The organism is Streptantibioticus silvisoli, assembly GCF_027947535.2.
Lineage (GTDB): Bacteria > Actinomycetota > Actinomycetes > Streptomycetales > Streptomycetaceae > Streptantibioticus_C > Streptantibioticus_C silvisoli.
This window is the reverse complement of the sequence record NZ_JAAGKO020000001.1, coordinates 173,015-230,685: the sequence shown is the minus strand read 5'-3', so window position 1 is coordinate 230,685 and position 57,671 is coordinate 173,015. Positions and strand designations below refer to the sequence as shown.

48 protein-coding genes and 2 pseudogenes (2 of these 50 running past the window's edge) are annotated in these 57,671 nt (G+C 72.8%); 23 read left to right on the top strand and 27 right to left on the bottom strand.

Annotated features, from left to right (window positions below; genetic code table 11):
• Positions 1–307, bottom strand: partial view of an HhH-GDP family DNA glycosylase gene (locus tag POF43_RS00905; protein WP_271323424.1) — the 5' end (the start) only. 353 nt of this gene lie to the left of the window's left edge; the window shows 307 of its 660 coding nt (coding positions 1–307); it begins with the start codon at positions 305–307; its stop codon lies beyond the left edge, outside the window.
• Positions 308–671: 364 nt separating this feature from the next.
• Between POF43_RS00905 and POF43_RS00900 the strand changes: the two genes are divergently transcribed.
• Together POF43_RS00900 and POF43_RS00895 are read left to right on the top strand one after the other, a co-directional pair.
• Positions 672–998 (top strand): plasmid stabilization protein, encoded by a 327-nt coding sequence (locus tag POF43_RS00900; protein ID WP_271312827.1) that lies wholly within the window; start codon positions 672–674, stop codon positions 996–998.
• A 238-nt stretch (positions 999–1,236) separates the two neighbouring features.
• Positions 1,237–2,058 carry an SDR family oxidoreductase gene (locus POF43_RS00895; RefSeq protein WP_271323423.1) on the top strand — a complete coding sequence of 274 codons (822 nt, stop codon included), beginning with the start codon at positions 1,237–1,239 and terminating at the stop codon, positions 2,056–2,058.
• A gap of 35 nt (positions 2,059–2,093) precedes the next feature.
• On the opposite strand, the pseudogene POF43_RS00890 reads toward POF43_RS00895, so the two are convergent.
• From POF43_RS00890 to bla, 8 genes and pseudogenes are all read right to left on the bottom strand, one after another.
• A pseudogene (locus tag POF43_RS00890) lies at positions 2,094–2,721 on the bottom strand (flavodoxin family protein).
• Between the two features lie 33 nt (positions 2,722–2,754).
• Positions 2,755–3,537 (bottom strand): glycosyltransferase family 2 protein, encoded by a 783-nt coding sequence (locus POF43_RS00885; RefSeq protein WP_271323422.1) that lies wholly within the window; start codon positions 3,535–3,537, stop codon positions 2,755–2,757.
• A complete protein-coding gene (locus POF43_RS00880) occupies positions 3,534–4,166 on the bottom strand; it encodes an SAM-dependent methyltransferase (RefSeq protein WP_271318527.1) in 633 nt (210 codons plus the stop codon). Before POF43_RS00880 ends, POF43_RS00885 begins: the two co-directional genes overlap by 4 nt.
• Positions 4,163–4,906: a PIG-L family deacetylase gene (locus POF43_RS00875; RefSeq protein WP_271323421.1), complete on the bottom strand. Its 744-nt coding sequence runs from the start codon at positions 4,904–4,906 to the stop codon at positions 4,163–4,165. The genes POF43_RS00880 and POF43_RS00875 overlap by 4 nt, the downstream gene beginning before the upstream one ends.
• A complete protein-coding gene (locus POF43_RS00870) occupies positions 4,903–5,760 on the bottom strand; it encodes an acyl-CoA dehydrogenase family protein (protein ID WP_372515738.1) in 858 nt (285 codons plus the stop codon). Before POF43_RS00870 ends, POF43_RS00875 begins: the two co-directional genes overlap by 4 nt.
• A gap of 1,030 nt (positions 5,761–6,790) precedes the next feature.
• Positions 6,791–7,513 carry an HAD family hydrolase gene (locus POF43_RS00865; protein WP_271323419.1) on the bottom strand — a complete coding sequence of 241 codons (723 nt, stop codon included), beginning with the start codon at positions 7,511–7,513 and terminating at the stop codon, positions 6,791–6,793.
• A 360-nt stretch (positions 7,514–7,873) separates the two neighbouring features.
• Positions 7,874–9,007, bottom strand: a complete 1,134-nt coding sequence (locus POF43_RS00860; RefSeq protein ID WP_271323418.1) for a glutathione-independent formaldehyde dehydrogenase — start codon at positions 9,005–9,007, stop codon at positions 7,874–7,876.
• A 210-nt stretch (positions 9,008–9,217) separates the two neighbouring features.
• Entirely contained in the window at positions 9,218–10,162 is a 945-nt protein-coding gene (gene bla / locus POF43_RS00855; protein WP_271323417.1) for a class A beta-lactamase, read from the bottom strand.
• An 83-nt stretch (positions 10,163–10,245) separates the two neighbouring features.
• Here bla and POF43_RS00850 point away from each other — a divergent pair, with 83 nt between their 5' ends.
• A complete protein-coding gene (locus POF43_RS00850) occupies positions 10,246–11,151 on the top strand; it encodes a LysR family transcriptional regulator (protein WP_271323416.1) in 906 nt (301 codons plus the stop codon).
• Complete coding sequence (locus POF43_RS00845; protein ID WP_271323415.1) at positions 11,148–12,050, top strand: serine hydrolase; 903 nt, start codon at positions 11,148–11,150, stop codon at positions 12,048–12,050. The genes POF43_RS00850 and POF43_RS00845 overlap by 4 nt, the downstream gene beginning before the upstream one ends.
• 21 nt (positions 12,051–12,071) lie before the next feature.
• Here POF43_RS00845 and POF43_RS00840 read toward each other — a convergent pair whose 3' ends face one another.
• Genes POF43_RS00840 through POF43_RS00820 form a run of 5 tightly spaced genes read right to left on the bottom strand, consistent with a single transcriptional unit; the run spans position 12,072 to position 17,545 of the window.
• Entirely contained in the window at positions 12,072–12,944 is an 873-nt protein-coding gene (locus POF43_RS00840; RefSeq protein WP_282704353.1) for a Gfo/Idh/MocA family protein, read from the bottom strand.
• Positions 12,941–14,212: an ROK family transcriptional regulator gene (locus tag POF43_RS00835; protein WP_282698535.1), complete on the bottom strand. Its 1,272-nt coding sequence runs from the start codon at positions 14,210–14,212 to the stop codon at positions 12,941–12,943. The genes POF43_RS00840 and POF43_RS00835 overlap by 4 nt, the downstream gene beginning before the upstream one ends.
• Before the next feature lie 53 nt (positions 14,213–14,265).
• Positions 14,266–15,132, bottom strand: a complete 867-nt coding sequence (locus POF43_RS00830; protein WP_271315781.1) for a carbohydrate ABC transporter permease — start codon at positions 15,130–15,132, stop codon at positions 14,266–14,268.
• Positions 15,129–16,100, bottom strand: coding sequence for a carbohydrate ABC transporter permease (locus POF43_RS00825; protein WP_271315782.1), 972 nt, complete (start codon positions 16,098–16,100; stop codon positions 15,129–15,131). Before POF43_RS00825 ends, POF43_RS00830 begins: the two co-directional genes overlap by 4 nt.
• A gap of 38 nt (positions 16,101–16,138) precedes the next feature.
• Positions 16,139–17,545 (bottom strand): ABC transporter substrate-binding protein, encoded by a 1,407-nt coding sequence (locus POF43_RS00820; protein WP_271324179.1) that lies wholly within the window; start codon positions 17,543–17,545, stop codon positions 16,139–16,141.
• 152 nt (positions 17,546–17,697) lie between these two features.
• On the opposite strand from POF43_RS00820, the gene POF43_RS00815 reads away from it, so the two are divergent.
• The 4 genes from POF43_RS00815 to POF43_RS00800 are packed head-to-tail and all read left to right on the top strand — an operon-like array spanning position 17,698 to position 23,000.
• Positions 17,698–18,744, top strand: a complete 1,047-nt coding sequence (locus tag POF43_RS00815) for a zinc-dependent alcohol dehydrogenase (protein WP_271315784.1) — start codon at positions 17,698–17,700, stop codon at positions 18,742–18,744.
• 37 nt (positions 18,745–18,781) lie between these two features.
• Positions 18,782–19,582, top strand: coding sequence for a sugar phosphate isomerase/epimerase family protein (locus tag POF43_RS00810; RefSeq protein ID WP_271324180.1), 801 nt, complete (start codon positions 18,782–18,784; stop codon positions 19,580–19,582).
• A complete protein-coding gene (locus POF43_RS00805) occupies positions 19,579–20,934 on the top strand; it encodes an MGH1-like glycoside hydrolase domain-containing protein (RefSeq protein WP_271324181.1) in 1,356 nt (451 codons plus the stop codon). The genes POF43_RS00810 and POF43_RS00805 overlap by 4 nt, the downstream gene beginning before the upstream one ends.
• On the top strand, positions 20,931–23,000 hold the full coding sequence (locus tag POF43_RS00800; protein WP_282704352.1) for an amylo-alpha-1,6-glucosidase: 2,070 nt from the start codon (positions 20,931–20,933) through the stop codon (positions 22,998–23,000). Before POF43_RS00805 ends, POF43_RS00800 begins: the two co-directional genes overlap by 4 nt.
• Here the strand turns inward: POF43_RS00800 and POF43_RS00795 are convergent.
• From POF43_RS00795 to POF43_RS00785, 3 genes are all read right to left on the bottom strand, one after another.
• Entirely contained in the window at positions 22,913–24,313 is a 1,401-nt protein-coding gene (locus tag POF43_RS00795) for a cytochrome P450 family protein (protein WP_271325671.1), read from the bottom strand. The genes POF43_RS00800 and POF43_RS00795 overlap by 88 nt on opposite strands.
• Positions 24,314–25,040: 727 nt before the next feature.
• Positions 25,041–26,636 carry a GMC family oxidoreductase gene (locus POF43_RS00790; RefSeq protein ID WP_271322236.1) on the bottom strand — a complete coding sequence of 532 codons (1,596 nt, stop codon included), beginning with the start codon at positions 26,634–26,636 and terminating at the stop codon, positions 25,041–25,043.
• 324 nt (positions 26,637–26,960) lie between these two features.
• Entirely contained in the window at positions 26,961–27,551 is a 591-nt protein-coding gene (locus tag POF43_RS00785; RefSeq protein ID WP_308217714.1) for a carotenoid oxygenase family protein, read from the bottom strand.
• 502 nt (positions 27,552–28,053) lie between these two features.
• On the opposite strand from POF43_RS00785, the gene POF43_RS00780 reads away from it, so the two are divergent.
• On the top strand, positions 28,054–29,208 hold the full coding sequence (locus POF43_RS00780; RefSeq protein WP_271322234.1) for a N(5)-(carboxyethyl)ornithine synthase: 1,155 nt from the start codon (positions 28,054–28,056) through the stop codon (positions 29,206–29,208).
• 97 nt (positions 29,209–29,305) lie between these two features.
• Here the strand turns inward: POF43_RS00780 and POF43_RS00775 are convergent, their stop codons facing one another.
• The gene (locus POF43_RS00775; RefSeq protein WP_271322233.1) at positions 29,306–30,961 is read right to left on the bottom strand and encodes a glycosyl hydrolase family 28 protein; all 1,656 of its coding nucleotides are present in this window, start codon (positions 30,959–30,961) and stop codon (positions 29,306–29,308) included.
• 389 nt (positions 30,962–31,350) lie between these two features.
• Between POF43_RS00775 and POF43_RS00770 the strand changes: the two genes are divergently transcribed.
• Positions 31,351–31,596 carry a hypothetical protein gene (locus POF43_RS00770; RefSeq protein ID WP_271312853.1) on the top strand — a complete coding sequence of 82 codons (246 nt, stop codon included), beginning with the start codon at positions 31,351–31,353 and terminating at the stop codon, positions 31,594–31,596.
• 188 nt (positions 31,597–31,784) lie between these two features.
• On the opposite strand, the gene POF43_RS00765 is transcribed toward POF43_RS00770, so the two are convergent.
• The 3 genes from POF43_RS00765 to pip form a co-directional block, all read right to left on the bottom strand.
• Positions 31,785–32,258 (bottom strand): hypothetical protein, encoded by a 474-nt coding sequence (locus POF43_RS00765; RefSeq protein ID WP_271322232.1) that lies wholly within the window; start codon positions 32,256–32,258, stop codon positions 31,785–31,787.
• Between the two features lie 391 nt (positions 32,259–32,649).
• Positions 32,650–33,042 carry a hypothetical protein gene (locus tag POF43_RS00760; RefSeq protein ID WP_271322231.1) on the bottom strand — a complete coding sequence of 131 codons (393 nt, stop codon included), beginning with the start codon at positions 33,040–33,042 and terminating at the stop codon, positions 32,650–32,652.
• A gap of 186 nt (positions 33,043–33,228) precedes the next feature.
• Positions 33,229–34,188, bottom strand: a complete 960-nt coding sequence (pip, locus tag POF43_RS00755) for a prolyl aminopeptidase (protein WP_271322230.1) — start codon at positions 34,186–34,188, stop codon at positions 33,229–33,231.
• 532 nt (positions 34,189–34,720) lie between these two features.
• Here pip and POF43_RS00750 point away from each other — a divergent pair.
• The 6 genes from POF43_RS00750 to POF43_RS34730 all read left to right on the top strand — a co-directional run bounded on the left by POF43_RS00750 (position 34,721) and on the right by POF43_RS34730 (position 41,168).
• Entirely contained in the window at positions 34,721–36,271 is a 1,551-nt protein-coding gene (locus POF43_RS00750) for a PP2C family protein-serine/threonine phosphatase (protein ID WP_271322229.1), read from the top strand.
• A complete protein-coding gene (locus POF43_RS00745; RefSeq protein ID WP_271322228.1) occupies positions 36,268–37,362 on the top strand; it encodes a cobalamin B12-binding domain-containing protein in 1,095 nt (364 codons plus the stop codon). Before POF43_RS00750 ends, POF43_RS00745 begins: the two co-directional genes overlap by 4 nt.
• Positions 37,359–37,790: an STAS domain-containing protein gene (locus tag POF43_RS00740; protein ID WP_271312859.1), complete on the top strand. Its 432-nt coding sequence runs from the start codon at positions 37,359–37,361 to the stop codon at positions 37,788–37,790. Before POF43_RS00745 ends, POF43_RS00740 begins: the two co-directional genes overlap by 4 nt.
• Before the next feature lie 67 nt (positions 37,791–37,857).
• Positions 37,858–38,355: a MarR family winged helix-turn-helix transcriptional regulator gene (locus POF43_RS00735; protein WP_271312860.1), complete on the top strand. Its 498-nt coding sequence runs from the start codon at positions 37,858–37,860 to the stop codon at positions 38,353–38,355.
• 622 nt (positions 38,356–38,977) lie between these two features.
• Complete coding sequence (locus POF43_RS00730) at positions 38,978–39,283, top strand: hypothetical protein (protein ID WP_271322227.1); 306 nt, start codon at positions 38,978–38,980, stop codon at positions 39,281–39,283.
• 631 nt (positions 39,284–39,914) lie between these two features.
• The gene (locus POF43_RS34730; RefSeq protein ID WP_282704351.1) at positions 39,915–41,168 is read left to right on the top strand and encodes a CopD family protein; all 1,254 of its coding nucleotides are present in this window, start codon (positions 39,915–39,917) and stop codon (positions 41,166–41,168) included.
• Positions 41,169–41,373: 205 nt separating this feature from the next.
• Here POF43_RS34730 and POF43_RS00720 read toward each other — a convergent pair whose 3' ends face one another.
• Positions 41,374–42,162, bottom strand: coding sequence for an MBL fold metallo-hydrolase (locus POF43_RS00720; RefSeq protein ID WP_271322225.1), 789 nt, complete (start codon positions 42,160–42,162; stop codon positions 41,374–41,376).
• 73 nt (positions 42,163–42,235) lie between these two features.
• Here POF43_RS00720 and POF43_RS00715 point away from each other — a divergent pair, with 73 nt between their 5' ends.
• Complete coding sequence (locus POF43_RS00715; protein WP_271322224.1) at positions 42,236–42,877, top strand: TetR/AcrR family transcriptional regulator; 642 nt, start codon at positions 42,236–42,238, stop codon at positions 42,875–42,877.
• 706 nt (positions 42,878–43,583) lie between these two features.
• On the opposite strand, the gene POF43_RS00710 is transcribed toward POF43_RS00715, so the two are convergent.
• Positions 43,584–44,285 (bottom strand): prephenate dehydrogenase, encoded by a 702-nt coding sequence (locus tag POF43_RS00710; RefSeq protein ID WP_271322223.1) that lies wholly within the window; start codon positions 44,283–44,285, stop codon positions 43,584–43,586.
• 1,069 nt (positions 44,286–45,354) lie between these two features.
• On the opposite strand from POF43_RS00710, the pseudogene POF43_RS00705 reads away from it, so the two are divergent.
• Positions 45,355–46,062 (top strand): annotated as a pseudogene (locus POF43_RS00705) (helix-turn-helix domain-containing protein); the annotation flags it as partial.
• Between the two features lie 3 nt (positions 46,063–46,065).
• On the opposite strand, the gene POF43_RS00700 reads toward POF43_RS00705, so the two are convergent.
• Positions 46,066–46,467 (bottom strand): VOC family protein, encoded by a 402-nt coding sequence (locus POF43_RS00700; protein WP_271312865.1) that lies wholly within the window; start codon positions 46,465–46,467, stop codon positions 46,066–46,068.
• Positions 46,468–47,049: 582 nt separating this feature from the next.
• On the opposite strand from POF43_RS00700, the gene POF43_RS00695 reads away from it, so the two are divergent.
• The 3 genes from POF43_RS00695 (at position 47,050) to POF43_RS00685 (ending at position 51,253) form a co-directional block, all read left to right on the top strand.
• Positions 47,050–48,228, top strand: a complete 1,179-nt coding sequence (locus POF43_RS00695; RefSeq protein ID WP_271322222.1) for an AI-2E family transporter — start codon at positions 47,050–47,052, stop codon at positions 48,226–48,228.
• Between the two features lie 291 nt (positions 48,229–48,519).
• Entirely contained in the window at positions 48,520–50,010 is a 1,491-nt protein-coding gene (locus POF43_RS00690) for an APC family permease (RefSeq protein ID WP_271322221.1), read from the top strand.
• Positions 50,011–50,296: 286 nt separating this feature from the next.
• Positions 50,297–51,253, top strand: a complete 957-nt coding sequence (locus tag POF43_RS00685; RefSeq protein WP_271322220.1) for a phosphotransferase enzyme family protein — start codon at positions 50,297–50,299, stop codon at positions 51,251–51,253.
• Positions 51,254–51,431: 178 nt separating this feature from the next.
• On the opposite strand, the gene POF43_RS00680 is transcribed toward POF43_RS00685, so the two are convergent.
• The 3 genes from POF43_RS00680 to POF43_RS00670 all read right to left on the bottom strand — a co-directional run bounded on the left by POF43_RS00680 (position 51,432) and on the right by POF43_RS00670 (position 54,704).
• Positions 51,432–52,772: a hypothetical protein gene (locus POF43_RS00680; RefSeq protein WP_271322219.1), complete on the bottom strand. Its 1,341-nt coding sequence runs from the start codon at positions 52,770–52,772 to the stop codon at positions 51,432–51,434.
• Positions 52,773–53,242: 470 nt separating this feature from the next.
• Positions 53,243–54,190, bottom strand: a complete 948-nt coding sequence (locus POF43_RS00675) for an NADP-dependent oxidoreductase (protein ID WP_271322218.1) — start codon at positions 54,188–54,190, stop codon at positions 53,243–53,245.
• A gap of 79 nt (positions 54,191–54,269) precedes the next feature.
• Positions 54,270–54,704: a MarR family winged helix-turn-helix transcriptional regulator gene (locus POF43_RS00670; RefSeq protein WP_271322235.1), complete on the bottom strand. Its 435-nt coding sequence runs from the start codon at positions 54,702–54,704 to the stop codon at positions 54,270–54,272.
• Between the two features lie 179 nt (positions 54,705–54,883).
• Between POF43_RS00670 and POF43_RS00665 the strand changes: the two genes are divergently transcribed.
• Positions 54,884–55,927, top strand: a complete 1,044-nt coding sequence (locus tag POF43_RS00665; RefSeq protein WP_282704350.1) for a S66 family peptidase — start codon at positions 54,884–54,886, stop codon at positions 55,925–55,927.
• A 180-nt stretch (positions 55,928–56,107) separates the two neighbouring features.
• A protein-coding gene (gene htpG / locus POF43_RS00660) for a molecular chaperone HtpG (RefSeq protein WP_271318033.1) crosses the window boundary here: on the top strand, positions 56,108–57,671 show its 5' portion. It continues 362 nt past the right edge of the window; only the first 1,564 of its 1,926 coding nucleotides appear in the window; it begins with the start codon at positions 56,108–56,110; its stop codon lies beyond the right edge, outside the window.

Here is a 57,671-nt window from a genome sequence, read left to right as displayed (position 1 = left end):
CGCCGAGCTGGGTGGCGGTGCGTTCGTCGTAACGCCGGTAGTGGCCTTCGCCGAGGGCGTCGACACGCTGCTGCCAGGTCGCGTCCGCCATGTGCCGGGGGTCGCGCATTCCCGCGGCGAACAGCGCGCGGGCGGCGTCACCGGCCACCGACGCCTTGATCCGCGCGCTCAACAGGTGCGCCAGCACCAGGAGCTGGTAGAGCGGCTGCGGGGTGTTCCTCACCCGCACGCCGGCGTCCTCGGCATAGGTTCGGCCGTGCGAGGCGAGCAGCACCTCCACCTTCTCGCGGTCCGCCTTCGTCGCCATGATCGCGTCACTCCTCTCCCGGTGCCCCGACCTGTCCCCCGGTGCCCCTGACCTGCCGTGTGCCCCTGGCCCTGGGGTGACAAACGGCGCGTAACGCCTTCCTCGGCGGCTCGTCGCCCGACGCGCCGCCGGCGATGGCGTCCGTACGCGTTTCGGCGACGCCCCGGCGCAACGGGCACCGCGGGCGCTGCGTACCGACCGGTCGGCCTGGCCCGGTCCACGCGTCGGCCCCGCGTGGCGCCCGGCGCCGCGGTCGCGAGGCGGGGCGTTCAGGGGTGAAGTGGTGCAGGGGGATGTCGGGAGGCCGGCTGAACCGGGCAGGCGGCCAGGGAACGCACCGCACGCGGTTCGAAAGGAGACGGCGATGCCGGCAGGAGCCAGTGACAAGCGGGAACGCCAGTACGAGCACATCAAGGAGGGCGCCGAGAAGCGCGGTACGCCGGAAGGCCGTGCCAAGGAGATCGCCGCCCGAACCGTCAACAAGGAGCGTGCGCGGTCCGGCGAGTCCGCCACCGCGAGCAGGACCTCCACCCGGGACCCGAAATCCGCGTCCCAGCGGGGCGGCGAACGCTCGCACAGCGGACCCCAGGGCCCGACGAAGGACCAGCTGTACGCCGAGGCGAAGAAGAAGAACGTCAAGGGCAGGTCCGCCATGAACAAGAGCGAGCTGCGCAAGGCCGTAGGCCGCTGAGCGGGTTTTCCCCAGGGCGGCCCGACCGCGGCCCGCCGGCGTTCCGGGCGCGGCCGGAACGAGGAGCGACGGGCATGACCGACCGTTCCCGCCTCGATCCGCCACGACCCGCCGCACCCCGGTAAGCCCGGGAACCCGTCGCACCCCGGTGAGCCCGGGAAGGCGACGTGCGTCGTCGGCGCGGGGACCATCGGGCCGCTTCGTGTTTGCGGCCGCCGGCGCGGAGCACCCGGTCCACATGACACGGATCGATGACGCCACCGGGAATCTGCCGCGTGTCGCGCTGGTGACGGGCTCGGACTCCGGGATCGGCCGCGCGACCGCGGTGCGGCTGGCCGCCGACGGGTTCGATGTCGGTGTCACGTACCGCGGTGACCGCGAGGGGGCCCAACGGACCGCGGAGGAGGTGCGGCGCCACGGGCGCACCGCCGTCGTCCGGCAGCTCGACCTCACCGACCTGCCGACCGCCGCCGACACCGTGGACGCCCTCGTCGACGAGCTGGGCGGGGAGATCGGCGTGCTGGTGAACTGCGCGGGGACCGGGACGTCGACGCCGTTCCTGGACATCAGCCACGAGACGTTCCAGTCGGTGCTGGACGTCGACCTGACCGGGCCCTTCCTGATCGGCCAGCGGGTGGCCCTCCGCATGATCGCGGCCGGGCGGGGCGGGCGGATCGTCAACGTCACCAGCGTCCACGAGCACCAGCCACGGGTCGGGGCCGCGCCGTACTGCGCCGCGAAGGGCGGGCTGGGGCTGCTCACCCAGGTCATGGCGCTGGAGCTGGCCGAACACGCGATCACGGTGAACGCCGTCGCGCCCGGCGAGATCTCCACCCCCATGACCGGCCAGGAGGACGTCGATCCCCACCAGGAGCGGCGTCCCGGCATCCCGCTCGGCCGCCCCGGCGACGCCCGGGAGGTCGCCGGTGTGATCGCCTTCCTGGCCGGCCCCGACGCCGGCTACGTGACCGGTGCCTCGTGGAGCGTGGACGGCGGGATGCTGCGCATGGGCCCCATGGCCGGCTCGCACCTGCGCGACGACGGCTGGCGCCGCCCCTGAACGCCGTGCCGGTCCGCACCGGTGCTGCCGTCCGGTCAGCCGGGCGGACAGGGGCGTTCGCTGAGCAGGCGGGCGAGGCGGGCGAGGTGGGCGGTGTTGGCCGCGAGGGTGCGGGTGGTGGAGACGACGGTGCCGGGGGTCTCCTGGAGGTCCTGGAAGCCGGTGCCGTGCTGGGTCTCGCCGACCCAGTAGGTGACCGCGCCCGGCGCGAGCGAGAACCCGACGTCGTCGAGGGCCTGGAAGAGGTCGGCGCTGACCTTGTGGGTGCCGTCCTCGTTGCCGACGACGGCCACGGCGGACCTTGCCGTAGGTGAGCAGGCGGCCTTCGTCGTCGGATTCGGACAGTTCGGCGTCGAGGCGTTCCAGGACGCGCTGGTCGATGCTGGAGGCGTGCCCGAGCCAGATGGGGGTGGCGATCACCAGGATGTCGGCGGCCAGGACGCGTTCGCGCAGGGCGGGCCGGTCGTCGCCGTCGCCCCTGTCGAGTCCCACCCCCGGCCGCACGTCGTGGTCGACGATCCGGACGGCCTCGCCCTCGACGCCCTCCTGGCCCGGCGCGGTCAGCACCTGTTCGGCCGGCAACCGGCTGCTGGACGCTGTGGGTGACGGGTGGAGCGTGCACATCAGGGCGATGGCGGTCAGGGGCTTTCCGTTGCTCGGCATGTCGTTGCGTCCACGGGGTGGGAGCCAGGGTGCTCAGGTGACCCGGCGCGAGGTCAGGGGCGGGTCGGGCTCCAGGACGGGTGGGTGGGCGCCGGCGAGGCGGCGCAGGTGGGCGCTGAAGCCGCCGGGGGCGCGGCCGGCGAACCGGGCGGAGGTGTCGACGGGACATGCGGTGGTGCGCAGCACGCGGAACCGTGCGCGGTCCAGCCGGGCGACGAGGGCGACGTCCTCGCCGGAGGCCAGCGGTGGGAACCCGCCGACGGCACGGTAGGCGCGGGCGGACAGCCCGAGGTTCGCACCGTGGACGTGCGGGTGCGCGTGGGGGGAACGGGAGGCCGCTCGCCGGTAGTCGGCGGTGTACCGCGTCTGTGCCCCGGCCGGGTAGGACGCCGGCCAGACCGTCACGTCGACGGTGCCGACGACCGCGTCCCAGCCGTGCGCGGCCTGGGCGAGCTGGTGGGCCAGCCAGTCGGGCGGCACGCGGCTGTCGGCGTCGGTGGTGGCGATCCAGGTGGCGGATTCGGGCGTGCCGAGCCGGCGCAGCGCGTGGCGGATGGCCGCGTGGCGGGCGATGCCGGCGTTGCGGGCGCTGACCTCGACGACGTCGGCGCCGGCGGTGCGAGCGATGGCGGCGGTGTCGTCCCGGCAGAGGTCGGCGGCCACCACGAGGGACAGCGCGACCCCGTGCAGGGCCGGGTGGCCGGCGGCGGTGTGCAGGGCGTCCAGTGCGCGGGGCAGCAGGAGCGCCTCGTCGTGGGCCGGGACGATCACGGCGAGCGCGCCGATCGGCGGCCGGTCCGCGCGGTGGTCGCTCACCGGCCCGTCCCCGGGGTGAGGCCCTCGCGTTCCGCCGGGGTCTCGGCCGCCCTTCCGCCGGGGCGGTCGCGCAGGTGCACCTGGAGGGTGAAGTCCTTCTCGCGGTGGTCGGCCAGCAGGGTCAGGCCGGAGCGTTCCGCGAGTTCGGCGGCGACGACATGGCCGGTGCCGTGGTGCTCGGCGACCGGGTGGTTCCAGTGCACGGTGACCAGGGTGCCGCCCGGCTCCAGCGAGGCCACCGAGCGGTCCAGCAGGGTGACGCGCTCGGCGCGATCGAAGTAGTAGAGGAGCTCGGACAGCACGATCAGGTCGAAGGTCCCCTGCGGCCATGCCGACGGTACGGCCATCCGGGCGACGGTCACGTGCGGCAGGTCCGCCGTGGCCGCGGTCGCCGTCGCCACGGCGGACGCCGTTCTGTCGCACGACAGCAACGCGTCGCAGCGTTCGGCGAGCAGCAGCGTCAACTGCCCGACGGAACAGCCCGGTTCGAACCCGGAGCGGTAGCGCCGCTCGGGCAGCGCGGCCACCGTCTGGGCGTACTTGCGCTGCTCGTACCAGCGCTCGGCCAGGTGCCAGGGGTCGGCGGACGAACGGTACATCTCCTCGAAGTACGCGGCTTCGGTGCTCAACGGAACACGACCTCCCAGGGACGCGGATGATGGGCCGGCTCGGCGGGCGGCAGCACGGCGTCCTGCCCGGGCCGATCGCCGCGGGGCCCGGTCCGGCTGGCGGAGCAGCCGGTGGCTGCGCGCTCGCGGGCCCGAGCGCGCGGTGGCAGGGGCACGCGCCGCGCCCGGTGCCGGGGTGCCCGCGGGTCGTCGGGCCATGCCCGGTGCCACGTCCACCCGGGGTGGAGGGCGAGGGGTGTCCCGGTGGCCCGGGCTGCGGTGACGGCGGCGCGGCCGGCGGCCTCGTGGCCGGCGGGGACGTCGCCGGTCCGGGACACGGCGCACAGGGCCGTGCCTGCCGCCAGGGGGTCCAGCGTGCCGGCGAAGTGGTCCTCGTGGCCGGACACGCCGGTGTCCGGCAGCCGCAGTCGGGTGACGGCGGCCGTGCCGAGGGTGTGCAGGGCCCGGGCGGTCTCGCGGGTGCGGCGGGCCGCCGGCTCGGCGGCCGGCGGGTGACCGGCCGGGTGGGACGGCTCGCCGCCGGTGACCGCGACCAGGTCCACGGCGCCGCCCACCGCGGCCGGCCGGGCCGGCGCCCCGCCGGGGCCGAGGGCCTCGTCGTCCGGGTGGGCCGCGACCACGGCGACCCGGCCGGTGTCGGGGAGCACCGTTTCGGGCAACCGTCGCGGGGCCGGGCGGGCCGGCCGTGCCTGCTCGGGGGTGCCGGGGGCCCGGACCGGATCGAGCGGTGCCCGGGTCATGAGCGCTCCCCGGCGCCGGCGGGGGTCCGCGCGAGCAGCTCGCCGAGTTCCGCCAGGTCGCGTTCGGCGTGGTGCTGGCGGATGTAGACCGTCAGGTCACCGACGCGGGTCGCGTGCTCCAGGTCGTGGCACAGCGGTTCGGCCCCCAGCGCCCGGCCCACCCGGGTCAGCGTGCCGGTGCAGACCTCCTCGACCAAACCGCGCGCTCGCAGGCCGCGCAGCCGGGCGCCGCCCTCGCGGTCCAGGGGATCGGCGTCGATCTCGTCGGCCGCCCGCTCCAGCACCGTCCGGGCCGCGTGCAGCTGGATGTCGGCGAACCCGAGGTGGGCGGCGGAATGGGGGCCGGGCTCCCGGCGGCGCGCCGAGTCGAGCAGGGCGTTCGCCACCCCGCGTGCGCCGCCGTACCAGCAGGCCGCCACGCCGATCCCGCCGTGCTCGAAGCCCGGACGGCGCAGGTACGCCTCGACGCCGCCGACCGCTTCGGCCGCGACCGCCTCGAACGTCACGTCGGGCGTGTCGCTGCCCGCCATGCCGATCGCCTGCCACGTGTCCGGTACGGGAACGCACCCGCCGCCGCCCACCGCGACCCGGAACAGCCGGCGGCCGTCCGGCGCGCAGGCGGTCACCAGGGCGTGCGTGACGCTCGAGGCCCCGGAGCAGTACCGCTTCCGGCCGTCGAGCCGCCAGCCGCCGGGCGTGGCGGTCGCGGTCAGCCCGGGCCCCGGCGGCTCGGCCGCCCAGACGCCCCAGCGTTCCCCGGCGGCCGGCGCCGGGAAGCCCAGTTCGGCCAGGATGGCGACCGCGTCCACATGGCCCTCGAACAGGCGCGCTACGGAGAGATCCTGCTCAGCCACCTCCGCCAGCCGGGCGAACCGGCCCCGTGTATCGCCCCCGCCCGGCAGCGGGAGCGCCCATTCCTCATCGGCCACCAGGGCCGTGAAACGTTCCGCTGTCCGCCGCCGGACGGCCGCGGGATCGAATCCGGCCGCCGTGGGCCCGGACGCGGCCCCCAGGTCGGAAAATCGCATCATCTACCCCCTTGCCTGAGCTGAATGAACCGACGGCGTGTCACGGCGAGCGCCCTCTCCGTACCCGAGAGCCGTCTCCCGCTCCCGCCCGGCCGCCAAGGAACGCCCTTTCAGGTGGCGGCGGGCCCCTCCGTGCCGAGTTGGCCCCGGCGTACGCGTCGGCAACGCCGCAGGAGGGGAAAGGTGTGCGCGACCGGCCAGCCCGCCGCCGACTCCCCCGCACGCGCCGCCCCTCGGTCACCGGTTCGGGAGGCGGTCTCCCTCACCGGGTTCCGTTCACACCGGGGTGCCTCTCGCGCGACGCGCCCACGCTGTCGTCCTGCCCCCGGAAACCCGGAGCACGCGCAATCCGTCGCCCGGCCCCGGGCCGGGGCGACGTGACGCATGAGGTACGAGGGGCGGCGGCACGCCCTTCGTGACGTCGGGCATCCGCGATCCCCGGCGCCGAGGACGCGGGCCGTCCGCGCCGCCGATCGGTGCGACGCCTGCCGAACGATCATGAATACCGCCACCCGGGGCACACGGTGACGACCAGTCAACTCGGGTCGATGGCCGTTGGACCGGCCGACGAGAAGGAGTGCCGCCGTGATCGGATCTTCCCGCAGGCGCCGCGTCGCCGCTCCGCACGGCACCGGCCCCGGAGAGCTGACGGCGCCCTGACCGTGCCGCCGACCGGTCGGCGTCCTGACCTGGTCGGCGGCAGCGCACGTGACCGCGGCGGACGTGGTGCGTTCACCGGCGTCGGGCCACGGGCAGGCGTGCACCGGCAGCGGCCCGGTCCCACGCCCGGACCCGCCGGAGGAACACGTGGCCGACACCGCCGTGATCACCGGAGCCGGCGCGGCATCGCGGGTTCCTACGAGCGGCGGGACGGGGTCGCGGGGGCGGCGGCCAGCTTCCCCACCGCGCTGTCGGCGAAGTGGTCGAGCAGGTCGCAGGGCGCGTCGTAGATCTCCCGGGCGCCGGCGTCCCGGAGTTCCTGGGAGGAGAAGCCACCGCCGGTCAGCACGGCGACGCACGCAACCCCCGCCTTCAGCGCGGCCTTGACGTCCCACACCGCGTCGCCCACGAACACCGCGCGCTCCGGCGGCACTCCGGCCTTCTCCAGCGCCCGGTGCACGAGGTCGGGCTCGGGCTTGCTCGCTTCGACGTCGTCGGCGGTGGTCATCGCGTGGATCGCGTCGTCGGCGTCGAGCGCCTGCCGCATCACGTCCGCCTCGGGACCGGACGCGGACGACGCGAGCACCACCCGCAGACCCCGGTCCGCGCAGGCCCGCAGCAGGTCGGCGGCCCGGTCCAGCGGGGTCAGCCGCGACCAGTACTGCCCGTACACCGCGTCGTGGGCCGCCTTGAGGGCCGAGTCGCCGTCGTGGTCGCGGTCCTCGCCGAGGAGCGCGTCGAGCAGGTGGTCCGCGCCCATGCCGATGGCGCGCTGGATCCGCGTCATGGCCACGGCCTTGTCCTGCTGCCGCAGGGCCTCCCACCAAGCGACGGTATGCAGGTGGACGGTGTCCATGAGCGTGCCGTCGACGTCGAACAGCACCGCCGCCGTTCCGTCCGGCGCACCGTCTTCGGTCATCCTGGCCTCCCGCTGTCCACTGGCTGCTCCGGCCCGATATCCCGAAATCCCGATGGGGAGGGGCCGGCCATCACCCCCCGCGTACCCGACCCGCGGAGGCACATGCGGCGGATCGCCCCGGACCGGCGCGAGCCGCGGGCCGCCCGGGACGGGGTGAGGGTGAGCGGGTGGGCGGTGCCCCGACCGCGTGCCCGGTCGCCCGTTCTCGGGCCGACCGGGCCGGTGCCGCCGGGACGGCGCGGCACGCACCCGGTGGATCATGGCGCCGCCGGCCACCTCACCGGCCCGGCCTCGCGCCGCCCCGTCCGCACGCCCGGTGTTCGCAACAGGGCGCGGGCCCGTCACCCTCCGGTGGAGCCGTCACGGCTTGAGGACGACCTTCGTCCAGCCGTCGGCGCGGTCGTCGAAGTTGCGGTAGGCCTCGGCGCCCTGGTCGAGCGGGAGTTCGTGGGAGATGACGAAGGACGGCTTGGCCCTGTCGTGGTGGATGAGGTCGGCCAGGCGGCGGTTGTAGGCCTTGACGTTGGCCTGGCCGGTGGCGATGCGCTGGCCCTTGAACCAGAACTCCCCGAAGTTGAACGGGAGTTTGCCTTCCCGGGTGAGCTTGGTCGGGGCGCCGTCGTCCTGCGGGAGGAAGACGCCGACGACGCCGATGGCCCCGGTGGCCTTCACCGACGCGACCAGGTCGTTCATGGTCGACTCCGGCTTCTCGTTCCCTTGCGGATCGTGCGCCTGGTAGCCGACGCACTCGCAGCCCTTGTCGGCGCCGAGGCCGCCGGTCATCTCCAGGATCCGTTCGACGTGGCCGCCGTCGCTGTCGTCGATGGCGACCGCCCCGGCCTTCTCCGCCAGGCGCAACCGGTCCGGCTGCCGGTCGACGACCATGACCTGGCTCGCGCCGCGCAGCGTCGCCGAGTACGCCGCCATCAGCCCGACCGGACCGCCGCCGTAGACCACCACGGACTCACCGGGCGAGACCCCGGCCAGTTCGGTGGCGTGGTAGCCGGTGGGGAAGATGTCGGCGAGCATCACGTAGTCGTTCTCCTTCTCCCGCGCGTCCTCCGGGAGGACCAGGCAGTTGAAGTCGCCCCACGGCACGCGCAGGTACTCGGCCTGCCCGCCGGCGTAGCTGCCCATCTCGGCGAAGCCGTACGCGCCGCCGGGGGTGTCGGAGTCGACCGACAGGCAGAAGCCGGTCAGCCCGCGCTCGCAGTTGTCGCAGAAGCCGCAGCCGACGTTGAACGGCAGGCACACCCGGTCCCCGACCTTGACGCGCTCCACGCCGGGCCCGGTCTCCACGACGATGCCGAGGTTCTCGTGGCCCAGGATCCGGCCGGTCTCCATCGTGGTGCGGCCTTCGTACATGTGCAGGTCGGAACCGCAGATATTGGTGGCCGTGATCCTGACCAGGACGTCGTTCGGCCGCTCGATCCGGGCGTCCGGGACCTCCTCGACGGAGATCTCTCGGGGGCCCGTGTACACCAGCGCCTTCACGTGCACTCACCACTTCCTGTGGATCTGTTCAGCTTCTTCCGGTATGTCCGGGTACCCCTCGTGGGCGCCGGCAAAGGTGTGGAAGACGGCGCAAAGCCGCGGCCGGCCCGGCCACCGCCGCCGGTGGGCGACCGGGGAACCGCTCCCGACCTGCTGGTTCACCGCCGCGTGAGCGGGCCGTGACGGGGGGCGACCGCGGCAAGTGGACGCTCAGCGCAGGGCCGCGACGGCTGCCTTCGTCGCGTCCGCGATCAGGGCGTCGTCGGAGGTGGCGTTCTTGACCCCGCGGTCGGACAGGACGGCGATGACGATCGGCGAACCGTGCGGCGGCCGGACGACGGCGATGTCGTTGCGCGTGCCGTAGTCGCCGTTGCCGGTCTTGTCCTCGACCTTCCAGCCCGCCGGGACCCCCGCCCGGATGTAGGGGCCGCCGGTCGTGTTGCGGGCCAGCCAGCTTTCGAGCATCGTCCGCCGTGCCCCGGGAAGCACGTTTCCCAGGACGAATCGGCGCAGGTCGGTGGCGAGCGCGCGCGGGGTGCTGGTGTCCCGGGTGTCGCCGGGGGTGGCGTCGTTCAGCGCCGGTTCGGTCCGGTCGACATCCGTCGTGGCGTCCCCCAGGCCGCGCAGCGCCGCCTGCACCTTTCCGGGGCCGCCGAGCTGCTCCAGGATGAGGTTCGCGGCCGTGTTGTCGCTGTACCGCAGTGAGGCGTCGACGAGATCGCGCAGTCTCATCCCGGTGCCGACGTGCCGGGAGGTGATCGGGGCGTAGGACTGGAGGTCGGAGCGGTGGTAGGTGACGACCCGGTCCAGCTGGGCGTCCGTGCTGCGCTTCAACAGCAACCCGGCGGCCAGGACCTTGAACGTCGAGCAGTGCGCGAACCGCTCGTCCGCCCGGTACGTCACCGTGCGGCCCGTCCCGGTGTCGATCGCGTACACGCCCAGCCGGGCGTGGAATCGGCGCTCGAGCCCGGCGAGGGCGCGGGCGGTGCCGCCCGGCGACGCCGCCGTACCGGTCGCGGCGGCCGAGGTCGAGGAGGCGGCGGAGGGCGTCGGGGCCGTCCGGGTACCGCCGCCCCCGGCGCAGCCGGCCAGCAGGCCTGTCAGGAGCAGAAGAGGTGCCGCGAGCAGCGCCGTCCGGTTCTTCGGAGAAGACATGGACGCAGCCTTCCGGCGTCCTGTCATCCGGGCAAAGACAGCAATGCGGCTTCCCATGCGTTTTGGGCATAGGATCTGTCGCCGTGGATCTCGTCAGTGCCTGCCGCGTGTTCGTGCACGTCAGCGAACGCGGCAGCTTCACCCTCGGTGCCGCGGCCGCCCGGGTGCCCCAGCCCGTGGCCAGCCGGCGGATAGCGGCGCTCGAACAGCATTTCGGGGAGCGGTTGTTCGACCGCTCGACGCGCCGCGCCGCGCTCACCCCGTTCGGGCGGGACATGCTCCCGTCCGCGCGACGGCTCGTACAGCTCGCCGAGGCCATGGAGTGCGACGCCGAGCAGGCCCGACTCCGGCCGTTCAGCCTCGCGGTGCCGCGGACCTGCGCGGTGCGGCAGCTCGCACTGCTCGACGCGGCAGCCCGCGGCGAGGGCACCGTGCTGGATCTTCGCGCGGCGGACCCGCCGGAGCGGGCGGAACTGCTGCGGTCCCACACCGTGCGCGCCGCGCTCCTCGCCCTGCCGCAGAACGAGGCCGAGTGGACTGTACCCCTCGGCGTCGCGTCCCGCGAGGACGACGGCAGCGGTGAGGGTGCCAGGCCGTTGCGCCTGGAGACCCTGCGGCCCGGCCGCGGGCAGCGGACGTTCCGGCGGATCCGGATCCAGCCGGAGGACGACGTGCCGCACGTGCGCGACCGGCTGGAGCAGCTCGGCCACCGGGCCGCGCTCGTTTCCGCGCAGATCACGGTCGCCGCGACGCTGGTCGCCGCCGCGTCCGAGACGCTGCGCGATGGGGGATTCCTCCTGTGCTCGGCGCCGCAGGCCACGGAGCTGGGGCTGCGGTGGCGGCCGCTCGCCGGCGAGCCCGTCGCACGCGGCTACGGTCTGTCCGCGCTGACCGGCGACGACGCGGAGCGGGTCCGCGACGGCCTGGCGGCGCACGTCGCCCGGTCGCTGGGCGCGACGACGGCGGACGGTACGAAGGGCGGCGGATGAGCACCGAACGCGTGATCCGTGAGCTGCGGTACCTCCTCGCCGAGGCGGGTCTGTCGGGGTCCTTCCTGGTGCGGAACCTGGCCACCGGCGAGGAGATCGGCATCGACCCGGACCGGGAGCTCCCCGTCGCGTCGCTGGTGAAGGTGCCGCTCGCCGTCGCCGTCTCGGACCGCCTCCACCGCGGGGAGCTGGACGGAGCCACGAGGGTGGAGATAACCCCGGGGCGTACCACCTCACCGGGGCCGGCGGGGCTCAGCCAGTTCCGTCACCCCGCGGCCATCGCCATCGACGACCTGCTCTACCTGACGGTGGCCATCAGCGACAACGCCGCCGCGGACGCGCTGTTCGACCTCGTACCGCCGGCCGAGGTGCACCGGGCCGTCCGGGAGGCGGGGATCGCCGGCATCGCGGTACGGCACCGCCTGAGTGATCTGGCCGAGACTCCCGCCAAGCGGTTCGGCCCCGGCGACACGCACCTCGCCCACTCGCTCGCCATCGGGTCCCGCACGGCGGGCGGCGGCCATCCGGTGCAGCAGCTCGACGTGAGTCGCGCCAACTCCGGTTCCGCGCGGGCCTTCGTCGACCTCCTCCAAGCCCTGTGGGTGCCCTCGCGCGTACCGCCCGAGGTCGCCGGGCGGGTGCGCTCGCTCATGGCCCGCAACGTGATCCGGCACCGGCTGGCGCCCGACTTCGCCTGCGACGCCTCGACGTGGTCGTCCAAGACCGGCACCCTGCTGAACCTCCGGCACGAGGTGGGCGTGGTCGAGCACGACGACGGCGACACGTTCGCCGTGGCCATGCTCACCGAGTCCGCGGTCCCGGCCGCCCTCCAACCGGCCGCCGAGGCCCTCATGTCACGGGTGGCACGGGCTCTGCACGACCGGCTGCGCGGCGGGTGAGGCGGGGTAGGTCGGGCCGGCTCAGCCGCGGGCCTGTTCGACGAGTTCCTGTACGTACAGGCCGCGCGCGGCGTCGATCGGGCCCGAGCGGCCGGAGCGGACCGCGGCGGCGAACTCGGCGCGCAGTACCGTCCAGCACTCCTCGTGGTCGATGTCGCCGGAGTCCCAGACCAATTCCTCGGCGGGGCCCAGCAGTTCGACCCGGGTGCGGGGCTTGGGCAGCCGCACGCGGCCCGACAGGGACGCCTGGCTGACGGCTCCGTCACGGTGCTCACAGGTCAGTTCGATCCACTGCCGGGAGTCACCGGTCGCCCGTACCGTGGCGATCGGGCCGACGGCGGCGTCCAGCAGGTCCAGCAGGTGCGGGCCCAGGTCGAGCAGCGCGCCCTGCTCCAGCCGCCAGCCGGTGGCCGCCTCGCCGCCGAGGAACGCGCCGTGCAGGTAGCACGACCGGGCGCCGAGGATCTCCGCGCCGGCGGCCCGGGCCAGGAACTCCCGGGTGCTGGGGTGGTACCGCTTCGTCAGGACCAACTGGGAGACCACCCCGGTCGCGGCCACCGCGTCGGCCACGGACCGGGCGGCGGCCAGGTCGGCGCCGAGCGGCTTCTCCAGCAGCAGCGCCTTGCCAGCCCGGGCCGCCCGTACCGCCAGCGGCGCCTGGACGGCCGGCGGCACGGCGAACGCCACCGCCTCGCAGCGGTCGAACAGCTCCTCCACCGATGCGGCGGCCACCGTGCCGTAGGCGGCGGCGAGTTCGGCAGCCGCCTGCGGCCGGCGGGCCCATACGGCGGCCAGCCGGGTCTCGGGGCCGGCGGCGAGCATCCGCGCGTGCATGGCGCGGGCCCAGGGGCCGGCGCCGACGAGGCCGACGGCGACCGGTGCGATCGTGCTCACGGGGTCCTCCTGGCGGCGGGGACGGACTCGGGGCCGGGCGCCGGGGCGGAGGTGCCCGACGGCGCCGGGGGCCGGGCGGGGACCGGTGCCGCCAGTCGTGCGTCGGCCTGTTCGGGGGCGTAGAGGTGCTCGACGACCATGGCGGCGGCGCCGCACAGCGCGGCGTGGTCCTCCAGCCTGGAGGTGACGATCTGGAGGCTGCGGGTGGCCCGGGGCAGCGCGCGCTGGTAGAGCACCTCGCGGACCCCGGTCAGGAAGTGGGTCTCGGTCAGGTCGCCGGCGATCATCAGCACGCCGGGGTTGAGCAGGGTGACCGCGGTGGCCAGCACCTCGCCGCAGCGCTGTCCGGCCTCCCGGGCGAGCCGGACGGCCTCGGGCAGCCCGTCGTCGAGCGCGGCCCGCACGTCGCAGCCGGATTCGGCCGGGATGCCGAGGGCGGTGAGCTGTCCGGCGATCGCGCGGCCCGAGGCGACGGCGGCCAGGCATCCGTAACTGCCGCACATGCACCGCGCGTCGGCCCGGTCGTGCAGCCGGATGTGTCCGAGGTCGCCGGCGCCGCCGTCGACGCCGCGCAGCACGCGGCCGTCGATCACCACGCCGGCGCCGATGCCGGTGGAGACCTTGACGAGCAGGAACGTCGAGCAGCCGGGGAACCCGGCGCGCTGCTCGCCGAGCGCCATCAGGTTGGCGTCGTTGTCGATGAGCACCGGCAGTCCGGGGTCGGTGCCGGCGTGCTCGGCCAGGGCGCGGCGCAGCCGCTCGCGGATCGGGTAGCCGTCCCAGCCGGGCATGATGGGCGGCCGGATGACCAGGCCGGAGTCGAACTCCACCGGTCCGGGCACCGAAAGGCCGGTGCCGCAGACGGCGGCGGGGGTGCGGCCGGCCGTGGCCAGCAGGTCGCCGAACCAGTCGCCGAGCCGGTCGAGGACGGTCTCGGGCCCGTCGGCGACCCGCAGGCCGCCGGACCGTTCCGCCAGCACGTTGCCGGCCAGGTCCAGTACGGCGGCGCGCGCGTGGGTGGTGTCGAGGTCGGCGGCCAGCACGACGGCGTGGCCGGGGTCGAAGGTCAGCAGGACCGACGGGCGGCCGCCGGTGGACAGCTGGCCGGGGGTGGCGGCCAGCCATCCCGCGGCGAACAGCTGGTCGAGCCGGTGGCCGACCGTCGAGCGGGACAGTCCGGTGAGGTTCTGCAACTCGCCCCGGGTACGGGCTTGTCCGGTGCGGATCAGTTCCAGCAGATGGCCGGCGGTGCTCCGGGGCGATGCCATCCGGTCGATTCTCCTTGGTGGGTCCGCCGGGTGCCGGCGGGGCCGATGCGGTGTCAGCTCTTGTCGGCGCCGCTGGTCAGTCCCTCGGTCAGGAACCGTTCGGCGGCGTAGAACAGGACTATCACGGGGATGGTCAGCACGACCGATCCCGCCATCAGGACGGTGGTGGGCACCTGGATGGCGTTGTTCATCTGGGAAAGGCCCAGCGAGACCGTCCACTTGCCCGGCGTGGCGGCCAGGAACAGCAGCGCGAAGAGGAACTCGTTCCAGGCGATCATGAACACGTACAGGCCGGTGGCCATCAGCGAGGGGGCGGCCAGTGGCAGCACCACCTTGCGCAGGATGGTCATCCGCGAGCAGCCGTCGAGGGCGGCGGCCTCCTCGATGCTGAGCGGCACGGTGGTGAAGTAGTTCTTCAGCATGTAGATGGAGACCGGCACGGTCTGCGCGATGTAGACGACGGCCAGGCCGATCAGGCTGCCCTGGAGGCCGATCCGGGAGAACATCACGAACAGCGGTACGGCCAGCAGGGTCGCCGGGAAGAGGTAGACGGCCAGGAACAGCGCCGATATCTGGCGGCTGCCGACGAACTTCAGCCGGCTGATCGCCCAGGCCCCCGGCACCGAGGCGGCCAGTGTCAGCACCACGGTGCCCAGCGAGACCAGTGCGGAGTTGCGCAGCATCGCCAGCAGCCCCTGGCCGCCCCGGGAGGTCGGCTCCAGGATGTCGCGGTAGGTGCCGAGGGTCAGTTCCCTCAGGTTCGGCCACAGCGCGCCGGGGTCGAGCAGCAGGGCGCCGGTGGACCGGAAGGACAGCATGACCATGTAGTAGAACGGGAAGACCGTGGCGATCACCAGCACCGCGATGACGGCGTAGCGCACGATGCCGAAGAAGCGGTCCTCGAACTGGGCGCGGGTCATGCCTGCTCCTCCTGGACGCGCTTGGCGAAGAAAGCGAAGTAGATGCCGAGCAGCACCATGAGGATGACGGCCAGCACCAGCGCCTGCGCGGCGGCCGAGCCGACGTCGTAGCTGGCGGTCAGGAAGTCGTAGACGCGTACCGAGACCACGTCGGTGCCGGAGTCGCCGCCGGTGAGCAGGTAGACGTCGTCGAACTTGTTGAACGTCATGATGAACCGCAGTACCGACAGCAGCGCGATGACCGGCATCAGCTGCGGCAGCAGGATGTGGCGGAACCGCTGGGTGAGGGTGGCGCCGTCCACGGTGGCGGCCTCCTCGATGCCGCCCGGCACCGCCTGGAGCCGGGCCAGCAGGAAGAGGAAGGCGAACGGGAAGTAGCGCCAGATCTCGAAGGCCACCACCGTCAGCAGCGCCAGCGGCAGGTGGACGTGCAGGCCGAGGAGGTCGGCGCGGTAGTCGCTGGTGGACAGGAACGCGATCGGTTTGTGCCAGCCGAGCAGGTGCTGTCCCCAGCTGTTGACGATGCCGGTCTGTGGTGACAGCGCGGTCTCCCACACGAAGGTGACCGCCACCACCGGCGCCACGTAGGGCAGCAGCATGGTGCCGCGCAGGATGCCCCGGCCGCGGAAGGGGCGCCGCAGGGCCAGCGCGGCGACCAGGCCGAGGGCGATCGACCCGACGGTGCCGCCCACGGTGTAGACGAGCGTCGTCCACAGCGAGGACCAGAACCCGGGCTGGGTGAAGACCTGGACGAAGTTGCCGAACGTCCAGTTGCCGAACAGGTTCATGCTCTGCAGGTCGATCAGCTTGGCCTGCTGGAAGGAGAGCAGCACGGTCCACAGGATCGGGACGATGACGATCACCAGGACCACCAGCAGCGTCGGCGAGACGAACGCCAGGCCGGCCCGGTTCTGCTGGGCTTGCAGGGGGGACATCCGGCGGCGTTTCCCGCCGGTGGCTGTGCTCATGTCGGTGCTTCCCTCAGGGGCGACGGTGGTGCGCGCGGTCAGTGGAGCGTCTTCTTCAGCGCGGTCACGGCCGCGGCTGCCTGCTGGGCGGTGGCGGCGGCCGGGACGTGGTCGCCGCCGGCCATGGCGCCGATGGCCTGGGGCACCGGCAGTGAGCCCTCGGTGGCGCCGACCAGGGCGCCCTGGCCCTCGGTGATGCCCCAGCGCCGCATGTTGGACACGCCGGCCAGCAAGGTGTTGAGGAACGGCTTGGGGTAGAGCTGGTCCAGCGGCTCGAAGCGGGTGACGCCGATCTTCATGCCGTACCAGTCGTCGACGTACTTCTTCGGGTCGGCGGGGGTGCCGGTGCGCACCGGGATCTTGCCCTCGGGCTTCATGCCGACCCAGCCCTCGTAGCCCTGGTTCATCATGAACTCCACGAACTTGGTCGCGGCCGGGGCGTTGGCGGACTTGGTGACCGTCCAGGAGGAGATCTCGCCGAACTGGGCCGGGGTGCTGCCGTTCGGGCCCTTGATCGCGGTGACGATGCCGGAGTTCTTCGCCAGGAAGCCCGGGTCGCTCTTGCACTGCGGGCAGTTGGGCGGCACGTCGCCGTTCAGGCCGGCCAGCGAGTCGAGCAGGTAGGTCGACCACACGACCATCGCCGACTGGCCCGCCTGGTAGGTGGCGCGGGTGGTGTCGACGGTCTGGGTGCCGGCCGGTCCGGTGGCCGCGAGCTGGTCGTAGGTCTTGAACGCCGTGCGGCAGGCGGGGCTGTCGAGCTGGACGGTGCCGGAGGAGTCGACCATCTGGCAGTTGTTGGCGACCGCCAGGTCCTCGAAGCTCTGCTGGGTGAAGACGTCCTTGGGGTCGGTGGACAGCGACATGCCGTTCAGCGAGCCGGTGCCGAGGGTCTGCGCCGCCTTGACGATGTTGGCGTAGGTGTCGGGCACCGGCAGGTGCGCCTTGGCGAACAGGTCCTTGCGGTAGACCAGGATCTGCTGCCAGGAGTCGCTGGGGACCGCGAGCGGCTTGGAGCCGTCGCTGGCCAGCTTCAGCGCGTTGGCGTTGAACGTGGAGCGGCCCAGGCTCTTGAGGGCCGTGGCGGCGGCGTCGGTGTTGACCAGGCCGTTGGAGTACATCTGCCACAGCTGGGCCAGCGGGATGCCGCCCATCACGTCCGGCAGCTTGCCGGCCGCGGCCGAGGCCTCCACCTGCTGGGGAAGCTGGTCCTCGTCGACCCCGACCAGGTTGACCTTGATGCCGGTCTGCCGGGTGAACTCGGCGGCCAGCGTGCGCTGCTCGGCCATCCGGTCGGTGGCGTTCTCCTCGCTCCACACGGTGATGGACTTGCCCGAGTGGGCGGCGGAGCCGCTCCCGCCCGAGCAGCCCGCCAGCAGGCCGGCGCCCAGCACGGCCGCGACGCCCGCCGTCAGACTTCTCACCCTAAGCGACCGCATGTGCATGAATCGTCCTTACTCGCAGCTTTGCGTTAACGATGTCCTGCATAACAGCACCACTTTTGCTTGTTGACAAGACTTAAGTCTGAGATATCTTCGACGTAAGACAGAGGCATCTGGCTGAACACAGCATGTAACGCCGCAGGTTCGGAGCTCTCGTGGAACGCATCGTCCAGTTCACCGGCCCCCGTCAGGTCGAGGTCGCCACCGTCGCCGCGCAGGACCTGCCGCCGGGCCACCTGCGGGTCCGCACCCGGTACTCCGGCATCTCGGCCGGCACCGAGCTGACCGCCTACCGGGGCACCAACCCCTACCTCACCCGCACCTGGGACCCCGATGTGCGGCTGTTCCGCGACGACGTGGCCGGCATCGCCTACCCGGTGGCCGGCTGGGGCTACTCCGAGGTCGGCGAGGTGACCGAGGTCTCACCGGAGCTGGCCGGCACCCCCGCACTGCCCGTCGTCGGCGACCTGGTCTGGGGCATCTGGGGCCACCGCAGCGAGGGCGTCGTCCCGGCCGCACGGATGACCGGGCACACCCTGCCCGCCGGCCTCGACCCACTGGCCGGCGCCTTCGCCCGGGTCGGCGCGATCGCCTACAACGCGATCCTGGCCGCCGACCTCCACCTCGGCGAGGACGTCGCCGTCTTCGGCCAGGGCGTCATCGGCCTGCTCACCACCCGGCTCGCCGCCCTCAGCGGCGCCCGGGTCACCGCCGTGGACGCCATCGACGCCCGGCTGGCGGCCGCCCGGGCCCACGGCGCGGCCCACACCGTCAACGCCCGCGACGGCCGGGTCGCCGAGACCCTGCGCGAGTACACCGAGGGCCGCGGCGCCGACGTCGCCATCGAGATCTCCGGCGCCCACCCCGCCCTGCACGACGCGATCCGGTCGGTCGTGCCCGGCGGCCGGGTCGTCGCCTCCGGCTTCTACCAGGGCGACGGCACCGGACTGCGGCTCGGCGACGAGTTCCACCACAACCGCGTGCAGCTCGTCTGCTCCCAGATCGGCGGCGTCCCCGCGCAGCTGTCGCACCGCTGGAGCGTCGAACGCCTCCAGGCCACCTTCCTGCGCCTGGTCCGCGACGGCCTGGTCGACCCGCGGACCCTGGTCAGCCACACCGTGCCCGCCGCCCGGGCCGCCGACGCCTACACCCTGCTCGACGAGCGGCCCGCCGAGGCGCTCCAGGTCGTCCTGGAGTTCTGACCCCGCCCGCTCCGCGTTCCGAAAGGCCCCCGACGCCATGCTCAAGATCGCCTGCCAGGAGCAACTGCTCCCCGGAGAGACCCTCCAGACCAAGTGGGAGCACGCCACCGCCGCCGGCTACGACGCCATCGAACTGCGCGGCAAGGGCGGGCTGTCCTTCCGCGACCGGCTCCCCGAACTGCGCCGGGCGCTGGCCGACGGCGTCGTCATGCCGACCGTCTGCGTCGACATGCCGCACTTCATCGGCGCCTTCGACGACGACCTGCGCCGCGACGCCGTCGTGCAGATGAAGTCCCAGCTGTCGGTCATCGCCGAGATCGGCGGCGCCGGCGCCCAGACCCCCGCCTCCTACGGCATGTTCTCCCGCCGCCTGCCCCCGTTCGAGCCGCCGCGCTCCGCCGGGCGCGACCGGGAGGTCCTGCTCGCCGCGCTGACCGAACTCGGCGAACACGCGCGCGCCGAAGGCGTCACCCTCTTCCTCGAACCGCTCAACCGGTACGAGGACCACATGGTCAACACGCTGCGGCAGGCCGCCGACCTGATCGCTGCCGTCGGCCTGGACTCGGTCCGCATCGGCATCGACAGCTACCACATGAACATCGAGGAGGCCGACCCGCCGGCCGCCGTCCTCGCCGCCGGGCCCTGGATCGGCCACGCCCAGGTCTCCGACTCCAACCGCCTCCAGCCCGGTGCCGGCCACCTGGACTGGCCGGCCTGGCTCGGCGCCCTGGAGGCCATCGGCTACCAGGGCCACCTCGCCGTCGAGTGCCGGCTGGCCGGCGACCCCGGCGAGGCCGTCGCCGCCATCCCGGCCTTCCTGCGACGGGCGGCCGGATGACCGTCCTGCTCGATCCCGCGCAACACGGTCCCGGCCGGCACCACCGGTCCCTGCGGGCCGCCGCCGTACGCGTCCTGCTCGGCAACTGGACCGGCAACGCCACCGTGCCGTCCCGCTCCCTGTACCCCCACCAGTGGAGCTGGGACTCCGCGTTCATCGCCATCGGCCTGCGCCACCTGTCCCCGCGCCGCGCCCAGCGCGAGCTGGAGTCGCTGCTCAGCGCCCAGTGGGCCGACGGGCGGGTGCCGCACATCGTGTTCAACCCGGCCGTGCCCTGCGGCGCCTACTTTCCCAGTCCCGACTTCTGGCGCTCCTCCACCGCGGGCCGCCCGGCCGGCGCCCCGAGCACCCCGGAGACCTCCGGCATCGTCCAGCCCCCGGTGCACGCGCTGGCCGCGTGGCTGGTTCACCGCGCCGACCCGGCCGAGTCCGGCCGCAGACGCTTCCTGGCCCGGCTCCACCCCGGACTCGACGCCTGGCACCGCTACCTCACCGCCCACCGCGACCTCGGCGGCCGGGGACTCGCCGCCATCGTGCACCCGTGGGAACCGGGCCTGGACAACAGCCCGGCCTGGGACACCGCCCTGCGCCGGGTGCCCCCGGCACCGGCCGGCTCGTTCCGGCGTGCCGACCTCGACCACAGCGCCGCCTCCGACCGGCCGACCGACCTCGACTACGCCCGCTACGTCCGGCTGGCCGCCGACTACCGCGACGCCGGCTACGACGACGCGCGCGCCCGGTTCGCGTTCGCCGTCGAGGACCCCGGCTTCAACGCGCTGCTCATCGCCTCGGAGTACGCGCTCGCCGACATCGCCGAGGCGATCGGCGCCGACCCGGCCCCGGCCCGCGCCCGGGCGGTCCGCCGCACCGCCGCGCTCACCGACCGCCTGTGGGACGAGGAGCGCGGCATCTTCACCGCCCGCGACCTGCACGACGACCGGCTGATCCCGGTGCGCGGCGTCGCCGGCCTGCTGCCGCTCATGGTGCCCGGCCTGCCCCGGCGGATCACCGACGCCCTGCTGCGCACCGCGGCCGGCGACCACTTCCGGCTCGGCGAGGTCCACATGGTCCCCAGCTACGACCTGACCGGACCGGAGTTCGACCCCAGCCGCTACTGGCGCGGGCCCAGCTGGTTCAACACCGCCTGGCTGATCCACCGCGGCCTGCTCGCCTGCGGCGCGGTCGCCGAGGCGGACCGGCTGCGCGAGGGCATCCTGCGCGACGCGGGCGCGACCGGCTTCGCCGAGTACGTCGACCCGCACAACGGCGCCGGCCGCGGCATCCGCGACTTCAGCTGGACCGCGGGCCTGGCCCTGGACCTGCTGTGCGGCCACCCGGAGCGTGCCCGGTGAGCGGCACCGCCCAGCGCCTCCTGGTCCACCGGGGCACGTTCGCCGCCACCGGCCCGGCCGGCGACATCACCGGCGGCCGCGGCACCGCGCCGGACGGTCTGTTCGTGCGGGACGCCCGCCACCTGAGCCGCTGGCGGCTGACGGCGGCCGGCCGACCGCTGGTGGTGCTCGCCACCACCGACGCCGGTGCCGTCCTGGTGCCGCCCGGCACCCGTGACGAACCGCCCGCCTTCACCGTCCTGCGCGAACAGGCCGTCGGCCACGGCACCTTCGCCGAACGCCTGCGGCTGGTGAACAACCTCGGCCGGCCGGCCCGCGTCACCCTGGAACTCACCGCCGGGGCCGACTTCGCCGACCAGTTCGAACTGCGCTCCGATGGCCGCGGCTACGACAAGCCCGGCGCCACGCACAGCGTCCGGCCCGTCCCGGGCGGCGTCGAGTTCGGCTACCGCCGCGGCGACGACTGGACGTCCTCCACCACGGTCACCGCACGACCGCAACCGGACGAGCTGCGCGTTCCGGGAGCACCCGGCGCACCGGAGGCGGCCGTTCGCCCGGGTGACGGGACGGACTGGAAGCCGGCCGGCGCACCGGCGGCAGCCGGCACCGGCCTCGCCGCGGATCTGACGGCCCGTCACGAGCACGCGGCCGAACGCGTCCTGGTGTGGCACCTCACCCTGCCCCCGCACGCGGAACGTGAACTCACCCTCGCCGTACAGGCGTTCGCCGCCCACGGATCGCCACCGCGCGCGACGGCCACTCCCGCGCGGCTGCGGGCCGAACAGCACGAAGACGTCGCGGAGTTCACCGCCGCGAGCCCCCGCCCGGCCGCCCCCGCGGGCCGCGCCGACCTGCTGCGCGCCGCCGAGGCCGGTCTGACCGACCTGGCCGGGCTGCGGGTCCCGGCCACCGGTCCCGACGGTGAGGTGCTGCGCGTACCGGGCGCCGGCACACCGTGGTTCCTCACCCTGTTCGGCCGCGACTCCCTGCTGACCTCGCTGTTCGCCCTGCCCTACCGGCCCGCCCTCGCCGCCGCCACCTTGAAGGCGCTCGCCGCCGCCCAGGGCACCCGGCACCGCGCCGCCGGCCTGGAACAGCCCGGCCGCATCCCGCACGAGATCCGGCACGGCGAACTCGCCCACTTCCGCCAGGTGCCCTACGGCCGCTACTACGGCTCGGTCGACGCCACCCCGCTCTTCCTCGTCCTGCTCGACGCGCACGCCCGCCGCACCGGCGACCCCGCCCTCGCCCGCCGGCTGGAGACCCACGCCCGCGCCGCCGTCGAGTGGATGTTCCGCGACGGCGGGCTCACCGGGCGCGGCTACCTCGTCTACACCTCCGACGCCGGGGCCGGCGGCCTGGAGAACCAGAACTGGAAGGACTCGGCCGGCGCGATCTGCCGCGCCGACGGCACCCCGGCGACCGGAGCCGTCGCGGTCGCCGAGGCTCAGGGATACGCCTACGACGCGCTGCTGCGCACCGCCCGGCTGGCCCGGGACGTGTGGAACGACCCGTCGTACGCCGATCGGCTGGAGGCCGCCGCCGAGGCGCTGCGCGAGCGGTTCGTCCGCGACTTCTGGCTGCCCGGCGCCGACTTCCCCGCCCTCGCGCTGGACGGCGACGGCCGCCGCGCCGACGCGCTCGCCTCGGACGCCGGCCACCTGCTGTGGTCCGGCATCCTCGACCACGACTGCGGCATCCGGGTCGGCCGCCGCCTGCTGGAGCCCGACTTCTTCTCCGGCTGGGGCATCCGCACCCTCGCCGCCGGCCAGGCCCCCTACCACCCGCTGTCCTACCACCGCGGCAGCATCTGGCCCCACGACAACGCGGTCATCGCGCTGGGTCTGGCCCGCTACGGCCTCACCGCCGAAGCCTGCGCCGTCGCCGACGCGCTGACCGAGGCCGCCCGGCGGCACGACTGGCGGCTGCCCGAGGTCATGGCGGGCTACGGCCGCGACCACCACCCCGAGCCGGTGCCCTATCCGCACGCGTGCTCACCGCAGGCCTGGGCGGCCGCCACCCCGCTCGCCCTGCTCACCGCCGTGGGCGGCGGCGCGGGGACCTGACACCCCGCTCCGCCGCCCACCACGCCACGGGCCGGACCCCGGACGCCGGCGTCAGCCACCGCCGAGGGGCGGCAACCGTGCAGATGGACGGGCAGGCCGCGGTGGCCGTTGGTGACGAACGACGGCAGCGGCGTGAGGTCGGCGGGGTCGACGGCGAGCCGGAGCCGGGGGAACGCCGCGAAGAGGGCGGGCAGCGCGATCCGGGCCTCCAGGCGGGCGAGTTCGGCGCCGAGGCAGAGGTGGGCGCCATGGCCGAAGGCGAGATGGTCGCGGGCGGTCGCGCGGTGGATGTCGAAGGAGTCGGCGGTGGGGCCGTGGACCGCCGGATGCCGGCCGACGGAGGCGTAGTTGACGACGATGGCCTCTCCCTGGCGGAACGTCAGGCCGCTCGGCTCGTCGGTGACGTCCGTGATGGGGAAGCGCATCAGGAGGTTCGCGATGGGGGCCTGGTGGCGCAGGGTCTCCTCGACGGCCTGATCCCAGGCGACCGTGCCGCGCAGCAGCGCCGCGAGTTGGTCGGGATGGGTCAGCAGATTGGTGACGGCGTGGTCGAGGAGGTTCACCGTCGTCTCATGGCCCGCGGCGATGATCAGCAGAAAGCTGTCGCACAGTTCCTGCTCGGTGAGTTCACCGCGGTCGTGGGCGGCGATCAGCTCGCAGGACACGTCGTCGGCGGGCCGTTCGCGCTTGCGGGCGATGAGGGCGTTCAGCAACCGGTAGACCTCGGCGTAGCCGGCCGTGGCCTCCTCCTCGGTCCGTTCGGTGATGAACAGCGCTCCCATCGCGTCCCGGAAACCGTCGTGCAGTTCCTCGGGGACGCCGATGAGCGCGTTGACGACCAGCAGGGGCAGCTGCCAGGCGAACCGCGCGCGCAGGTCGACCGGCGCGCCGTCGCCCGCCGCCCGGAGGTCGTCGAGGAGGGCCCGGGTGATGGTCTCGATCCGCGGGGCGAGGGCACGGACGCGCCGGGTGGAGAACGCGCCGGCCAGCGGGCGCCGCAGCCGGGTGTGCTCCTTGCCCTGCGCGGACAGCGCGTTGACGACCTCGACCCAGATCCGCAGCGGCCAGTCGGCAGGCACCCGGCCCTCGCGGTACGCGGTCCAGTGCTGCCGGGCGTCCTTGGAGATGCGCGGGTCGGTCAGCAGACGGCGCACCAGCGAGGGTTCGGTGACGGACCAGGCGAGCACACCGCCGGGCAGTTCGGTGCGCGCGGCCGGTCCCAGCGCACGTAACGCCGCGGCCTCGGCGTGAATGTCGCCACCGGAGGCGTCGAGCACGTACGGGCAACCGTTTGACAGGGGGTGCGGATTCATGAGGCACGCCTTTCGGTGGCGGTGGGGGCCGAAGGACGGCGGGGGCGCGGGGGACAGTGGAGGGCCGCAGGACGGCGGGGCGTCGGGGCGGCCGGTGCGGGGCCCGGTGGACCGGTCGCCGGGGGTCGGGTGGCGGCCCGTGGGGCGCGCACCGGGTGGGAGGCCGGTCGGGCGGGAGGCGTGTCGGGAAGCAGCGCGTCGGCATGATGCGGCTTGGGGTCGGACAACGGGGCGTGCCGGTCCAGGCTGACATAACGTCGAATAAAGTGACAGGACGTATTGCGTCACGGCCCGGCGCACTCCGCAACACCCGCGCGCATCCCGTCACTTGCCACTCCCCCGGCGCACGACTTGCCACTTCCCCGGCGCACGAGGAGACCGCCGTGCACGCCGCCGGGCGGATCGCGGCCTCGCTTCGACGAACGCACGGCGGCGCGGCGGATCGGGTCGACAGGTCGGCGCATCGACGGGACCACGCGCCGGGTGCCGAGCGGGAGCCGAGGACACTCACCGGACCGGGCCGCAGAGTGCATGAGCGCGGCACCGCCCGGGACAACACCGGTGAGGCGTGGGGACGTTCGCGCCCCCGGACCACCCGGAGCTGTTCTGCCGCGTGCCCCCTCCGCCGGGGTCGGCCACGGGCAGCGTGAACCGCCCGGACGGCCGCCGAACGGTACGCGCGGCTCCCCGTGGGAACCGGCGCCGGAACGGCCGCCGGAACCGCTCGTCAGGAAGCCGGTGCTATCGCATCCGCCGCGATTCGGGGGACCGCCGTGCGATCGCGGAGGAGGTCCGCGGCCTTCTCCGCGATCATCACCGTGGGCGCGTTGGTGTTGCCGCGCACGATCGTCGGCATCACCGAGGCGTCGACCACCCGCAGCCCCTCGACGCCCCGCACCCGCAGGTCGGGGTCGACCACCGTGCCGATCGCGCAGGTCCCGACGGGGTGGTAGATCGTCTGCGCCTGCCGCCGGACGAAGGCCAGGATGTCGGCGTCCCCGGCGGAGGCCGGTGCGTGCAGCGGGTCGCCGCGGTGGGGTTTGAGGGCGGGCTGGCCGGCGATCTCCAGGACCACCCGTACCGCTCGCACCATGGTGTCGCGGTCCTCGGCGGTGGCGAGGTAGTTGTGCTGGACGCGGGGCTTGGTGGACGGCAGCGCGGACCGCGGAACGACGCTTCCCCGGCTGGTGGGGCACAGCAGCGCCGCCCCGATGACGAAGCCGTGCTGCGACGGGACGGCGAGGAGGTCCTCGGTGAACAGCACGGGCGCCGCGTGGATCTGCGCGTCCGGGGCCGCGAGTCCCTCGCGGGTGCGTAGGAATCCGCCGGCCTCGGCGACGTTGGAGGTGAGGGGTCCGCGGCCCGATCCGACGAGCAGGGCTACGTTGCGCTCGGTGCGGGCGGTGAGGAGGGACTCGGTGCCGGAGAGGTAGGAGACGCCGGCGTGCAGGTGGTCCTGGAGATTCTCCCCGACGGGCAGATCGACCCGCGGGGTGATGCCGCACGCGGCCAGGGTGGCGGCCGGGCCGATGCCGGAGAGCATCAGCAGATGCGGGGAGTTGTACGTGCCGGCGCAGAGCACGACCTCGCGCGCGGCGTGCAGCGCGGACACCTCGCGGGCGCGTTCGATCTCCACGCCGGTCACCCGGTCACCGTCGAACAGCAGTGGGCCGCACAGCGTGTCGGTCAGCACGTCGAGGTTGGGCCGCTCCAGCGCCGGACGCAGATAACCGACCGCGGTGCTGCACCGCATGCCGTTGCGCTGGGTGAGCTGGTAGTGGCCCACCCCGTCCTGGCGCGGTCCGTTGAAGTCCTCGTTACGGGGGTGACCGGCCTGCTGGGCCGCCTCGACGAAGGCGTCCATCATGACGTGCCGGGAGCGTCCGTCGCTGACGGTGAGCGGTCCGCCGGCACCGTGCAGGGCGGTGGCGCCGCGTTCGTTGTCCTCGGCCCGCAGGAAGTACGGCAGGACGTCCCGCCAGGCCCAGCCGGGGGCACCGTTCGCGGACCAGGCGTCGTAGTCCGCGGGGTTGCCGCGGATGTAGATCATGGCGTTCATCGAGGAGGACCCGCCGAGTACCCGGCCGCGCGGCAGCGGGGCGCGCCGACCGTCGAGGCCGGGCTCGGGGGCCGAGTGGTAGTCCCAGTCCCATGCGGAACTGAAGAGGCTCGGGAAGGCCAGCGGTGTGTGGATCTCCGGGGCCGTGTCGGGACCGCCGGCCTCCACCAGGGCCACCCGGACGCCGGGGTCCTCACTCAGCCGGGCAGCCAGTACGCAGCCGGCCGAACCGGCACCGACGATCACGTAGTCGTACACGTCCACCACCCCGCTCTCCGGTCTCCGATCTGCGCCCGCTCCGCTCCGAAGCGGAGGGACCTTCACGACTGTAGCCCCCCGATATGACGGATCGCCAGATACGGATCAATAGTGTGCTCATCGGAGTTTCCGGGCGGTATATGCACGTCAGACGTGCCGCGTTCCCGGGACCGTCCGCCTGACCCGGGCGGGCGCCTCGCCGGCGCGTCGGAGCCCGGCCTCCCGCCGACCGCCCCTGCCTGCGCCGACGGCGCGTGCGGTGAGGCAGGGGGCGAAGCCGGGGTCATGGTTGCCCAGCACCCGATCCCCTGGTCCGGGGCGGCAGCCCGTTCAGCGGTCCGGGAGCCAGTTGCCGTGGAAGCCGGCCGGAACACGGCGGGGCAGGTGGACGGTGGCCAGGGTGTCGAGAGTTTCGGCGTCGAGGATTTCCAGGTCGCTGCGGTCACGGGCGGCGTCGTGGACGAAGGCCATCAGGTAACCGGGACCGCCGACCCGGTCGTCGGCCGGCGCGAAGGCGGCCTCACCGGGGGTGCGGCCGGGGGCGAAGAGGTGGCTGGTGACCGCGCCGGTGTGCAGGTCGTAGCGGTACACGGCACCGCTGCGGTCCGCGCCGCCGGGGGTGTGGGTGGCGCTGGCGTGGCCGTACCTCGACGGCAGGCCGGCGAGGCGGTCGTCGATGCGGGGGAACTCGGCGGGGCGGTCGTCCAGTTGTTCCTCGCGGACGGTGCCGGTGGCCAGGTCGACGGTCCAGCGCCACAGCGTTCCGTGCGTGTCGACCTGTACCCCGTCGCCGAGCCGGTCGTAGCGGACGGCGTGCAGGACGAGGCGTTCGCCCTCCTCATGGGCGTTGAGGGTGTGGAAGACGTAGCAGGGCGTGATGTCGAACCAGCGGACCGGGCCGTGGGGGTCGGCGCGGTCCAGGACGCCTAGGCGGGCGCCGTGCTCGGGGGCCCAGGCCGTGCGCTACGCCTTTGAACACGGCCTCGGCTGAACCGATCCGCGCCTACGGCTCTCCGCCGGTGAGCGCAGGGGCCCGCCTCCCGTCTCCGTAACCGACGGCAACCGGCCGGAACGCCACCCGGCTCCCCCTCCGCCGGACGCCGTCCCGCCCATCGGGAAACGCGGAGACGCTCCCGCAACAGACCGGAACGGCTGTTCTCCGGTCGCGGCCGCCCCTGCATTCCGCCGGGGAAAAACGCACTGAACCGTCGAGTGCACCTTCATCTCGCGCCACTTGTTCACCCGACCCCGTATCCGCCACGAACGCTTGCCGGTCTCCGCCGGACCCCGCCCGACCAGGCATGCGGCATCAACTGCCTCCGGCGCATCGACACATCATTTCCGAAACGATCGGTAAACGCGCCACTTCTCGGGTTCCCGCACTTCGGAAGTGTGTTAAACAAGGAGTAATCAAAGGGGTATTTTGCAGCAGCTCAAGCTCGGAATCATGTCGCAGACCCGCAAGGAAAACGAGTACCGCCTGCCGATCCACCCGGCGCACTTCGAACGCATCGACGCCGATCTCCAGTCCAGCATCTATCTGCAGACCGGTTACGGAGAGCACTTCGGCGTCCCGGACAAGGACCTCGCCCCACTGGTCGCCGGTCTCCGCCCACGCGAGGAGCTGATCGAGGAGTGCGACGTCATCCTGCTGGCGAAACCGCTGCACGAGGATCTGGCGGAGCTGCGGGACGGGCAGGTGCTGTGGGGATGGCCGCACTGCGTGCAGGACGAGAAGGTCACGCAGGCCGCCATCGACCGCAGGCTCACGCTGATCGCCTTCGAGGCGATGAACCACTGGACCCGCGAGGGCACGTTCAGCCTGCACGTCTTCCACAAGAACAACGAGCTGGCCGGCTACTCCTCGGTGCTGCACGCCATGCAGCTGACCGGCACCACCGGTGACTACGGGCGCCGGCGGCGTGCGGTGGTGATCGGCTTCGGCGCCACCGCCCGCGGCGCGGTCACCGCGCTCAGCGCGCTCGGCGTGCACGACGTGGACGTGCTGACCGCCCGCGGCGTCACCGCCGTCAGCTCACCGATCCACTCCGCGCGGATGGTGCAGTTCGACCATGACGTGGCCGACGACACCCTCGACCCGCGGCGCAGCGTCGTGTTCACCGAGGGCGGCCCGGAGCCGCTCGCGGACTTCCTCGCCGACCACGACATCATCGTCAACTGCGTGCTCCAGGACACCGCGGCGCCGCTGATGTTCCTGATAAAGGAAGACCTGCCGAAGCTCGCGCCCGGCACCCTCGTCATCGACGTCTCCTGCGACGAGGGCATGGGCTTCGCGTGGGCCCGGCCCACCACGTTCAACGACCCGATGTTCACCGTCGGCGACCGCGTCCACTACTACGGCGTGGACCACAGCCCCTCCTACCTGTGGGACGCGAGCACCTGGGAGAACAGCGAGGCGCTGATCCCGTTCCTGCGGCCGGTCCTCGAAGGGCCGGCCGGCTGGGACGGTGACACCACGATCCGCCGGGCGATCGAGATCCGCGGCGGCACCGTGCAGAACCCCGCGGTCCTGGCCTTCCAGCACCGCGCGCAGGAGTACCCGCACGCGCTGGTCTGAGCCGGCGCCGCCGGGACGGTGACCAGCCGCCGCCGCCAACCCCGTGGTCCCGGGCTGACGGCGGCGGCTGGTCCTGGGCGGCCGGTCCGGCGGGTGGCTACGACGTGATGGTGATGGGCCCGTTGTTGGAGACGTTGGTCAGGTTCAGCTGGCCGAGGGTGGTCGCGGCGGCGGTGCTGCCCGGCATCACGACGTTGCTCAGGGTGACCCCGGAGATGAGGGCGCCGGGCTGGCCGTTGATGCGGGCTGCGGTGGTGCCGGCGTCGCGGACCCTCACGTTGGAGATCGTGACTCCGGTGACCGGGCCGACGCCTTGCGAGGTCTCGGTCATCATGGCGAGCCAGGTGCGGTTGTTGTCATTGGCGAAGTCGAGTCGTTCGATGTCGATGTTGTCGAACTTGATGTTCGTCGCGGCCGCTGTCCCGTATTTGTGGTCGATGCCGATGCCCACCGCGGCGTCGTAGACGACGACGTTCTCGAAGGTGACGCCGTCCTGCCCGGTGACCACGCCCTGGCCGACCTTGATGCCGTAGCAGTAGGTCCACGACAGCAGGTCGTTGAAGGTGACGTTCGACAGCGGGGTGGCCGTGCCGGGGACGGTGCTGAACATGTCGGTGGTGTCGCCCCAGGTCTTGGTGCTGAACGGGTCGTCGAGCCCGATGCCGATGGCGTGGGTGACGGTGACGTTCGAGGACTCCTGGACGTCGATGCCGTCGTCCTCGCCCATGTCGAACCGGTTGAAGAACTTGACGTTGGTGAAGGTCATGTTCGACGACCGCAGCGGGGTGACCGCCCAACTGCTGGACTCGCGGAAGGTGATGCCGTCCACCGTGAACCCGTTCGTGTAGATGGGGGCGAGCAGGTTCACCCCGAGGTTGGACGGGCCGAGCGAGGCCGCGCCGTTCCCGTCGATGATCCCGCGGCCGTAGATCTTGATGTTCGACGAGGAGTACCGCGTGGAGATGAACCAGGTCAGGTCCCGCCCCTGCGAGTCCTTGTGCCCGGTCACCACGTAGTGGGCGGCGTCTCCCGTGTAGCGCAGCACCGCGCCGCGGGCGAGGTAGAACGCGAGGTCGCTGCGCAGGTAGAGGTTGCCCAGCGTGTACACGCCGGCCGGCACGTAGACGATGCCCTGGGTGTTGTTCGCGGACCCGTACGCGGCGGCGTCGTTGAGGGCGTCCTGGAAGGCCGTCGTGGTGTAGTCGCCGGTGTTCGGCTGGGCCGAGTAGGGCGCGGCGGTCACGTTGAAGATCCCGGTGCCGCCGGTCGCGGGCGGGTCGTACTCCCCCGGGTCGGCGGCGATCACCAGGTTGGGGCGGCCGTCGACCTTGACGATCAGGTACTCGTCCTTCGGCACGGTGAAGGTCAGCGTCGGGCCGCTGACGGAGCCGACGATGCCCAGCTTCTCCGGGCTGATGCTGTACGAGCCGATGGCCGTGTCGTTGATCTTGGTCACCGCCATGGTGGCGGTGCCCGTGCCCAGGGCGAGCTGGGCGATGTCGTACCCGGTGAACTTCTGGACGGGCACCGAGGTGCCGTTGACGGTGAGTCTGTAGTCCGTCGACGCCGGATAGATCGACGGGACCGGGTACGCCCCCACGGTCCCCGCCGCGGCCGGGGCCGGGGCCGCCTGGGCGGCGTGCGGGGCTCCCAGCAGCGCCGCGGTCCCCAGCAGGAGAGCGGTCAGCCCGAAGGCAAGACAACGCCGAAGGCCCCGCAGGGCTCCGGCGGTCGGAATCAGCGGTGATCTCATCCGGTGTCCCTTTGGTCAAAGGTGGGAAGAACACGCGCCGGTCCTCTGATGCGGCGTCACATCACGCCGCCACCTACTTCATGACTTTCCTGATGACACTCCTCATGACATTAAAGAGCCGGAAAAACGCTGTCAATGGTCCATACCAAGACCCGCGACGAACCGGTCAGGGGCGCGGGGGCCCGCGCGGGTGGCGTTCCTGGGGGCGGCGGGGTCTGCGCGGGTGGCGTTCCGGGAGCAGCGGCGTCGGCGCAAGTGGCGTGCGGGGGCACCGGATTCGGCGCGGGCGCGCGAGGCCGTGGCCGGTGGCGCGGAGCGTGCCGCATGCGTCGGTGTGTGCGTCCGTGCGCTCTCCCCTGCGGCACGGGGGCGCTGCCATCGTGGTTCGTATGACCACATCAGAGGGTACTGAGGAGTCGGCGGACGAGCTGGTCCGCGAGGCGATGCAACTCCAGCTCGCGGGCGCCCAACGCACCGCCGACCACGCCGCCGGCCGCCCGTGGCCACCGGAACGGGACCGTGAGTACTTCCAGTGGTACGTCGAGCACGCCGACCGTATGGAGGCGATCGCTCCGGGGGCGCTCGATCCCCGGGCGGTGGCGTCCGTACGCGCCGAGTTGGCGAAGCTGGAGTAACGGCACGCCGGCCGCGTTCCGGACGATGCGCGTCCTCGCCGGGGCCGGAGGGTCACGTGGTATTCGCCTTCAACCCACGAGACGGGCTCCCCCAGGAAGTACGAGGACCGCAGGGTCCTCCAACCGGGCGTCGGCCCGGGATGCGCAGAGCGTGGACGGCCGCCGGGCAGAGCGGCCGTCCACCGTGGTCACCCCGTGGTGGACCGGTTGATGGTCAGCACGGTGCTGGCGGTGGCCAGCGGTGTCCCGTCCTGGGACAGTTGCACCGTCACCGTCAGCCGGTCGGCGGTGCAGCCGACGGGGACCGTGTAGGTCGTGGCGGTGGTCTCCTCGGTGTGCGCCGGGAGGGCCTGTGAGCGCGGCAGCGGGTCGATGACGGGGCAGCCGGCGGGAATGCCGGTGCCGGTCAGCGAGGAGAAGTGGCCGGTCCACTGCTCGCTGACCGTCTGTGCCTGCGCCGTGCAGTTCGTCACGGCCAGCACGGCGGAGGAGTCCCCGCCGGGCAGGACCGCGGCGGGCGTGAACGCGAAGCCGTCGACCTCGATCACCCCCGAGCACGCGCTGACCGAGGGGGCGGGCGAGGGCGCGGCGGCCCAGGCCGAACCTCCTCCCGTCAGCAGCACGGCGGCCCCTGCCGCTGTCACGCAGATGCTTCTCAGCACGTTGTTTCCTTCCCCCACAGGACGCCGTGGCGCCCGAGCCGACTGACCGGCCATCAAAGTGACGTGGGGGTGGCCGGATTGGCAACAAGCAGGGCGGATCGTCCGTCCCCACTAGACGCGAACCGGCCAGATTCCACTTCGCCGGCCGCTGACCGCCACGACGACGGTGGGCCTTGTTCGGCACGTCGTGCGTTCACGACCATTTCGGCACGTCGTGCGTTCACGACAATCTCAGCAGGTCGTGCGTTCACAACGGCCGGGCACGACCCCGGTGCCGGGTGTGCCGTTGCCCGGCCTGCCTGGCCGGCGCCCGCTCCCGAACACGCCGCCCCTGCCTGCGGGGTTCGCAACGGTGGCGCCCACGGCCCTCGGGCAGTCCCGCCGGTCGGGATCAGCCCTGGTTGACGGGCTGGGCGGAGAAGCTGTCGTGCCAGACGGCCTGCGCGCCCGAGTCGCCGATCCGGTAGACCTGCGTGACCGATCCGACGCCGGCGACCAGCGACAGGACGATCGCGACGACCCGCACCGGAACACGCAGGATCGCCGTTCCACCGCCCCAGCCGGTCGACCGGGCGGTCTCCGAGGCGAACGGAGCCCGGCGACCCGACCACCACACGGCGACCGTGACGGCGAACAGGGCGATCGCCCAGGGGAGCAGGGTGCCGCCGAGCCCGGCGCGCCGGTTCACCAGCGGGTCGGCGGGCACGCGCCGCTTCAGCCACTCACCCGCGTGCGTGGTCAACGGCACGCTCACGAGTGCGACCAGGGCGAGCCCCGGCAGCACGATGCCCAGCCTGCGGATCCAGGACGGCGACGGCGCACACCACCAGGGCCAGCGCTGCGAGCGGCACCAGGATCACCACGGCGTGCACCAGCAGCGCGTGGGCGGGGAGACCGTACGCGGCCTGGGAACCCGTGCTCGGCGCGGAAGCCGTGGGTCACGTTCGCAGCGCACCACGTGCTGCGTGGATCACCGGTCCTTGAACTCCTCGATGGCCGTCCGGATCGCCTGGTGCATCGCGTCGCTTCCGGCGTGCCCCGAGTCCTCGATGATGTGCAGTCGCGCGTCCGGCCATGCCTTCGCCAGCTCCCACGCCGTCCGCACCGGGCTGCCCATGTCGTGCCGCCCGTGGACCAGCACCGCCGGGATACCGGCCAACTTGTGGGCGTTGCGCAGCAGTTGGTCCTCCTCAAGCCACGCGCCGTTGCTGAAGAAGTGGGCGCAGATGCGGACGAACGCGATCCGGTCGTCGACCTCGCGGTCGCTGTACATGCCGGGGACGCCGTTGGGTTCGCCGGAGATGACCGCGTCCTCCCAGGTGAGCCAGTCGGTGGCGGCCTTCTCGCGGATCGCCCGGTCGGGGTGCTCCATCAGCCGCGCGTAGGCCGCGAGCAGGTCGCCGTCCCGCTCGTCCGCGGGGACGCCGTCGCGGAACCGGTCCCATGCCTCGGGGTGGAAGCGCCCGGCGCCGCGGTAGAGCCAGTCGATCTCGGAGCGGCGGGTCGTCGTCACCGCCGGGATGATCATCTCGCTGACCCGCTCGGGGTGTTGTTGCGCGTAGGCCAGGACGAGCGTCGAGCCCCAGGACGCGCCGTTCAGCAGCCACCGTTCGATGCCCAGGTGCTCGCGCAGCCGCTCCATGTCGTCGATCAGGTGCCGCGTGGTGTTCAGGCTCATGTCCGCCGCCGGGTCGCTGGCGTGCGGGGTGCTGCGACCGCAGTTGCGCTGGTCGAAGCGGATCAGGCGGTACCGGTCGGGGTCCCAGGCCCTCGTCGGCCGCCGTGACGCGCCGGACCCCGGGCCGCCGTGCACGTTGAGGGCGGGCTTGCCTTCGGGGTTGCCGAGTTGTTCGAAGTAGACGCGGTTGCCGTCTCCGGTGTCGAGGAATCCGGAGTCGTAGGGACTGGTCGGAGGATAGGGATCAACCATAACCGGCGATCCTAGGTGGTGATCATGGTGGGGCCCGGTGAATTTTCCCCCACCTTCCCCACACACATGGGCGTTGGGCCGGCGGGTCGGCCGAAGTGTCGCGCGGCCGCACCGAAGGCGTCGCGGAGGACGACGCCGGGCTGGAGCAGGGCGGTGCAGGAATGCCGGTCCTGCGGGGTCACCAGCGGTGACTTCGCGGTCGTTCCGGGCGATCCGGTCGGTGGGGAACGGCCGGTGGATCGCCGCCGCCGGGCCGGTCCGCACAGCGCGGTGACGGCTCGGCCGTGATCACCGACAGTGGCCGGACGCCACGCCGGTGGCGGGCGCGCGGGTTGCCAGGAGGACACGACATGCGGGATCGTTGCCCCAAGGCAACGATTTCTTCGAGTCGATGAGGTGAGGGATTCGCCCAGCGGGTCCTCAACATTTGGTCACCACCCAAGCGCGAACCGGTGCCGACACAGAGCCTGGCTCCCCCTGGAGCGACGCCCCGTATCCCGTCCTGGTCGCTGACGTCCGGGGCACGGTCGTCGTGCGCAACGACGCCGCCGGACTGCTGCTGCCGGCGGCCCGTCCCGGGACGTGTCTGGCGGACGTGGCCCCGGGCTGGCTGTCGGTGGCGCACGACGCGTTGCGGTGCCCCGATACGGCGGCCGACCGGGCGGCGCAACCACCGCTTTCGGGGGTGATCGGTGAGCGCAGCTTCGAGGCGCATCCCAGCGTGCGGGCCGACGGCACGGTGGTGTGGTGGCTGGTCGACGACACCGATCACCGGCTGGTGCGGGAGGCACTGCACATGGAGCGCGAGCGCACCGCGTTCCTGGCCAAGGTCTCCAGCATGCTGCTGTCCTCCCTCAACCTGGGGCGTTGCATGGATGTGACCGCGCAGATGGCCGCGGACAACCTCGCCGACGCGGCGCTGGTCATCGCGCCGGCGCAGGGGCCGCAACTGCCGGTGGTGACCTGCCTGCGCGGCGGCCACCCCGTGCTGTCCCACGAGTCGGTGGACCCCGACGACGTGCCGGGTCTCGGCGAGGCGCTGCGCGGCTTCCCGCCGGTGCCTTCGCGCTGGATCGATCCGGCCGCCGCGCCGGAGTGGATGGTGCCCGAGGGCTTCGGCCCGATCGGCTCGATAGTCGTCACCCCGCTGCCCGGTCACGGCGTACCGGCCGGTGCCCTCGTGCTGTTGCGCCGTTCGCAGACGGCGGCGTTCACCGAGGGCGAGGAAGTCTTCGCCCGGCTGTTCGCCGCCCGTGCGGGAGCGGCGATGTCGGCCGCCCGCCTGTACGCGGAGCAGGCGTCGATCACCGAGATCCTGATGCGGGAGCTGCTTCCGCCGTCGCTGCACCAGATCTCCGGGGTGGACTTCGCCGGCGGCTACCGGCCGTCGATGGACCACGACCGGGTCGGCGGTGACTTCTACGACGTGCACCCCGCGGTCGTCGACGGCGAGGCGTCGCTGGTCGCGCTCGGCGACGTGTGCGGCAAGGGGCTGGAAGCCGCCGTGCTGACCGGCAAGATCCGCAACACCCTGCACGCCCTGCTCCCGCTGGCCGACGACCACCAGCGGATGATCAGCCTGCTGAACACCGCGCTGCTCAACTCCCACCACACCCGGTTCGCGACCCTGGTCCTGGCCTCCGCCGTACGCAAGGGCAACGCGGTGGACCTGCGGCTGACCAGCGCCGGCCATCCGAGGCCGCTGATCCTGCGCGCGAGCGGCGCGGTGGAGGAGGCCCGCACCCACGGCACCCTGGTGGGGGCCCTGCCCAACGTGCCCACCCACACCGCCGCCCTCACCCTGGCGCCCGGCGAGTCCTGCGTGCTCTACACCGACGGGATCACCGAGGCCAAGGGCGGGCCGATGGGCGGCACCCAGTTCGGTGACGAACGCCTCCAGCGCGCCCTGTCGGAGTGCGCGGGCATGCCGTCCGAGAGCATCGTGGAACGCATCCAGATGCTCGCCTCCCAGTGGGTCGGCGACGGTTCCCACGACGACATGGCCGTCGTCGTGATCTCCGCACCGCGCACCCGGCATCTCAGTGCGGTGAACGGGCACACCCGGGGCAGGTTCACCGCATGAGCACCCGCACGTCCCACCGCCTGCGCGGCGACGAAGCAGTCCGGCAGCTGGCCGACGAACTGTGGGAGGCCGTCTCGGCGGCCGACGAGTACACGGCCACCGACCTGGTGCTGCGCGCCGTGGACGACGGTGTCGACCCGGAGAGCGTGCTGCTGGACGTGATCGCCCCGGTCCAGGGCAAGGTGGGCCGCGAGTGGGCCGCAAACCGCCTCAGCGTGGCGCAGGAACACGCCGCGACCGCCGTCAACGAACGGGCCGTCGCCGCACTCGCCCTGCACCCCGCAGCCCGCACCGCTCCCGAACGCGGCCGGATCACGGTGGCCTGCGTCGACGGCGAATGGCACGCGCTGCCCGCCCGCCTGCTGGCCGAGGTGCTGAAACTGCGCGGCTGGCGGGTGGACTACCTCGGCGCCCAGGTCCCCACCCCGCACCTCATCACCCACCTGCACCGCACCGCCGCCGACGCGGTCGCCCTGTCCGGTTCGATAGCGACCCGGCTGCCCACCGCGCACGCCGCGATCACCGCCTGCCAGTCGGTCGGCGCACCCGTCCTGGTGGGAGGCGCCGCCTTCGGGCCCGACGGCCGCTACGCCCGCCGGCTCGGCGCCGACGCCTGGGCACCCGACGCCCGCGCCGCGGCCGACCGCCTCGCCGGGCAACCGCTGGCACGACCGCAGCCCGACCACCAGCAGCTGGACGACCTGCCCCACCTGGCCGACCAGGAATACACCATGGTCGCCCGGGGCAGCGCCTCGCTCGTGCGCACCGTCTTCACCGCCCTGGAGGACGCGTTCCCCGCCATGCGCGCGTACAGCGAACTCCAGCGCGAGCACACGGCGGAGGACCTCGCACACATCGTGGAGTTCCTCGCCACGGCCCTGTACCTCGGCGACGAGGAACTCTTCACCGGGTTCATCACCTGGACCGCCGAGATCCTCACCGCGCGCGGCGTGCCCGCCCACAGCCTGCCGCCGGCCCTGGGCATCCTGGCCCGTGAACTCAAGGACTTCCCCCGGGCCACCCGCATCCTCCGCCGCGGCACCGACGCACTCATCCCTCTCCACGCCACCACCGCCGGGAACCGAGCATGACCATGATGCCCTCCGCCCGTCTGCGCCTGACCACGGTCGACACCGAGGCCACCGTCCGCATCGAGCTGCGGGGCGACCTCGACTACGACAACGCCGACCGCCTCCTGGCCGCCGTCACCGGGCAACTCGCCGGCCGGCCGCGCCTGGAGCACCTGCACCTGCACTGCGCCGGGCTGGGCACCGTCGACTCCATGGGGCTGTCCGTCCTGCTGATGATCCACCGCCGCACCGGCGAAGCCGGCGTCCGCCTCCATCTGGACGACCGCACCGCACGGCTGGACCGGCTGCTGACCATCACCGGTACCCTGGAACACCTCACGGCGTCCCCCAACGGCGCCGCGAGCTCTCCCGCCGGCGCGGGGGAGTCCCCCAAGAACAGCGCGGAAGCGAGAGCGGCCCGCCCCACCGGACCGGACGGCACCACCTGACGCCACTGCCCGCCCCCGTACGGAACGCTCGCACGGGACGGGGACACACATACCGATGGGGAAGCAGATGCCAGCGCCAGATCTCGTCCCGGGCGGGTTCTCCCACCAGGCCACCCAGTCCGCCAGCGGCATCATCGAACTCCTCCACGTGATGGGGGAACGCGCCAGGGAGTCCGCCGGCACCGCTCCGGCCTCCGCCTCCCAACTGCGCCTGATGTACATCGTCGACCGCGACGAGGGCATCCGGATGCGGACCCTGTGCCGGCGGCTCGGCACCGCGCCCCCGTCCGTCAGCCGGCTGTGCGACCGCCTGCAGGCCATCGGCTTCCTGGAGCGGCTGCCGAGCCCCGACAGCGGACGGGAAGTCACCCTGCGGCTGACCACCGCGGGCAGGGCACACCTGGAACGCATCCGCGAGCAGCGCGAGAGCGTTCTCCAGCACGCCATCGACGCCATGCCCCCGGCCGAGCGGCGCGCACTGGCCATAGGACTCGCGGGACTCCACGGCCAACTCAGCACGACCGCCGACGACCACGGCACCCCCGGCACCGTCTCCGCGGCCTGACTGCCGCCACCGGGAACGCGTCCCGCGGCGGTGCGGGGGATGTCGTACGGGGGGCTTCCGCACGGAGTCGCAGGGCGTACGGGGACTCCGGCACGGAGTCGCAGATTGTGGACTGCCGCACGGAGTCGCAGGTTGTACGGGGCCGTCGCACGGAGTCGCAGGTCCTACGGGGGGCTTCCGCACGGAGGAGTGTCACGAGGCCGAACTGTCCTACGGCGGGCGGCTGTTGGGTAGGACGCGGTCGTCGTCGAAGCGTCGCCGTCGGGTGCGGACACCTGAACGGCCTGCGGCGAAGCGATGACGCGCCGGCCGTCGGCACGGCCTCACCGGCGCAGTTGGCGGTCGCGGCACGACGGCATCCACATCGGCATCGACATCGGCGACGTGTGCGCTCGGCCTCGACCGTCTCGTACCGCTGACCGAGGTGTGGAACTCCGGCGCCACGGTGGGCCCCTCCCCTGCCGCGTCGCCCACGCCAACTACCGTGACGGGTAACGGCGTTGCCCCGTCGTCCGTGCCCGGCCCAAGCGATCCTGGCCGACCGGGGCCCGCGCAGCCAGAGGCCCCCGGTCACCGCCGCCACCTGCCGCCGCAGCGCCGAGCGGCTCCCGGTGCATCCCACTTGGGGCCGACCGCCGATCCGCCGGCCGAGGGCACCGACGTGGGATCGGGCGAGCGGCGTGCAGTCGATGCCGCCATCACCGCACCGGCCCCCGCTGTCGCCGTACCGGAGGTGAACATCTCCTGCCAGTCCTCCGGACCCATGCACTTCAGCCCCGGCGTCCAGGTCGCCTCGCTGGCCCAGCACATCACCTACGACGGCCAGCGCGGCATGTGCAACGACAACAGCGGTGAGCGCATCACCAGCGCCCGTCCGACCGCCGCCCCCGAACAGCGTTGCGCGGCAGTCTCATCCGCGTTGTCTTGACGCGGTCGGCGACGTACCGACAACGCAGGCGACGACCGCGTCGCACCACGTGTCGGCATTGCGGGGCGCTGCCGACCTCGAAGAAGTCAACGGTGCCGGCTTACGGACCGCCGGCGCCCTGGACGCCGGGCGCCGGGCGCCGGCCGGCCGCGGCGGTTCGGGCGGGAAACGAGAGCGCCCGCCACCGACACCGTCCGGGGCCGTCCCGTCGCCCCGATTTGCCGGTCAAGTGCGTTGGTCCGAGGCGCGGTTGACCGCGTTGCACCATCCGCGAGAGGACGATGCGCCACCGCCCACCGGACCTTCCCGACACCGGCCCTGACCAGCGGCGGCCCGGAGGCGCCGACAGCGGCCACCGTTCCGACCGACTACGACGCGACAACCGCCGCGTCAATCGGGTGCAACGTCGCGACCGCTATCCCACCCGGCTCCGCACCACCGGAAGCTGCCGACCCCCCGGGCCGCCGAAAGCCCCCGGGGCCACCAGCGCCCGAAACGGACGAATACGGGGTCCGGCCGGCTTCGACTCAGCACGGTGCGAGTTTCGTTCATCACATTGACGGTACAACTTAGGCATGCCTAACCTAACTTCACCCCGAGTCCCCCGGTCCGCCAGCAAGGACGGTCAGCCGTGCTCATTTCCCGTCAGTTGCTTCCTGGCCTCCAGCCATTCGCGGCGGCAGCGCCATCGACGCCGCTCGGCCCCTTCGTGGACAGCGTTGTCGCCTGGACGACCTGGGCGACGCTCATGGGATTCGTCGGACTGGCCGCCCTGGCGTTGACGGCCGCGGGGCCGGCGGCCGGGCGGATCGGGGTGGACACGCTCACGGCGGTGACCACGCGGCTGTCCCGGGTCGCGGTCGCGCTGGGCGTGCTGGCCGTGCCCGCGGTGCTCACCGATCTCGCGCACGGGGCGTCGGCAAGCGGCGGCTACGCGTACGGCGCGGCATGGAACACGGTGTACGACGGCAGCAACGACGGGCGGCTGTCGGGACTGGAATTGACCTTCGTCCTGATCGGCGCCGCGCTGCTCGCCCCGCTCACCGTCCGCAAGGTCGCGGCGGGGCCGGCGCGGCGGTGGCTGCTGGCGGCCGGCCTGGTCGCCGGGGCGGTGGCGCTCGGCACCACCAAGTTCCCGGACGCGGTCCCGGACGACTGGGGCCGGGCCGTCTTCGAAACCGGTATGTGGATGCTGCACCTGCTGGGCAGCGCCGTCTGGATCGGCGGCATGGTCGGCCTGCTGCTGCTCGCCCTGCCCGGCGCCGTCGCGCCCACCGCCCGGGGCGCGTTCTGGTCCCCGGCGATCCGCCGCTTCTCCGCCGCGGCCATGAGCTGCGTGGCGGCCATCGCGCTCTCCGGGCTGTTCCTGTACTGGGAACACGTGGACGGGCCGACGCAGCTGATCACCACCATGTACGGGCGGGTGCTCGGCGTGAAGATCATCATCTTCGGCGCTCTGCTGCTGCTCGGCGCCGTCAACCAGTTCTGGCTGCACCCGCGTGTCGAAGCGCTGCGGGCCGCCGGTGACCGGCGTCCCCTGCACATGATCCTCATCCGGAGGTTCCCCGCCGTACTCGCCGTCGAGGTCCTGCTCGGGCTGGCGGTGCTCTTCGTCGCGCCGTTCCTGCACGGCTCGGCCCGCAACCAGGCGTACCAGGCCGACGTGGCCGAGCACTCCAGGGTCGCCCTCGCGCCGGACAGGCTGCCCAAGCTCGATCCCAAGGAGAGCAGCACGTCCACCTGGGTCTGGGGCACCGCCGAAACCGCCGCGGTCATCGCCGTCATGGGCGCCGGCTACCGGCTCTCCGGCCGCGTCGCACGCCGCCGCGCCAACGCCGCCACGACTGCCGCCACGAACGATCAGGGCGACCTCGTCGAGGCGTGAGTCCTCGTCGCCACCGCCCGGCGCGACCAACCCGCTGTCCATCCGCGGCCCGCGGCAGCAGCGCGCCGCCGGTCCGCCGGCGCCGCGTGGCTGCGAGGGAGGTCACGAGAGCCGTGGTGCGAGCAGTCACGAGAGCACCCGGGAAGCGGCAACGTATGCGGGTCGGCCAACGCCCGGGCCGGCAGCGCCAGTTGCTCGTTGCCGCTCAGCGCCGGCCGAGTTGCCGTGCCCGGTCGGTGGCGGCCTGGGGACTGCCGGTGAACGGGTCACCGTGGCCGGGCAGAAGCAGCGTCGCGGTGGTCAACTCGTCCAGGCGGTCGAGGGCGGCCAGCGCGGCGTCGCTGTCGTGGGTGAAACCGCGGCAGACCAGGGTGGGGCCGGTGTGTCCCGTCAGGCCGTCGTGGGTGACCAGCGCGTCACCGGTGAACAGCAGGCCGCGTTCAGGGAACAGGTAGGCGGCGCTGCCCGGGGTGTGGCCGGGCAGCACGACGGCCTGCGGCGCACCGGGTACGTCCTCCAGCCGCTGGTCGGCGCCGAAGACCCGCAGGCCGGGCCCTGCGGACAGCGCGGGCGCCGTGAAGGCTCCGTTGCGGGCGAGGTGCAGCGGGGTGGCGATCGCGGCCGGCCGGCGCAGCAGATACCGCAGCATGGAGCGTTCCGGTCCGGCGTGGCGCATGGCGCTGCGCGGGCCGTCACGCAGGATCGCGGCGTCGTGCCGGTGGATCCGGATATCGGCGCCGGCCTGCTGGAGCACATGGGCCAGCCCGGTGTGGTCGGGGTGGCCGTGGGTCAGCAGCACGGCGCGGATGTCGGCCGGGGAGCGGTTCGAGGCGGCCAGGTGGTCGAGCAACTGCCCGAGGTGGCCCGGGAGTCCGGCGTCGACAAGGACCGGGCCTTCGGGGTCCTCGACCAGGTAGAAGTTGACGACGTGGTCACCGAGGCGGTGCACGCCGGGCGCCACCTCGGGTCGGAGGCGGTGGTCGGGACGGGACATGTGGTCCTCCAGCGGCGGGGCGCACCTTTCGATACAGTGAACTGTAATGGATATGGAAGGGAAGTGAGCGCCGATGTCGTCCGATGCCCCGCGACGGCCGTACGACGCCAGTCGCCGGCAGGACGCCGCGCGCCGCACCCGCGCGGCGGTGCTGGCGGCGGGCCGGGAACTGCTCTTTCGCGACGGCTACCGGGCCACCACCGTCCGCGCCGTCGCCGAGCAGGCCGGCGTCTCCCCCGAAACGGTCTACAAGGCGTTCGGCGGCAAGCCGGGGCTGGTCAAGGCGCTGTGGGACGTCACCTTGGCGGGCGACGACGAACCCCTGGCCATGGGCGAGCGGCCCGAACTGCGGGAGGTCTGGCGGACCCGCGACCCGCACGCCAAGCTCCGGCTCTACGCCACGTTCGTCTGCGGCGTCCACGAACGGCTCGCCCCGCTGATCGCCCTGCTCGCCGAGGCCGGTCCGGACGTCGCGCAGGTGCTGGCGACCAGCGAGGAGGAACGGCTGACCGGCGTCACCGCTTTCGTCGCCCACCTCGCCACCGCGGGTCTCCTGCGGCCGGGAGCGGACCGGGCCCGGCTGGCCGACGCGTGCTGGGCCCTGACCGGGCCGCACCTGTTCACCCAGCTCACCGCCACCCGCGCCTGGCCCGCCGACACCTACCGGACCTGGCTGGCGGATACCCTCGCCGCGACGCTCCTCGCCCCGGGCTGACGTCCGGCGTGCTTCGGCACGGCGGGACTCATGGTGATGTGTTCGACGCCGCCGCGGACAACTGGGCGGCGCGGACTCGGGAGTTCGATCCGGGTCCCCATGACTGATGGGATCGGAAGGCTCCGCCTACGGGAGCATGCGGTTCCGGGCACGGGATCACAGGGTTGTGCCGGCTTCGGGTGACGCGCCGTGGCACGTCGCGGCATGGCATGCGTGATGACCCGTTCCGTACGGAGACGACTCGGCCGACCCCGCACCGCCGGCCGTGGACACGGATCTCGCGCCGAGTCGTCGTGGGGAAACCGGGCGGGGCCTCGGCGCCGGCGTCGACCGCGTACGGCACCCGCACGCCGGCGCGCTCACGGACGGGGGCGGCGAGCCCGTCCCCGCCTGCGCTGCGGCACCCGACGACCCCAGGTGGGGAAGCCGGATGACGCGAGCCGCTACCGCCTTGATCGGCAGGCGCACCGGGAGGTGTCTTGTGGATCAGCGGGATCAGGGTGGATCAAGCAGCGGCGTCCGGGACGGCGAGGCCGCCCCCCGGCCGACGGCTGGGGGAGCAAGGCGCCGGGGCGTCCTCCCAGCCGGAGGCTGGAGGGAGCAAGGCGCCGGTACTTCCCGACAGTTGCTGTCATCGGGGCGTCTCGGCGGCACCGCGATCTGCGTGCCGGACGTCGCGGGCCCGCCGGGATCCACAAGACACGACCTACGCCTGGTTGGCCTCGTACAGGCCGCGGCCCACGCGCTGGATGTCCTGGTTGACGACAAGGCGTTCCAGCGCGGTACGCACCGAGTTCACGTTGCCGTTGGACTTGTCGCGGCCGAGGATCTCGTTGACCTCGCCCGCGCGCAGGGGTTTCCCGGCCTTGGTCAGAACCGCCACGATGGACAGCGACAGCCCCGGCGTCCTCGTCCGCTTCGCCGGCGCGGCCTCCGCCGGTGCCTTCTTCGCGGTCCTGCCGGCGCCCGCGGGCTTCTGGGCCGCCTGGTCGTCGCCGGATTCCACGGCGGTCGTCGCCGTCGCCCTGGTCTTCTTGCGGCCGACCGCGGGCTTCGGGGTCTTCGTGCCCTGGCGTGACTTGCTCTCGCCCGTGCGACGCGGAGCCGGTACCGCCTCCGCCTTGGGCTTGGGGGTCCGCGCCTCGGCAGGGGCGGCCTGAGGCTGCGCCGCCGGAACGGTTTCCGGCGCTTCCTGCTGCTGCTGCGCCGTCGGCCTGGACAGCGGCGCGGGGGCGCCGTCGAGTGCCTTCAGGCTGGTCAGCGCGACACGGACGGCGGCGAGCCGCTCCGTCACCGCCGCGAGGTTCTTCTCGAGCTCCCCCTGGTGGTCCTCCAGTTGGGGAAGTTCCGCCTCCAGGGCCTTGATGGTCGAGGCGATATCGTTGTGTGCGCCAGTCGTCGTTGCCACCGCTAGTGGTCCTGACTTTCTCTCGGGAGGCCACGCGTGTCGTACGCAGCCGGGGAAGGGCACGCGGATAGCGCAGCCCTCTTCAGCCGGTAATTTCCGTTTACACTAACCCATCAAGTCGAATGAAGACACAAACGCGCTGCGCGACCCTCGCCCCATGTCTTCGCCGGCGCGCGGCGGAGCCCACCGGCCAGGAGGCCCAGCACCACACAGGTCCAGGCCAACTCCCACCTGCGGTATGTCCAGTTGACCGCTGATTTCCGGCGTACCGAATCGCATTCCCCGGAGCGCTCGGGACGGTATTCCGAAGGAGTTGGAATCCCCCGCGGTCGAACATCTGTCGCACGAGCATCCACATCCGGTTGACGTATCCTTCGCCGACATCGGAGCCCAAGGCCCGGGCGGGTCCGGTGCGGAGAGCGTCACGGTCGCGATGAATGCCGACGGCGAGGGCGCGCGGGCCGGGCGGGCCGTCCTGCGGGCGGAGGTCGATCACGTTGCGAGAGCCGGCCGTTGCGGAGTTGGTGAGCGGCGGTGTCAACCAGCCCTCCCCCGGCGAACGTTGGCGCGTGCGATCACCAACGCAACGGTAGAAGTCTCGCGTCGGCACCGGGCGGCGACCAACCCCTCATCGCTCCCCCGGCTCAACGCGGAGCACGGCTCACCGAGAACGGACGTGGCCGCAGGTGATCGCCCGCCGCGCACCGGCGATCATCCGTCGGCGCGGTCCGACCTGACGATGCGCTGACAGTCAGCCGACAGTCACCGGAGCGCGAACACCTGCTCGACGGTGCGGTGGGTGATGTTGAGGCATTGAGGGCCGGCCGGGAAGACCGACCGCCGGAAGGCAATGGCGCCGACCGGGTCTCCGTACGGGTGTCGGTCGCGAACATGACGGCGCCGACGCCGACGGCGCGACGTGCGCGGCCGGGGACGGCCGCGTGGTCGATGCATGCTGACCCGTCCACCACCGCTCCCCCGCCCACTCCTCCGCGACACCGACCCGGCACCGACCCGGCACCGGGGATACGTGCGCTTCGCCGTCGCCGTCGCCGTTGATACTGGGACGGTGTACGAGGAACGGAGTTCGCCGGTGCTGCCGGGGGCCGTGGTGTGGACGCAGCGGCGGGATACGGACGCCGGTGCGGACGTCCGCGTGCTGCCGGACGGCTGTACGGACCTGATCTGGACGGATCGCGGGCTGCTGGTCGCGGGGCCCGACACGGCGGCGCACGTGGTTCCGGGACGGGCCGGCGACGCCTATGCGGGGGTGCGGTTCGCGCCGGGGACCGGGCCCTTCGTGCTGGGCGTGCCCGCGTGGGAGCTGCGTGATCGACGCGTACCGCTGGACGAGCTGTGGTCCGGGCGCCGGGAACGCGAACTGGCCGAGCGGATCTGGTGCGCGGCGGATCGCGCGGCCGAACTGGAAGCGGTGGCGGCGGAGGCCGCGGCGGCTTCGGCGCGGGACGGGCGGGCCGTGCGGGACCGGGTACCGGCGGCGGTCCTGCGGGGAGTGCGGCGCGGGCTGGCGGTGCCCGGGATCGCGGGTGAGCTGGGACTGAGCGAGCGGCAACTGCGGCGCCGCTGCCTGGACGCGTTCGGATACGGGCCGAAGACGCTCGCCCGCGTCCTGCGGCTGACCCGGGCGCTCGACCAGGCCCGAGCGGGACTGCCGTTCGCGCAGATCGCCTTCCGTACCGGGTACGCCGACCAGTCGCATCTGGCCCGGGAGGTGCGGGCACTGGCCGGCGTTCCGCTGGGGCGGCTGCTGGCGGACGAGTCAGCCGGGCAGCGCGGCGAACAGGTCCACCGCGTTGCCGTCGGGGTCGTGGAGGACGGCGTACCGCATGCCCCAGACCGCGTCCCACGGTGCCTTGTGGCCGGCGTGGCCCTCGGCGACGAGCGCCGCGTACATCTCGTCGACCTCGGCGGGGCCGGAACACACGAAGGCGAGCGCGGTCCGGTGACCGCCCACGGGCGCGGTCCAGTCGGGGTCGAAGGAGCGGATGGTCTCGACGGTGTCCCAGGCGAGGCGGAGCCCCCCGGGCAGCGTGATCTCGGCGTGCGGCGCACCGTCCGCCTCCGCGGGAACGTCGAGCCCGAGCCGGCGGTAGAAGGCGAGCGAGGCCGCCATGTCGGAGACGACGAGGCCGATGAGGTCGATGCGGGGTTGAGGAGTCATGGGCGCCACGGTAGACGCGCGCCGCGCCGCCGGTCTTGAACGAATCGGACGCGACAGCGCGTGCCACTGAGGCGGGTGAGGCAGCGGAGGCAGCGGCACGGTCGGCACGCCGGTGGCCCCGGTGCCGGGCACCACATCGTCGCCGGTGCCGCCACCGCGCCCGTCGCCGCCGCACCCGTCGCCGCTGCCTCCGCGGCGCCAACGCCCCCGTCGACATCGCCCTCGCCGCCGCCCCCGTCGATGCCTCCCGGCGCCATCCCCGCCGGCGCCTCCCGCAGGCGTCCGCCAGCCCGGCACCCACGTCCCGTCCCGGCGCGGTTCACCGAATCCGCGTCCCCACCGCCACGGAGAACGCTCGCTCACGGCGAATCGGGCCAACCGCCGGAGCAGGTGTGTTTCTTTCCCCCGGAGGCGGACAAACGTTGCTGCATATCCGGTGGGTCCCGCCCCGTCCGGACCTACGACCTGAGCAGTGCCGACCAGAGCAGTGAAGAGAAGCCGGAGCGGAAGGCCGGGCAGGCCGAGGCGCGATCCGGAACCGCCAGCAACCCGGCGGTGACGGGCGCTCGCTCCCCCGAGAGAATGGCGAACCCGACCGTGGGCGATCCCTGCGCAGCCGACGACAACCTCGTGCACGCGCCTGACGACACTCCCGCGCACGCGCGGCTGGTCGCCGCGCATCCGCCGGTCGCCACACCCCCGGCGAAGGGCGAGAGCGCCGTGCAACGGGAGGCGCGGCGCGGCCTGTCGTGGTTCGCGATCGGCTTCAGCGTCACCCTGGGGGGATTCCTGGCGTACACCCTGGCCGGTGAGATCCTGCGCATCAGCGAGTTGATGATCCTGCTGATGCTCGCGTTCTTCGTGGCGGTGAGCCTCGACCCCTTCGTTCGGTGGCTGGTACGCCGCGGACTCAAGCGGGGCCTCGCGGTGGGTATCGTGCTCGCCGCGTTCACCGGGGTGATCGCCGGGTTCATGGCACTGGTGATCCCGCTCGTCACCAACGAGGTGACCGCCTTCTCCCACGCCGTACCGGGCTGGCTGGAGGAACTGCGCGACCACCACTCGACGTTGGGGCGCATGGAGGACCACTACCACCTGATCGAGAAGGCGAAGCAGCAATTCGGTTCGGGTGGCGGATCGAGTCTTTTCTCCGGCCTGCTGGGCGCCGGCCAGGTGCTGCTGACGACGGTGACCGACACCGTGATCGTCATCGTCGTGGCGTTGTACTTCATGGCGGGGCTGCCGCAGATCAAGGAGTTCGCGTACCGGTTCGTCCCGGCCAGCGGGCGCGAGCGGGCGAGGGCGCTGACCGACCAGGTCTTCGTCAGCACCGGTCGCTACATGCTGGGCAATCTCGCCACCTCGCTCATCGCCGGTGTTTCCACCTTCGTGTGGTGCTCGGCGACCTCGGTGCCCTACGCGGCCGCGCTCGGCGTGCTGGTGGCCCTGCTGGACCTGGTACCGATGGTGGGGTCCACGGTCGGCGGCGTCGTGGTCAGCCTGGTCGCGCTGGCCGTCTCGGTTCCGATCGCCATCGCCACGGCCGTGTTCTACATCGCCTTCCGGGTCGCCGAGGACTACCTGATCGTTCCGCGCGTCATGCGGCACGCCGTCGACGTCCACCCCATCGTCACCGTGGTCGCCGTCCTGCTCGGCGGCGCGCTGCTGGGCATCATCGGGGCGCTGGTGGCGATCCCGGCCGCCATGACGCTCGGCCTGCTGCTGGACGAGTTCGTCTTCCCCCGCACCGACACCGCCTGAACCCCCGGCCCGCCGCCTCCCTCCTCTCCCCCGCGACTGCTCCGTCCGGTCTCTCCTGCGTAACCGAGCGTCCGGCTTCTCCGCCGCGACCGTGCCGTCCGACCGCTCCCCAGGCCCGTGCCGTGGCGGCGGTGGGGTCTGCCGGGCCGGAGCTTGCCCCGGCTCCGATACGGGTAGGGATCGTACGGTCACTCACAGTGCGGCGTCGGCCGGGCGCGCGCCCCGCCGATGGTGCGGCGGTGGTCGCGGATGTCGCGGCGGCGTCCGGACGCGCGGAAAGGACCTCGGCCGATGCCCGGTGCCAACACGAGACTCGCACGAGGCGTGCTGTCCTCGATGGACGCGATCGCCGTCTCCGTCACCGTCCTCGCCCCCGGCATGGCCATGTTGCTCAACGTGCCGGGAGTGGCCGCCGTCGCGGGAGGGTCAACGCCCCTCGCCTTCCAGCTGGGCGGGCTGGCCTGCCTCGCCCTCGCCTACGTCGTCGTGGGGTTCGCCCGGCGCATGGCCTCCGCCGGATACGCGTACACCTACGCCAGCCGGTCGCTCGGCACGTCGGCCGGGTTCATGGCGGGCTGGCTGTACGCCTTCGGACTGATCTGCTTCGTGCCGATGACCATGGCGGCGGTGGCGTCGCTGGCCTGCGATCTGCTGCATGTCCCGCCGCACTGGTGGTTCCTGTTCTTCCTCGCCGGCACGCTGCTGCTCGCCGTAGTGTCGGCCGCGCGCGTCCGTGTCGCCACCCGGCTCCAACTGGCCGTCGGCATCGCGACGGTCGCCGTCATCGTGGTGGTGGACACCGTCGTGGTCGCGAAGGGCGGAGCCGGGGGGAACACCCTGGCGCCCTTCACCTTCGACCACACGCAAAGATCCGGCGTCTCCGGGATCTTCTACGGCATCATCCTGGGCGTGACGTCGTACATCGGCTTCGAGACCGCCGCCGACTTCGGCGAGGAGACGTCACGCCCGCGCCGGTCCGTCCCCGTCGCCGTCATCGTGTCCGTCGTGTTCGCCATCGTGTTCTACCTGTGGACCACCTACAGCCTCAGCATCGGCTTCGGTGTGAACAACGGCGCCGCCTTCGGGGGCGATCCGTTCGCGCTCAAGACGATCGCCGACCGGTACGTGGGCGCCCCGTTCGGAACGCTCGTGGAGGTCGGTGCCCTGCTGTCGGCGTTCTTCGTCTGCGTGGGCTGCTCGGCGGCGGGCTCGCGCACGCTCTACGCGATGGGCCGAGAAGGCGTTCTGCCGCGGTGGCTCGGCGCCACCCACTCCCGGTACCGCACCCCCGTCAACGCCGCGCTGACCGTCGCCGCGGTATCCGTCGTCCTCGCGGCCGTCGTCGGATTCGCCTTCGCGTCGAAGGCACTGGGCGGCCCGCCGGACACCGTGTACTTCTTCTTCGCGACGCTGGGCACCCTTGCCGTGATCGTGGTGTACATGGGCCTCTGCGTCGGCGGCGCGGTCTTCTTCCGCCGGACGCAGCGGCCGTACAACGTCCTGCCGCATCTGGCCGTACCGGCGATCGGCGTCCTCCTCTTCGGCGCCGCGCTGTACGGATCGGTGCGGCCGGTGCCCGCCCATCCACTGAACCTCACGCCCTATGTGGCGCTCGGCTGGCTGGTGTTGGGCATCGTCGCCGTCGCGGTGCTGCGCGCAAGGCGTCCCGACGCGGTCGGGCGGATCGGTTCCATGCTCGGGGAGGAGGACCCGCTTGTCGCCTCCACCCCGGACAACACGACCGGGCCGCCCGACCCGAAACACGGTCGGCCGTCGCCCTGACCGGCGGAGCCGGCCGCAAGGTCACCCGGCTCACGCTCCTCCCGGACGCGTTCCCTTCCCCGCTCCAACGTGCCTGCGGCGTCCCCCACTTGATCCGCTCGCGTCGCCTTCGCACCTCAGGCGGAAGGCGGGAGGCGAAAGCGAGACGGTCGGGGTCGGCATGAACTTGCGTCGGCCACAGCGCAGTTGCCCACGATCACGCATGAAGAACCATCGGTCCCGGTCCCGGGAAAGGTGCGGCCCACAGCTTCGTCACCGCTTGGCGTGCGGCCCTACCATGCTCGGTATGCCCATGCCGCCCGTGCCCGCGTTCGACTCGGTCCTCCAACGGATGTACCGGCGAGAGGGCGTGGAAGCCCTGCCCGCTCACCTGGAGAAGACCTACGGGATCTCCGTCACGAAGATCTCCCGGCTCGACGTCGGGGTGTTCCGGGTGGATCGGGGCGACCAGGGCACCCCGCTGGTGGCGCGGCTGTTTCCCGCGGCACGGTCCCATGCCGCCGCCGAGGGCGATCTCGCCGTGCTGCGACACCTCGCCGGGATCGGCTTCCCGGCCGAACGGCCCTTCGGCGACGGCGCACTCACCAGCCACGAAGGTCAGGCGCTGCTGGTGACCGAGTTCGTCCGGCAGGTGGCCAAGCCCAAACGTCCGGCTTATCCCATCGTCTCGCTCGGTGCCACGATCGGCCGGTTGCACGGCCTCGCCGTGCCGGCCGGCGCGGACAGACCCGCCGGAGCGCTGCACCACTTCGCGGAAGGCACGATGGCCGACGAACTGCGGGCCGTGGCCGGCTGGCTCGACTCCGTCGAGGCCCGGGTGCCGAGCGGGGGCGGCGGTGCCTTCGACGCCGTTCGCACCGCTGTGGCCGCCGCTGACGGTGGAGACGGCCTGCCGGAGGCCTTCGTTCATCCCGATCCCGTCCCCAAGAACGTTATCTTCACCGCGGACGGCCCCGTCCTGGTCGACTGGACCTCCGCCGGACGCGGCCCTCGGCTCGCGTCCATGACGTTCATGCTGAAGTCGGGATGGGCCGCGGGCCCCTTCCTGAAGGGCTACGCCCGGGTGGTCTCCCTCACCGACGACGAGCGTGACCGGCTCGCCGGGCTGCTCTTCAGCCGCCGACTCGTCGACCTGGTATTCCGCCTCTGCCGCGCACCGGAGACCGTGACCACCGCGGCCAAGAAGCTGCCGGCGCTGCGCCGCGACAGCGAGGCCAAGGCACACGCGCTGCTCAACGGGTGATCCGCGTGAGGCACGGCGGGAAGGGTGATCCCGCACAACGCGACCAGGCGAGAAGGCCCCCTCCGCACCGTTGACAGCCGGTCGCTCCAGGCACTCCGGGCGATCACGGCGATCACGTGAACGGTGTCGTGACGCATGGCCGTTCTCGCCGTCACCCGTGCTCGCCCCCTGCCAACGGTCAGCCCAGGGCCTGCGTGAACTGCATCTGGGTGAGGCGCTGTTGGGCGGCCGAGAGGTGGCGGGGGTCGAGGGCGGGGAGTTGCCGGATGACGTGGAGGAGTTCCGGTCCCGTCGCGACGGCTTCGGCCGGGTCGTCGATGTGCTGCCAGCAGTAGTGCGCTCCGCGAGCGGCGTCGAGGACTTCCGGTGTGTCGTGGGGCTGGTGGCGTAAACGGGCCTGGGCCGCCGCGGTCCACAACCGCGTCGCCAGCGGCCAGTCACCGGCCGTCCGCGCGAGGTCGGCCCGGATCTCACCCCACTCGGTGGCCTGGAGGCTGTCGAGCCCGTGGGTGCGGATGGCGTGCTGTTCCCACGCGGCGGCGGCGTCGGCGGCCTGCTGGTGCATGCCTTCCTGGGCGGCCCGCCAGATGAAGGGGCGCGGATCCGCCGGGTCGGCCTCCGGCGCCACGGCAGGCAGGGCGGCGGGGGCCGGGAGAACGGGACCCGAAAGGACCACGGGTTCCGGCGGGGCGGTCCGGGCGACGGGCGGCGGTTCCCCGGCGGCGGCTCGCGGCGGTTCGGCGGCCGGTGCCCGCCCGGCCGGGGCGTGCTGCTCGTCCGGCTGCGGGACGTGCCGCTCGTCCGGCTGCGGCCGGTGGTCGGGGTGCGGGACCAGTTCGGGTGCCGCCGGGACGACGAGCGCGCCCGGTGGCAGGTCGGCGCCGGCCACGGTGAGCGCGTGCAACCGGGGCCAGGGCGGGCGGTCCGGATTCCGGCGCAGCTGGTCGATCAGGTGGGCCGTGTAGTGGCTGGGTATCCCGGGACCGGCGACGGCCCACCCGGGTGGGGCGACGACGCCGTACAGGTTCAGGTCGGCGGTGAGTTCGGCCGGTTCGTCGCGGAGCCGCTGCCAGGCCGCGGCGTCGGCCGCGAGGTCGACGACCACCGTTGACAGCCCCGGCGGGCGGGTGCGGACCGCTTCGAGGACCCACTGCCAGGGCAGGGCCGTGTACCGGGTGGTACCGGCGGTCGTGTCGGGCATGGCCAGGTGCAGGCGGTGGGCCCTGCGGTCGGCGGTCAGGCGGCCGGTGAGGTAGATCAGCAGTGGGCCGGGGGTGGCGACAGCGGTGCGCAGACGCATCAGGAGCGCGTTCTGGCCGCGGTGGCCGTCCAGGTGGGTGGTGTCGGTGGGCACGTCGGAGCCCAGCAGGACGGCGACGGGTACCGCGGCGAGGGCGGCGAGATTCGCACCGGGATCGTGCGCCGGCCTGCGCCGGTGTGTTGTCCCGGCACCCGCGACCAGGAGCAGGTGCCCTCGCCGTTCCGGGCGGTCGGCCCGTTCCACCCCATCGATCTGCATGGATAAACCGTACTCACCCCGCGAGGCCCGACGCTCACCGCCGGCGCGGGTGCGGGGGGTACGGCACCGCGGAACGCCCCCCGGGTGGGCCGTTCGACCCGGCCGCCGGCCCGAACCCCGGCCACGGCACCACGCGTTCGGCCCGGGCACCGCGCCCCGACGGATCACCGGCGCACCGAACGACGGGCCCGGCGCGGCAACCGGCGTTCAGGCGGCGGGCGTTGGGCCGGCCACCGCGCCGGACCTCCGCCCGCCGTCCGGAGACCGTCGTCAACCGGCCGGCCCAGCAGGGGCTGCCGCCCGGCCGCACCGGAGGGGCTGCCGCGTCGTCCCGCTCACCGGCGAGGAGGCACCGTACCGCCCGACCAGCGACGGGACGACGCCGCTCGGCTCAAGGGCTCCGGGGCTCAAGGGCTCAAGGGCTCCGAGGCTCAAGGACTCCACCGCTCCACGAGAGAAAGAATCACCGCTCAGGGAATCAGGACGATCTTTCCGTGGGTGTGGCGGCGTTCGAGTTCGGTGAAGGCTTCGACGACGCGGTCGAGGGGGTAGGTCGCGGCGATGGGGATGTCGACGGTGCCCGACGCGACGAGCTCGGCCACTTCGGTGAGGATCTCCCGGGTCGAGGCGTCCGTGCTGCCCTCCGCCTTCGTGCCGAGTTCCGCCGCCTTCGCGAACGCGATGATCGTCTCGACCCGGTCGCGCGCGACGCCGAGGTCTACGGCGAGCTGAACGTATTCCGGCCCGAACAGGTCGATGAACGCGTCGATGCCGTCCGGCGCCGCCGCCTTGAGGCGTTCGGCGAGCCCGTCGCCGTAGGGGACCGGCGTCGCGCCCCGGGCGGTCAGCCAGTCGGCGTTGGCCGGCGAGGCGATCGCGAGCACCCGCACACCCCGTGCGGCCAGCATCTGCACCACGACCGAGCCCACCCCGCCGGCCGCGGCCGAGACGGCGACGGTCTCGCCGGGTTCCGGGGCCACCGCCCGCACCGCGGCGTAGGCCGTACAGCCCACGACGTACAGCGCGCCGGCCACCGGCCAGTCGAGCCCCGGCGGCTTGCGGATCACCTGCGTGGCGGGGACGGCGACGTGGGTGGCCTGGCTGGAGCGTTGCCAGGAGTACCCCAACACCTCGTCGCCGACGGCGAGTTCCGTGACGCCGCCGCCGACCGCGGTGACGACGCCGGCGAGGTCGCTGCCCTGGCCGGAGGGGAAGGTCGCGGGCCACCGTTCGTGCAGGGCGCCGGACCGGATCGCGACCTCGCCCGGATTGATGCCCGCGGCGCGCACCGCCACGACGACCTCGTCCGCGGCCGGGGCCGGAACCGGGACGTCGGCGACGTGGAGCACCTCCGTGCCGCCGTAACGGTCGAACCGCACGGCGCGTCCTCGTATCTCGGTCGCCGGGTTCTCAGCCATCGGGTTCTCCTTGGGATCGCTGGGTCGCATCGCTGGGTCGGGGGGCATCACACAGGTTGTGCGGGTCCGTGCGGGTCCGTCAGTCCGCCGCGGGCCGGCCGGCCGCGCGCAGGGTCGCCAGCACGGCGCCGAGCCGGTCGAGTTCGGTCTCGGTCACCGCGCCGCGGAACCGGGCGGCGAGTTCGTCGTCGAGCACCAGTCCGCCCGCCGCGGTCAACCGGGCTCCCTCAGGCGTCAGTTCGACGATCGACGAGCGCCGGTCGGCCGGATTCGGGCGGCGTACGAGGCTGCCCCTCGCCACCAGCCGGTCCACCGCCTGGCTCGCTCCGCCGACCGTGATCGACAGCGCGACGGAGATGTCGTTCACCCGGCACGAGGCCGTGCGGGCGACGACGGACATCACGTCGAGGGCGCCCATCGTGACGCCGCACTTCTGTTGCAGTCTCGCGTCGAGCCCGTTCCACAGTTCGGTCTCGAACCGCACCAGGTCGTCGAACAACCGCCGCAGCTCCATCACGCCTCCGTCCACCTTGAGGAAAATTACATTACCACTAATTATATTAATGCTATAGAGCTTCTCCGTTGCCCATCGCCCGCGCCGGCCCGCGCCGGTCCGTATCGCTCAGCACCCGCCGCGCACCGGCTCACGCCGGCCCGCACCGGTCGGCGCCCCCGGACTCCTAGGATCATCGGGTGACGACGCCCCTCCACCCCGCGAAGCCCCGCCCAGGCGACCTGGTCGCGGTGCTGTCCCCCTCCTCCGGCCTGGCCGCCCTCTTCCCCCAGCCGCACGAGCTGGGGATGCGACGCCTGCGGGACGACTTCGGGCTCCGGACGCAGGAGTACCCGACGACCCGGAAGTGGGGTGCGACGCCCGAGGAGCGGGCCGCCGACCTCCATGCGGCCTTCGCGGACCCCGACATCAAGGCGGTGGTCGCCACCATCGGCGGCGACGACCAGATCACCGTCCTGCCCCACCTCGACGCCGATCTGCTGCGCGCCAACCCCAAGCCGTTCTTCGGCTACAGCGACAACACCAACCTGCTGCTGTTCCTGCGGAACCTGGGCATCGTCGGCTACCACGGCAGCTCGGTGATGATCGAGTTCGGACGGCCCGGGGCGATGAACGCGCTCACCGCGGACTCCGTGCGCGCGGCGTTGTTCACCCCGGGCGCGTACGAACTCACGCCGGCGAAGACCGTGGGGGACGTCCAGCGGCCCTGGGAGGCGCCGGGAACCTTCGACGCGGAACCGGAGATGGAACCCGGCGACGGCTGGCACTGGCACAACGGAGACCGGGTGGTCGAGGCGATCAGCTGGGGCGGCAACCTGGAGATCCTGTCCTGGATGCTGATGGCCGACCGCGCGATCCAGCCGGTCGACGCCTACGCCGGCAACGTGCTCTTCCTGGAGACCTCCGAGCAGATGCCGCCCGCCCAGGAGGTCTACGCGATCCTGCGGAACATGGGCGAACGCGGCCTGCTGCGGCAGTTCCCGGCGCTGCTGATGGGCCGGGCCAAGAGCTGGTCGTTCGACAAGCCGCTCGGCGCCCGGGAGAAGGCGGCCTACCGTCACGACCAGCGGGAGGCCGTGCTGCGGGCCCTGGGCCGGTACGCGCCCGACACCATGGCCGTGTTCGACGTCGACTTCGGCCACACCGACCCGCAACTCGTGCTCCCCGTGGGCGGGGTGATCCGGGTGGACGGCCCGGCACGCCGCATCGTCGTCACCTACTGAGCCGGCCCCGCCGCCCGCCCGCGAGGAACCCGCCGGCGGACCGGCGACCCCGCCGGAGCGGGCACCCGGGGCCCGGCGGACCCACGCAGGTGGATGTTCACGGTCCGCGCGGCGGCCATCTGATCTACAGTGCCCAGGTCAGATCCCGTCACCTGGTGACTTGAGAAGGAAACACGCACTATGCCGACTGAGACGTTCGAGTTTCAGGTGGAAGCGCGCCAGCTTCTGCAGATGATGATCCACTCGATCTACTCGAACAAGGACGTGTTCCTGCGCGAACTCGTCTCCAATGCCTCCGACGCGCTCGACAAGCTACGACTCGAAGCCCTCCGCGACGACTCGCTCGGCGCGGACGTGTCCGACCTCCACATCGCCATCGAAGCCGACAAGCAGGCCCGCACGCTGACCGTGCGGGACAACGGCATAGGCATGTCGAACGACGAGGTGGTCCAGCTCATCGGGACGATCGCCAACTCGGGCACCGCGAAGTTCCTGAAGGAACTCAAGGAGGCCGAGGACAGCGCCGCGACCGAAGGGCTGATCGGCCAGTTCGGGGTCGGGTTCTACTCCAGTTTCATGGTGGCCGACGAGGTCACGCTGCTGACCCGGCGCGCGGGCGAGAGCCAGGGCACCCGCTGGACGTCGACCGGCGAGGGCACGTACACGATCGAGACCGTCGACGACGCGCCGCAGGGCACCTCCGTCGTGCTGCGGCTGAAGCCGGAGGACTCCGAGGACCGGCTCTACGACTACACCTCCGCGTGGAAGATCAAGGAGATCGTCAAGCGGTACTCGGACTTCATCACGTGGCCCATCAAGATGGCCGCGGAGCCCGCAGCCGACGCCGAGGCCGAGGACGGCTCCGACGACGCGCCGCGTGAGCCCGAGACGCTCAACTCGATGAAGGCGCTGTGGGCGCGTTCGCGCGACGAGGTCACGGACGACGAGTACCACGAGCTGTACAAGCACATCAGCCATGACTGGAACGACCCGCTGGAGACCATCCGCCTCCAGGCGGAGGGCACCTTCGAGTACCAGGCGCTGCTGTTCATCCCGGCGCACGCGCCGCAGGACATGTTCATGCAGGGCTACAAGCGCGGCGTCCAGCTCTACGTCAAGCGCGTCTTCATCATGGACGACTGCGAAGCGCTGATGCCGCCCTACCTGCGGTTCGTCAAGGGTGTCGTCGACGCGCAGGACCTGTCGCTCAACGTGTCGCGCGAGATCCTCCAGCAGGACCGGCAGATCCAGCTGATGCACCGGCGGCTGGCGAAGAAGGTGCTGTCGACCGTCAAGGAGATGAGGTCGGCCGCCCCGGAGCGCTACACCACGTTCTGGCGGGAGTTCGGGGCCGTCCTGAAGGAGGGGCTGCTGAGCGACTTCGAGAACCGCGACGCCATCCTCGCGGCCTCCTCGTTCGCCACCACGCACGACAAGGACGGGCCGACCACCCTGGCGCAGTACGTGGAGCGCATGAAGGACGGTCAGGAGCACATCTTCTACCTGACCGGCGAGTCACGGCAGGCCATCGAGAACTCCCCGCACATGGAGGCGTTCCAGGCCAGGGGCATCGAGGTGCTGCTGCTGACGGACCCGGTGGACGAGGTGTGGGTCGACGCGGTCCCCGAGTTCGACGGCAAGCAGCTGCGGTCCGTCGCCAAGGGCGAGGTCGACCTGGGCACCGAGGAGGAGAAGAAGGAGGCCGGCACCGAGCGGGAGAAGCAGCAGGAGGAGTTCGCGGGGC

Excerpts from the sequence above, each read along its gene's own strand:
- POF43_RS00900 (WP_271312827.1), top strand. The coding sequence starts at position 672 with ATGCCGGCAGGAGCCAGTGACAAGCGGGAACGCCAGTACGAGCACATC.
- POF43_RS00895 (WP_271323423.1), top strand. The coding sequence starts at position 1,237 with ATGACACGGATCGATGACGCCACCGGGAATCTGCCGCGTGTCGCGCTG.
- POF43_RS00875 (WP_271323421.1), bottom strand. The coding sequence starts at position 4,906 with ATGACCCGGGCACCGCTCGATCCGGTCCGGGCCCCCGGCACCCCCGAG.
- POF43_RS00865 (WP_271323419.1), bottom strand. The coding sequence starts at position 7,513 with ATGACCGAAGACGGTGCGCCGGACGGAACGGCGGCGGTGCTGTTCGAC.
- bla (WP_271323417.1), bottom strand. The coding sequence starts at position 10,162 with ATGTCTTCTCCGAAGAACCGGACGGCGCTGCTCGCGGCACCTCTTCTG.
- POF43_RS00845 (WP_271323415.1), top strand. The coding sequence starts at position 11,148 with ATGAGCACCGAACGCGTGATCCGTGAGCTGCGGTACCTCCTCGCCGAG.
- POF43_RS00835 (WP_282698535.1), bottom strand. The coding sequence starts at position 14,212 with ATGGCATCGCCCCGGAGCACCGCCGGCCATCTGCTGGAACTGATCCGC.
- POF43_RS00830 (WP_271315781.1), bottom strand. The coding sequence starts at position 15,132 with ATGACCCGCGCCCAGTTCGAGGACCGCTTCTTCGGCATCGTGCGCTAC.
- POF43_RS00825 (WP_271315782.1), bottom strand. The coding sequence starts at position 16,100 with ATGAGCACAGCCACCGGCGGGAAACGCCGCCGGATGTCCCCCCTGCAA.
- POF43_RS00820 (WP_271324179.1), bottom strand. The coding sequence starts at position 17,545 with ATGCACATGCGGTCGCTTAGGGTGAGAAGTCTGACGGCGGGCGTCGCG.
- POF43_RS00810 (WP_271324180.1), top strand. The coding sequence starts at position 18,782 with ATGCTCAAGATCGCCTGCCAGGAGCAACTGCTCCCCGGAGAGACCCTC.
- POF43_RS00805 (WP_271324181.1), top strand. The coding sequence starts at position 19,579 with ATGACCGTCCTGCTCGATCCCGCGCAACACGGTCCCGGCCGGCACCAC.
- POF43_RS00795 (WP_271325671.1), bottom strand. The coding sequence starts at position 24,313 with ATGAATCCGCACCCCCTGTCAAACGGTTGCCCGTACGTGCTCGACGCC.
- POF43_RS00775 (WP_271322233.1), bottom strand. The coding sequence starts at position 30,961 with ATGAGATCACCGCTGATTCCGACCGCCGGAGCCCTGCGGGGCCTTCGG.
- POF43_RS00770 (WP_271312853.1), top strand. The coding sequence starts at position 31,351 with ATGACCACATCAGAGGGTACTGAGGAGTCGGCGGACGAGCTGGTCCGC.
- pip (WP_271322230.1), bottom strand. The coding sequence starts at position 34,188 with ATGGTTGATCCCTATCCTCCGACCAGTCCCTACGACTCCGGATTCCTC.
- POF43_RS00745 (WP_271322228.1), top strand. The coding sequence starts at position 36,268 with ATGAGCACCCGCACGTCCCACCGCCTGCGCGGCGACGAAGCAGTCCGG.
- POF43_RS00740 (WP_271312859.1), top strand. The coding sequence starts at position 37,359 with ATGACCATGATGCCCTCCGCCCGTCTGCGCCTGACCACGGTCGACACC.
- POF43_RS00735 (WP_271312860.1), top strand. The coding sequence starts at position 37,858 with ATGCCAGCGCCAGATCTCGTCCCGGGCGGGTTCTCCCACCAGGCCACC.
- POF43_RS00720 (WP_271322225.1), bottom strand. The coding sequence starts at position 42,162 with ATGTCCCGTCCCGACCACCGCCTCCGACCCGAGGTGGCGCCCGGCGTG.
- POF43_RS00715 (WP_271322224.1), top strand. The coding sequence starts at position 42,236 with ATGTCGTCCGATGCCCCGCGACGGCCGTACGACGCCAGTCGCCGGCAG.
- POF43_RS00700 (WP_271312865.1), bottom strand. The coding sequence starts at position 46,467 with ATGACTCCTCAACCCCGCATCGACCTCATCGGCCTCGTCGTCTCCGAC.
- POF43_RS00695 (WP_271322222.1), top strand. The coding sequence starts at position 47,050 with ATGGCGAACCCGACCGTGGGCGATCCCTGCGCAGCCGACGACAACCTC.
- POF43_RS00690 (WP_271322221.1), top strand. The coding sequence starts at position 48,520 with ATGCCCGGTGCCAACACGAGACTCGCACGAGGCGTGCTGTCCTCGATG.
- POF43_RS00685 (WP_271322220.1), top strand. The coding sequence starts at position 50,297 with ATGCCCATGCCGCCCGTGCCCGCGTTCGACTCGGTCCTCCAACGGATG.
- POF43_RS00680 (WP_271322219.1), bottom strand. The coding sequence starts at position 52,772 with ATGCAGATCGATGGGGTGGAACGGGCCGACCGCCCGGAACGGCGAGGG.
- POF43_RS00675 (WP_271322218.1), bottom strand. The coding sequence starts at position 54,190 with ATGGCTGAGAACCCGGCGACCGAGATACGAGGACGCGCCGTGCGGTTC.
- POF43_RS00670 (WP_271322235.1), bottom strand. The coding sequence starts at position 54,704 with ATGGAGCTGCGGCGGTTGTTCGACGACCTGGTGCGGTTCGAGACCGAA.